The organism is Lentzea jiangxiensis (assembly GCF_900104175.1).
Classification (GTDB): Bacteria; Actinomycetota; Actinomycetes; order Mycobacteriales; family Pseudonocardiaceae; genus Lentzea; species Lentzea jiangxiensis.
Genome location: NZ_FNIX01000004.1, coordinates 451,682 through 506,820 on the forward strand (window position 1 = coordinate 451,682; position 55,139 = coordinate 506,820).

General features: G+C 70.3%; 52 protein-coding genes, 2 tRNA genes, 1 other RNA gene and 1 pseudogene (2 of these 56 running past the window's edge). 18 read left to right on the forward strand and 38 right to left on the reverse strand.

Going from position 1 to position 55,139, the window contains the following annotated elements; all coding sequences use genetic code 11:
* The 6 genes from BLQ91_RS16180 to BLQ91_RS16205 all read right to left on the reverse strand — a co-directional run.
* Positions 1-725, reverse strand: partial view of an MFS transporter gene (locus tag BLQ91_RS16180; protein WP_090097633.1) — the 5' portion only. The gene continues 451 nt to the left of window position 1, outside the view; 725 of the gene's 1,176 nt are visible here — the first part of the coding sequence; its start codon is at positions 723-725; its stop codon lies beyond the left edge, outside the window.
* Between the two features lie 10 nt (positions 726-735).
* Positions 736-1,920, reverse strand: a complete 1,185-nt coding sequence (locus BLQ91_RS16185; RefSeq protein ID WP_176959771.1) for an MFS transporter — start codon at positions 1,918-1,920, stop codon at positions 736-738.
* A gap of 59 nt (positions 1,921-1,979) precedes the next feature.
* Complete coding sequence (locus BLQ91_RS16190) at positions 1,980-3,374, reverse strand: gluconokinase (RefSeq protein WP_090097635.1); 1,395 nt, start codon at positions 3,372-3,374, stop codon at positions 1,980-1,982.
* The gene (locus BLQ91_RS16195; RefSeq protein ID WP_090097636.1) at positions 3,371-4,111 is read right to left on the reverse strand and encodes a class I SAM-dependent methyltransferase; all 741 of its coding nucleotides are present in this window, start codon (positions 4,109-4,111) and stop codon (positions 3,371-3,373) included. Before BLQ91_RS16195 ends, BLQ91_RS16190 begins: the two co-directional genes overlap by 4 nt.
* Positions 4,112-4,176: 65 nt before the next feature.
* On the reverse strand, positions 4,177-5,241 hold the full coding sequence (locus BLQ91_RS16200; RefSeq protein WP_090097637.1) for an aspartate-semialdehyde dehydrogenase: 1,065 nt from the start codon (positions 5,239-5,241) through the stop codon (positions 4,177-4,179).
* On the reverse strand, positions 5,238-6,503 hold the full coding sequence (locus BLQ91_RS16205; protein WP_090097638.1) for an aspartate kinase: 1,266 nt from the start codon (positions 6,501-6,503) through the stop codon (positions 5,238-5,240). Before BLQ91_RS16205 ends, BLQ91_RS16200 begins: the two co-directional genes overlap by 4 nt.
* 104 nt (positions 6,504-6,607) lie before the next feature.
* Between BLQ91_RS16205 and BLQ91_RS16210 the strand changes: the two genes are divergently transcribed.
* Both BLQ91_RS16210 and BLQ91_RS16215 read left to right on the forward strand, forming a co-directional pair.
* The gene (locus BLQ91_RS16210) at positions 6,608-7,831 is read left to right on the forward strand and encodes a hypothetical protein (RefSeq protein WP_245733465.1); all 1,224 of its coding nucleotides are present in this window, start codon (positions 6,608-6,610) and stop codon (positions 7,829-7,831) included.
* Positions 7,831-8,391, forward strand: coding sequence for a nitroreductase family protein (locus BLQ91_RS16215; protein WP_090097640.1), 561 nt, complete (start codon positions 7,831-7,833; stop codon positions 8,389-8,391). The genes BLQ91_RS16210 and BLQ91_RS16215 overlap by 1 nt, the downstream gene beginning before the upstream one ends.
* Here BLQ91_RS16215 and BLQ91_RS16220 read toward each other — a convergent pair.
* Genes BLQ91_RS16220 through BLQ91_RS16230 form a run of 3 tightly spaced genes read right to left on the reverse strand, consistent with a single transcriptional unit; the run spans position 8,377 to position 9,498 of the window.
* The gene (locus tag BLQ91_RS16220; protein ID WP_090097641.1) at positions 8,377-8,877 is read right to left on the reverse strand and encodes an NUDIX domain-containing protein; all 501 of its coding nucleotides are present in this window, start codon (positions 8,875-8,877) and stop codon (positions 8,377-8,379) included. The genes BLQ91_RS16215 and BLQ91_RS16220 overlap by 15 nt on opposite strands.
* Positions 8,878-8,887: 10 nt before the next feature.
* Positions 8,888-9,175, reverse strand: coding sequence for a hypothetical protein (locus BLQ91_RS16225; protein WP_090097642.1), 288 nt, complete (start codon positions 9,173-9,175; stop codon positions 8,888-8,890).
* 26 nt (positions 9,176-9,201) lie between these two features.
* Positions 9,202-9,498 carry a hypothetical protein gene (locus tag BLQ91_RS16230; RefSeq protein WP_090097643.1) on the reverse strand — a complete coding sequence of 99 codons (297 nt, stop codon included), beginning with the start codon at positions 9,496-9,498 and terminating at the stop codon, positions 9,202-9,204.
* A gap of 413 nt (positions 9,499-9,911) precedes the next feature.
* On the opposite strand from BLQ91_RS16230, the gene leuA reads away from it, so the two are divergent.
* Positions 9,912-11,738 carry a 2-isopropylmalate synthase gene (leuA, locus tag BLQ91_RS16235; protein ID WP_090097644.1) on the forward strand — a complete coding sequence of 609 codons (1,827 nt, stop codon included), beginning with the start codon at positions 9,912-9,914 and terminating at the stop codon, positions 11,736-11,738.
* Here the strand turns inward: leuA and BLQ91_RS16240 are convergent.
* Genes BLQ91_RS16240 through BLQ91_RS16250 form a run of 3 tightly spaced genes read right to left on the reverse strand, consistent with a single transcriptional unit; the run spans position 11,735 to position 15,407 of the window.
* The gene (locus BLQ91_RS16240; protein WP_218130282.1) at positions 11,735-12,682 is read right to left on the reverse strand and encodes a TolB-like translocation protein; all 948 of its coding nucleotides are present in this window, start codon (positions 12,680-12,682) and stop codon (positions 11,735-11,737) included. The genes leuA and BLQ91_RS16240 overlap by 4 nt on opposite strands.
* Entirely contained in the window at positions 12,676-13,809 is a 1,134-nt protein-coding gene (locus BLQ91_RS16245) for an MFS transporter (protein WP_090097645.1), read from the reverse strand. Before BLQ91_RS16245 ends, BLQ91_RS16240 begins: the two co-directional genes overlap by 7 nt.
* A gap of 29 nt (positions 13,810-13,838) precedes the next feature.
* Positions 13,839-15,407 carry a discoidin domain-containing protein gene (locus BLQ91_RS16250; RefSeq protein ID WP_245733472.1) on the reverse strand — a complete coding sequence of 523 codons (1,569 nt, stop codon included), beginning with the start codon at positions 15,405-15,407 and terminating at the stop codon, positions 13,839-13,841.
* A gap of 330 nt (positions 15,408-15,737) precedes the next feature.
* Between BLQ91_RS16250 and BLQ91_RS16255 the strand changes: the two are divergent.
* Positions 15,738-16,160, forward strand: a pseudogene (locus BLQ91_RS16255) (DedA family protein); the annotation flags it as partial.
* Between the two features lie 20 nt (positions 16,161-16,180).
* On the opposite strand, the gene BLQ91_RS16260 reads toward BLQ91_RS16255, so the two are convergent.
* The 6 genes from BLQ91_RS16260 to BLQ91_RS16285 all read right to left on the reverse strand — a co-directional run bounded on the left by BLQ91_RS16260 (position 16,181) and on the right by BLQ91_RS16285 (position 22,607).
* Complete coding sequence (locus tag BLQ91_RS16260) at positions 16,181-16,762, reverse strand: TetR/AcrR family transcriptional regulator (protein WP_090097646.1); 582 nt, start codon at positions 16,760-16,762, stop codon at positions 16,181-16,183.
* An 80-nt stretch (positions 16,763-16,842) separates the two neighbouring features.
* Positions 16,843-17,949 carry an ABC transporter ATP-binding protein gene (locus BLQ91_RS16265; RefSeq protein ID WP_090097647.1) on the reverse strand — a complete coding sequence of 369 codons (1,107 nt, stop codon included), beginning with the start codon at positions 17,947-17,949 and terminating at the stop codon, positions 16,843-16,845.
* A complete protein-coding gene (locus BLQ91_RS16270; protein WP_090097648.1) occupies positions 17,946-18,944 on the reverse strand; it encodes an ABC transporter ATP-binding protein in 999 nt (332 codons plus the stop codon). Before BLQ91_RS16270 ends, BLQ91_RS16265 begins: the two co-directional genes overlap by 4 nt.
* A 6-nt stretch (positions 18,945-18,950) precedes the next feature.
* Positions 18,951-19,874, reverse strand: coding sequence for an ABC transporter permease (locus tag BLQ91_RS16275; RefSeq protein WP_176959772.1), 924 nt, complete (start codon positions 19,872-19,874; stop codon positions 18,951-18,953).
* A 5-nt stretch (positions 19,875-19,879) separates the two neighbouring features.
* The gene (locus BLQ91_RS16280; RefSeq protein WP_090097650.1) at positions 19,880-20,884 is read right to left on the reverse strand and encodes an ABC transporter permease; all 1,005 of its coding nucleotides are present in this window, start codon (positions 20,882-20,884) and stop codon (positions 19,880-19,882) included.
* A gap of 43 nt (positions 20,885-20,927) precedes the next feature.
* Positions 20,928-22,607, reverse strand: a complete 1,680-nt coding sequence (locus BLQ91_RS16285; protein WP_090097651.1) for an ABC transporter substrate-binding protein — start codon at positions 22,605-22,607, stop codon at positions 20,928-20,930.
* A 216-nt stretch (positions 22,608-22,823) separates the two neighbouring features.
* Between BLQ91_RS16285 and BLQ91_RS16290 the strand changes: the two genes are divergently transcribed.
* A complete protein-coding gene (locus BLQ91_RS16290; RefSeq protein WP_090097652.1) occupies positions 22,824-26,105 on the forward strand; it encodes an AfsR/SARP family transcriptional regulator in 3,282 nt (1,093 codons plus the stop codon).
* Here BLQ91_RS16290 and BLQ91_RS16295 read toward each other — a convergent pair.
* From BLQ91_RS16295 to BLQ91_RS16330, 8 genes are all read right to left on the reverse strand, one after another.
* Complete coding sequence (locus tag BLQ91_RS16295) at positions 26,081-26,599, reverse strand: uridine kinase family protein (protein ID WP_245733473.1); 519 nt, start codon at positions 26,597-26,599, stop codon at positions 26,081-26,083. The genes BLQ91_RS16290 and BLQ91_RS16295 overlap by 25 nt on opposite strands.
* The gene (recR, locus tag BLQ91_RS16300; RefSeq protein WP_090097787.1) at positions 26,599-27,207 is read right to left on the reverse strand and encodes a recombination mediator RecR; all 609 of its coding nucleotides are present in this window, start codon (positions 27,205-27,207) and stop codon (positions 26,599-26,601) included. The genes BLQ91_RS16295 and recR overlap by 1 nt, the downstream gene beginning before the upstream one ends.
* Positions 27,208-27,211: 4 nt before the next feature.
* Complete coding sequence (locus BLQ91_RS16305) at positions 27,212-27,514, reverse strand: YbaB/EbfC family nucleoid-associated protein (RefSeq protein WP_090097788.1); 303 nt, start codon at positions 27,512-27,514, stop codon at positions 27,212-27,214.
* Positions 27,515-27,647: 133 nt separating this feature from the next.
* Positions 27,648-29,690 carry a DNA polymerase III subunit gamma and tau gene (locus BLQ91_RS16310; RefSeq protein ID WP_090097653.1) on the reverse strand — a complete coding sequence of 681 codons (2,043 nt, stop codon included), beginning with the start codon at positions 29,688-29,690 and terminating at the stop codon, positions 27,648-27,650.
* A 31-nt stretch (positions 29,691-29,721) separates the two neighbouring features.
* Positions 29,722-29,816, reverse strand: an RNA gene (ffs, locus tag BLQ91_RS16315) — signal recognition particle sRNA small type.
* A gap of 18 nt (positions 29,817-29,834) precedes the next feature.
* Positions 29,835-30,407, reverse strand: coding sequence for a maleylpyruvate isomerase family mycothiol-dependent enzyme (locus BLQ91_RS16320; protein ID WP_090097654.1), 573 nt, complete (start codon positions 30,405-30,407; stop codon positions 29,835-29,837).
* On the reverse strand, positions 30,404-31,582 hold the full coding sequence (locus BLQ91_RS16325) for an RNA polymerase sigma factor (RefSeq protein ID WP_090097655.1): 1,179 nt from the start codon (positions 31,580-31,582) through the stop codon (positions 30,404-30,406). Before BLQ91_RS16325 ends, BLQ91_RS16320 begins: the two co-directional genes overlap by 4 nt.
* Before the next feature lie 4 nt (positions 31,583-31,586).
* Entirely contained in the window at positions 31,587-31,925 is a 339-nt protein-coding gene (locus tag BLQ91_RS16330) for a YciI family protein (RefSeq protein ID WP_090097656.1), read from the reverse strand.
* Positions 31,926-32,054: 129 nt separating this feature from the next.
* Between BLQ91_RS16330 and BLQ91_RS16335 the strand changes: the two genes are divergently transcribed.
* Positions 32,055-32,139 (forward strand) — tRNA-Ser (locus BLQ91_RS16335).
* A gap of 60 nt (positions 32,140-32,199) precedes the next feature.
* A complete protein-coding gene (locus BLQ91_RS16340; RefSeq protein ID WP_176959773.1) occupies positions 32,200-32,841 on the forward strand; it encodes a GOLPH3/VPS74 family protein in 642 nt (213 codons plus the stop codon).
* 25 nt (positions 32,842-32,866) lie between these two features.
* Here BLQ91_RS16340 and BLQ91_RS16345 read toward each other — a convergent pair whose 3' ends face one another.
* On the reverse strand, positions 32,867-35,296 hold the full coding sequence (locus tag BLQ91_RS16345) for an endonuclease/exonuclease/phosphatase family protein (RefSeq protein WP_245733475.1): 2,430 nt from the start codon (positions 35,294-35,296) through the stop codon (positions 32,867-32,869).
* A gap of 530 nt (positions 35,297-35,826) precedes the next feature.
* Here BLQ91_RS16345 and BLQ91_RS16350 point away from each other — a divergent pair.
* The gene (locus BLQ91_RS16350; RefSeq protein WP_090097658.1) at positions 35,827-36,048 is read left to right on the forward strand and encodes a type II toxin-antitoxin system HicB family antitoxin; all 222 of its coding nucleotides are present in this window, start codon (positions 35,827-35,829) and stop codon (positions 36,046-36,048) included.
* Positions 36,045-36,266 (forward strand): type II toxin-antitoxin system HicA family toxin, encoded by a 222-nt coding sequence (locus tag BLQ91_RS16355; protein WP_090097659.1) that lies wholly within the window; start codon positions 36,045-36,047, stop codon positions 36,264-36,266. The genes BLQ91_RS16350 and BLQ91_RS16355 overlap by 4 nt, the downstream gene beginning before the upstream one ends.
* 413 nt (positions 36,267-36,679) lie before the next feature.
* Here the strand turns inward: BLQ91_RS16355 and BLQ91_RS16360 are convergent.
* The 3 genes from BLQ91_RS16360 to BLQ91_RS16370 all read right to left on the reverse strand — a co-directional run bounded on the left by BLQ91_RS16360 (position 36,680) and on the right by BLQ91_RS16370 (position 37,731).
* A tRNA-Ser gene (locus tag BLQ91_RS16360) sits at positions 36,680-36,764 on the reverse strand.
* Between the two features lie 32 nt (positions 36,765-36,796).
* The gene (locus BLQ91_RS16365; RefSeq protein WP_090097790.1) at positions 36,797-37,228 is read right to left on the reverse strand and encodes a nucleoside deaminase; all 432 of its coding nucleotides are present in this window, start codon (positions 37,226-37,228) and stop codon (positions 36,797-36,799) included.
* 14 nt (positions 37,229-37,242) lie between these two features.
* A complete protein-coding gene (locus BLQ91_RS16370) occupies positions 37,243-37,731 on the reverse strand; it encodes a tRNA adenosine deaminase-associated protein (protein ID WP_176959774.1) in 489 nt (162 codons plus the stop codon).
* A 60-nt stretch (positions 37,732-37,791) separates the two neighbouring features.
* Between BLQ91_RS16370 and BLQ91_RS16375 the strand changes: the two genes are divergently transcribed.
* Genes BLQ91_RS16375 through BLQ91_RS16395 form a run of 5 tightly spaced genes read left to right on the forward strand, consistent with a single transcriptional unit; the run spans position 37,792 to position 44,479 of the window.
* On the forward strand, positions 37,792-38,997 hold the full coding sequence (locus tag BLQ91_RS16375) for a M20 metallopeptidase family protein (protein ID WP_090097661.1): 1,206 nt from the start codon (positions 37,792-37,794) through the stop codon (positions 38,995-38,997).
* 27 nt (positions 38,998-39,024) lie between these two features.
* Positions 39,025-39,972, forward strand: coding sequence for a prephenate dehydrogenase (locus tag BLQ91_RS16380; protein WP_090097791.1), 948 nt, complete (start codon positions 39,025-39,027; stop codon positions 39,970-39,972).
* Between the two features lie 9 nt (positions 39,973-39,981).
* Positions 39,982-41,532 carry a fibronectin type III domain-containing protein gene (locus BLQ91_RS16385; RefSeq protein WP_090097662.1) on the forward strand — a complete coding sequence of 517 codons (1,551 nt, stop codon included), beginning with the start codon at positions 39,982-39,984 and terminating at the stop codon, positions 41,530-41,532.
* 19 nt (positions 41,533-41,551) lie between these two features.
* Entirely contained in the window at positions 41,552-43,276 is a 1,725-nt protein-coding gene (locus BLQ91_RS16390; protein ID WP_143022667.1) for a hypothetical protein, read from the forward strand.
* Between the two features lie 18 nt (positions 43,277-43,294).
* On the forward strand, positions 43,295-44,479 hold the full coding sequence (locus BLQ91_RS16395; protein WP_090097664.1) for a thiolase family protein: 1,185 nt from the start codon (positions 43,295-43,297) through the stop codon (positions 44,477-44,479).
* Here BLQ91_RS16395 and BLQ91_RS16400 read toward each other — a convergent pair.
* The gene (locus BLQ91_RS16400) at positions 44,476-45,189 is read right to left on the reverse strand and encodes a GbsR/MarR family transcriptional regulator (protein WP_090097665.1); all 714 of its coding nucleotides are present in this window, start codon (positions 45,187-45,189) and stop codon (positions 44,476-44,478) included. The two genes, BLQ91_RS16395 and BLQ91_RS16400, sit on opposite strands and share 4 nt — an antisense overlap.
* Before the next feature lie 186 nt (positions 45,190-45,375).
* Between BLQ91_RS16400 and BLQ91_RS16405 the strand changes: the two genes are divergently transcribed.
* Positions 45,376-45,975: a DUF4097 family beta strand repeat-containing protein gene (locus tag BLQ91_RS16405; protein ID WP_090097666.1), complete on the forward strand. Its 600-nt coding sequence runs from the start codon at positions 45,376-45,378 to the stop codon at positions 45,973-45,975.
* Positions 45,976-46,000: 25 nt separating this feature from the next.
* The gene (locus tag BLQ91_RS16410; protein ID WP_090097667.1) at positions 46,001-48,100 is read left to right on the forward strand and encodes a S9 family peptidase; all 2,100 of its coding nucleotides are present in this window, start codon (positions 46,001-46,003) and stop codon (positions 48,098-48,100) included.
* On the opposite strand, the gene BLQ91_RS16415 is transcribed toward BLQ91_RS16410, so the two are convergent.
* From BLQ91_RS16415 to BLQ91_RS16430, 4 genes are all read right to left on the reverse strand, one after another.
* A complete protein-coding gene (locus BLQ91_RS16415) occupies positions 48,097-48,255 on the reverse strand; it encodes a DUF397 domain-containing protein (protein ID WP_090097668.1) in 159 nt (52 codons plus the stop codon). The genes BLQ91_RS16410 and BLQ91_RS16415 overlap by 4 nt on opposite strands.
* A 10-nt stretch (positions 48,256-48,265) precedes the next feature.
* Positions 48,266-49,096, reverse strand: a complete 831-nt coding sequence (locus BLQ91_RS16420) for a DUF5753 domain-containing protein (RefSeq protein ID WP_090097669.1) — start codon at positions 49,094-49,096, stop codon at positions 48,266-48,268.
* A gap of 83 nt (positions 49,097-49,179) precedes the next feature.
* On the reverse strand, positions 49,180-49,818 hold the full coding sequence (locus BLQ91_RS16425) for a putative glycolipid-binding domain-containing protein (RefSeq protein WP_090097670.1): 639 nt from the start codon (positions 49,816-49,818) through the stop codon (positions 49,180-49,182).
* On the reverse strand, positions 49,819-49,989 hold the full coding sequence (locus BLQ91_RS16430; protein WP_090097792.1) for an antitoxin: 171 nt from the start codon (positions 49,987-49,989) through the stop codon (positions 49,819-49,821).
* Between the two features lie 267 nt (positions 49,990-50,256).
* Here BLQ91_RS16430 and BLQ91_RS16435 point away from each other — a divergent pair, with 267 nt between their 5' ends.
* Positions 50,257-50,454 carry a hypothetical protein gene (locus tag BLQ91_RS16435; protein WP_143022668.1) on the forward strand — a complete coding sequence of 66 codons (198 nt, stop codon included), beginning with the start codon at positions 50,257-50,259 and terminating at the stop codon, positions 50,452-50,454.
* Positions 50,455-50,532: 78 nt separating this feature from the next.
* Here BLQ91_RS16435 and BLQ91_RS16440 read toward each other — a convergent pair whose 3' ends face one another.
* Positions 50,533-51,750 carry a thioester domain-containing protein gene (locus BLQ91_RS16440; protein WP_090097672.1) on the reverse strand — a complete coding sequence of 406 codons (1,218 nt, stop codon included), beginning with the start codon at positions 51,748-51,750 and terminating at the stop codon, positions 50,533-50,535.
* 309 nt (positions 51,751-52,059) lie between these two features.
* Positions 52,060-53,265 (reverse strand): DNA cytosine methyltransferase, encoded by a 1,206-nt coding sequence (locus BLQ91_RS16445; RefSeq protein WP_245733476.1) that lies wholly within the window; start codon positions 53,263-53,265, stop codon positions 52,060-52,062.
* A gap of 62 nt (positions 53,266-53,327) precedes the next feature.
* Here BLQ91_RS16445 and BLQ91_RS16450 point away from each other — a divergent pair, with 62 nt between their 5' ends.
* On the forward strand, positions 53,328-54,092 hold the full coding sequence (locus tag BLQ91_RS16450) for a hypothetical protein (protein WP_090097673.1): 765 nt from the start codon (positions 53,328-53,330) through the stop codon (positions 54,090-54,092).
* Between the two features lie 6 nt (positions 54,093-54,098).
* Here BLQ91_RS16450 and BLQ91_RS16455 read toward each other — a convergent pair whose 3' ends face one another.
* Positions 54,099-55,139, reverse strand: partial view of an ATP-grasp domain-containing protein gene (locus BLQ91_RS16455; protein ID WP_245733477.1) — the 3' portion only. It continues 213 nt past the right edge of the window; only the last 1,041 of its 1,254 coding nucleotides appear in the window; its start codon lies off the right edge, out of view; its stop codon occupies positions 54,099-54,101.

The following is a 55,139-nucleotide window of genomic DNA, read 5'->3' on the forward strand; positions in this document are numbered from 1 at the left end:
CTGCCCGCCTGCTCCAGCGACGCGATCGAGGCGATCTCCATGCCGGACAACGTCATGGTGGCGCCGAACGGGATGATCAGCGCCGCGATCACCGGCCCGCGCAGCCACTCCCGCACGCGCGGCTGCGGACCGGAGACGTCCTCGTCCTCGTGCACCAGCACGGGGTTCACGACGAACAGCACGATGCTCGCCGCCAGGATCGCCACGCCGATCGAGACCAGGGCCGTGCCGGTCGAGAACTCCGTCGCGAGCAGCACGCCCGCCGCAGGGCCCACCATGAACGACAGCTCGACCGAGATCGAGTCCAGCGAGAACGCCGGTCGCCGGTGCGGCTCGGGGATGAGCGCCGTCAGCGCCTGGCGGCCGATCGACATCATCGGCACCGCCACCAGCCCGTTGGCGAACGCCAGCACGAGCAGCACGTAGTAGTCCATCAACGGCGCCGTGACCCAGAACAGGCCTTCGAGCAGGCTGAGCGCCAGCACGAACCTCAAACCCTTGCTGTCGACCAGCTTGCCCATGAGCGGCGACCCGAGGCCGAGGCCGATCATGGTCGCGAAGCCGACCGCGCCGGCGGCCGCGTACCCCTTGTCGAGCGTGGTGACGACGTGCAGCGTCACCGTGACCCCCGCTGCCGTGGGAGGGATCCGGGCGAAGAGCATCAGCAGCATCAGGGGCCGGACCCCCGGCAGGGACAGGACGGTCCGGAACGGCGCAAGATTCACGGAGCCATCGTCACCTGACCGGCAACGGATTTACCCGCTGCCGCTGCCGCGCGAGCAGCCAGGCGACAGCCGCCACGAGCAGCCCGATCACGCCGGCGATCGCGAACCCCGCCGGAGCGCCGCCCCGGTCGATCGCGACGCCCGCGACGGGCGCCCCGATCGCGTTGCCCATGGTGAACGCCGACCCCTGCAACCCGATCGCGAGGCCACGGGCCGTGGGCGGCGCGAGCCTGCTGATGTGCTCACCGGACGCCGCGATCAACGGCGCGCACATGAGGTTCATCGGCACGAGGAGCAGGCACAGCAGCAGCACGTTGCCGTCACCCAGACCGACCGGGATCTCCAGCGCGGCCATGAGCACGAGCAGCACCAGCACGCTGGGCACCCGCTTGACCCCGCCGTAGACCAGCCCGCCCACGATCGACGCCGCGCACATCGCGAAGAACACGGCCCCGAGCCAGCTCTGCTTGCCGATGTGCTCCAAGGACGCGATCGCGGAAACCTCCATGCCCGCGAGGCACACGGTCGCGCCGACGCACACGACGAGCACGCCGAAGATCCGGCCGCGCAGCCACTCGCGGAGCTTCGGCTTGGGCCCGTCGACGACCTCGTCCCCGTGGAGCATCGGCGGGTTCGCCCAGTACAGCAGCACTCCGGCGACGAGGATCGAGACGCCGATGAAGAGCAGCGCGACGTTCGTGGAGAACTTCGTCGCGACGACCACGCCGAGCGCCGGCCCGCCCATGAAGGACAGCTCGACGGAGATCGAGTCGACCGACAACGCCACCCGGCGCCGGTCCTGCGGCACCAGCGCGGTGATCACCTGGCGGCCGATCGACATCATCGGCACGCCGAGCAGCCCCACCAGGAACGACGTCGCGAGCAACGTCCAGTAGCCCATCAGCGGCGCGGTCAGCCAGAACGCCGCGGACGCGGTGACGCCGACCGCGAGCATCGGCCGCAGGCCGCGCTCGTCGATCAGCTTGCCCATCAGCGGGGCACCGAGCCCCATGCCGACCGTGCCCGCCGCCCCGACCAGGCCCGCCGCGCCGTAGCCCCGGTCCAGCGTGACCGCGACGTGCAGCGTCAGGATCACGCCGGTCGCCGCCGGAGGCATCCTCGCGAAGAACATGAGCAGCGCGAACGGACGCACTCCCGGCAGCATCAGGACGTGTTTGAAGGGGGCGAGGTCCACACCCGTCATCCTCGCCTGGACGGCAAAAGGTTTTCTTTGCTAACGATGTGATGGTCGCCTCAGCCGTAGAGGTCCTCCAGCGCCCGGTAGGCCTTGACGACGAACGGCCGTGCGGCGGCATAGCGCTCGACGAGCCCTTCGTCCGGGACGATCGTCTGGATCGGCTCCACGAGGTCGACGGTCAGAGACTCGATCTCCCCCAACGCCCGCCACGCGAGCAGCGCCGCGCCCACCGCCGAACCGCCCGTGTCCTCGGTGAGGTGCAACGGCATGCCGAGCGTGTTCGCCAGGGTCTGGGCCCAGATCGGGGCGCGGAACGCACCGCCGGTGATCCGCAACGACTCCACGTGCGGCACGGCCTCCAGCACCAGCGCCAGCTGCTGACACACACCCTCGACCAACGCCTTGGTGATCTGCTGAGGGGTGTGTTCGCGCCGGAGGCCGAGCAACGCGGCGTGCGCAGTCGGATCCCACCACGGCGCACGCTCACCCAGGAGGTAGGGAAGTGCGACGAGCCCGTCCGAGTCGGCGTCGGCGGACTGGGCGAGGAGCTCACCGACCGGGACGCCGAACATCTCCGCCGCCCACTGCGCGACCACGCCACCGTTGCTGATCGCGCCGCCACGCACCCAGAGGCCCTCGCCGATCGCGTAGCTGAACGTGCGGCCCTCGGCGTCGACGCCCGGCCCCAGCTGGGCCACGCGGAGCGCGCCGGACGTTCCGAGCGACACCGCACCGGCTCCGGGGGTCGCCGCTCCGACCCCGAGGTTGCCCAGCGGCCCGTCGCCACCGCCGATGACCACCGGGATGCCGGGTCGCAGCCCGGGGATGTCGGCCCTCAGCGGCGTCGAGTGCGTGGGTTCGACCAGCGGCGGGAGCTGGTCCGCCGTGACGCCCGCGAACTCGAGCGACGGCTCGTGCCACTGCAGCGTGGTGATGTTCATCAGGCCCGTGCCGGAGCCGCACGAGTACTCGTTGAGCAGCTCACCGGTCAGGTGCAGGTGCACGAAGTCCTTGATCTCGCACCACTTCGCGGCGCGGATGCCGTTCTCGTGGAACCAGGCGAGCTTCATCAGCGGCGTGAACGAGTGGATCGGAGTGCCGGTCGCCTGGTGCAGCGCGCGGCCCTCCTCGGTGCCGCGCAGGCGTTCGGTCTGCTCGACGGCGCGGTTGTCGGCCCAGCTCAACGCGTCGGTGACCGGGCGCAGACCGGCGTCCAGGCCCATGATCGAGTGCATGGCCCCGGTCAGCGAGATCGCCCGGACGTCGTCGGAGGCGAGCTCGCGCAGCGCGTCGACCGCGGCGGCGAGCACCTGGTGCGGGTCGTGCGTGGCCTCGAGGCCGCTGGTGCGCATCGGGTAGGCGCGTTCGGTCGAGGCGACGACGCGGGCCTGCGCGTCCACCGCGACGACCTTGGTGGCCGTGGTGCCGAGGTCGACGGCGAGAACGATCACCGGGCACCTCGCACCGCGGTGAAGACGGCGAAGCTCGGGGACTTCCGCAGCGGGCCCCAGAACTCCTCGCCGCGCTCGTCGTCCGGCGTCACGACCGGCTGCCGCGTCACGTCCGTGAGCCCCGCACGGGTCAGCGCCGCGTCGAACACGCCGCGCTCCCAGTAGAAGGAGTCGAAGTCGAACGGCGGGTCGCCCAGCACGTGCACCTCGACCGGCTGCTTCACGTTCATCGGCCCGGTGCGGGTGATCTCGTAGCCGTAGCGGCCGTACTGGCCCAGCAGGTCCCAGTCGGCGTCCGGGTTCGGCACGAGCACGACGAGCCGGCCGCCCTGCGCGAGGTTCGCCTTGAGGTTGGCGAGCATGGCGTCGAGCGCGGCCTCGTCGTCCGCGTAGCCGAGCAGCCACACGGCCGTCACGACGTCGAACTCGCCGAGCACCGGCAGTTCCGTCGCGTCGTGCTGCTCGTAGGTGATGCCGCGGGGTTCGCGTCCCTCGACGTACCGGGCGTAGCCGATCATCTCGCCGGCCGAGTCGACGCCCACGACCCGCGTCGCGCCGAGGTCGTGGAAGAGCCGCGCGTAGAACCCGGTGCCGCAGGCCACGTCCAGCACCGACCTGCCGAGCAGGTCGCCGACCGCCGACAGCAGCGTCGCGCGCTCGGCCAGTCCGGTCGGGATGTGCTTGGCACGTTCGTAGATCGCGCCCAGGGCGTCGTACTGCTCGTCGCTCTCCGCCATGGGGCTCAGCCTAGGAGAGAAGAGGCCCCTGCCGTTCCACGGCAGGGGCCTCGACTTCACGATCTTCAGAGCCGCTTCGCGAGCTCCTCCGCGACCTCGTAGGTGTTCAGCGCGGCACCCTTGCGCAGGTTGTCGCCGCACACGAAGAAGTCCAGCGTGTTCGGGAAGTCCAGCGCCTGGCGCACGCGGCCCACGTACGTCGGGTCGCCGCCCACCACGTCGGCGGGCGTCGGGAACTTCCCCGCCGCCGGGTCGTCGATGAGGACGATGGTCGGCTGCTCTTCGAAGATCTTGTGCGCCGCCTCGACGGTGACCTCGCGCGCGAAGGTCGCGTGGACCGACAGCGAGTGCGTGGTGACGACCGGGACGCGCACGCACGTCGCCGAGACCTTCAGATCCGGGATGCCGAGGATCTTGCGGGCCTCGTTGCGGACCTTGAGCTCCTCCGACGACCAGCCGGCGTCCTTGAGCGACCCCGCCCACGGCACCACGTTCAGCACCAGCGGGGCCGGGAACGGCGAGTCGTCGGCTGACAGACCGGCGGCGGCGAGCACCTGCGCCACGTCACCCGCGGCGACGCCCGCCTCCTTGCCCGCGAGGGCGGCGATCTCGGCGTACAGGCGGTCGATGCCGGACTGCCCCGCGCCGGACGCCGCCTGGTAGGAGGCGACGACCAGTTCCTTGAGCTCGAACTCGCGGTGCAGGGCACCGAGCGACGCCATCATCGACAGCGTCGTGCAGTTCGGGTTCGCGATGATGCCGCGCGGGCGGTTGTCGATCTGGTCCGCGTTGACCTCGGGCACGACCAGCGGCACGTCGGCGTCCATGCGGAACGCGCCGGAGTTGTCGATCGCGATCGCGCCGCGCTCGGCCGCGATCGGAGCCCACTGGGCGGAGACCTCGTCCGGCACGTCGAACATCGCGATGTCGACGCCGTCGAACGCCTCGGGCGACAGGGCGACGACCGTCAGGTCCTGGCCCCGCACGTTGATCTTCTTGCCCGCCGACCGCGGGGAGGCGATCAGCCGGACCTCGCCCCACGGGAAGTCGGAGCGGGTGTTCATGATGTCGATCATCACGGTGCCGACGGCACCGGTCGCGCCGACCAGCGCGAGCACGGGGGCGGTCATCGTCCGGTCCCCGCGTGGACGACGGCCTCTTCGTCGCTGCCCAGGTCGAACGCGTCGTGCAGGGCACGGACGGCGTCGTCGAGCTGGGTGTCGCGGCAGATGACCGAGATGCGGATCTCCGAGGTGGAGATGATGTCGATGTTGACGCCGGCCGTGGCCAGCGCTTCGCAGAACGTCGCCGTGACGCCGGGGTGCGAGCGCATGCCCGCGCCGATCAGCGACACCTTGCCGACGTGCTCGTCGTAGAGGACCTGGTCGAAGCCGATCTCACCGCGGGCCTTCTCCAGGGCCGCCACGGCGCGCGGGCCGTCGTCCTTGGACAGCGTGAACGTGATGTCCGTGCGGCCGGACGCCGCCTGCGACACGTTCTGCACGACCATGTCGATGTCGAGCTCCGCCTGCGCCACGACGCGGAAGATCTTGGCCGCGATGCCGGGGTGGTCGGGAACTGCCGTCACGGTGATTTTGGCCTCGGACCGGTCGTGCGCGACGCCGGTGATCATCGCCTGTTCCACGGGAAGGTCCTCCACTGAACCGGACACGATGGTTCCGGTCTTGTTGCTGAACGAAGAGCGGACGTGCACGGGGACGTTGTAGCGCCGGGCGTACTCCACGCAGCGGAGCATCAGCACCTTGGCGCCGCAGGCGGCCATCTCGAGCATTTCCTCGTACGTGATCGTGTCGAGCTTCTTCGCGTTCGGCACGATGCGCGGGTCGGCGGTGTAGACGCCGTCCACGTCGGTGTAGATCTCGCACACGTCGGCCTTGGTCGCCGCCGCGAGCGCCACCGCGGTGGTGTCGCTGCCGCCGCGGCCGAGCGTGGTGATCTCCTTCGAGTCCTGGGAGACGCCCTGGAAGCCCGCGACGATCGCGATGGCCCCCTCGCCCGTGGCGTCCTGGATCCGGCTCGGCGTCACGTCGATGATCCGCGCTTTGCCGTGCACCGAAGTCGTGATCACGCCGGCCTGCGAGCCCGTGTAGGAGCGCGCCTCGGCGCCGAGCGAGTTGATCGCCATCGCGAGCAGCGACATGGAGATCCGCTCACCGGAGGTGAGGAGCATGTCGAGCTCACGAGCGGGCGGCACCGGAGAGACCTGGCGGGCGAGGTCGAGCAGCTCATCGGTCGTGTCACCCATGGCGGACACGACGACCACGACGTCGTTCCCCGCCTTCTTGGTCGCGACGATGCGCTCGGCCACGCGTTTGATCCGCTCGGCACTCTCCACCGATGAACCGCCGTACTTCTGGACGACGAGCGCCACCGACCTGACCTCCTTCGCGCGACCAAAACCCCACGTCGTAGGCAGCCTACCCGGACCACCTGGTGAGACTCTGGAGCCGTGATGCGCGTGACTACTCTGTCCGCGTGTCGTCGAGCGCCGATGTCGTGGAGGCCCCAGCAGCCGTGCAGGAGAGCAGTGCGCGCTCACGGATGGCCGAGGCGCTCAGACACCCGGCCGCGCTCTGGACCGCTCCCGCGGTCCTCTACCTGGCCGTGCGCCAGGTGGGCCTGTTCGTCCTGCAGCTCGTCGTCGAGTACCAGAACGGGATCACCGGCAAGGCCGACACCGCGGCCGACAACCTGAAGTCGTGGGACGGCGACTGGTTCCTCGGCATCGCCTCGGGCGGCTACAACGGCGTGCCGTCACCGCCGTTCGACGCCTTCGGCCGGCGCACCGCCGAGACGCCGCTCGCGTTCTTCCCCGGCTACCCCGCGCTGATCAGGTGGGTCGACGGCCTGCCGGGCGCGGACGTGGCCGGCGCGGCGTTCGCGGTGAGCCTGATCAGCGGGCTCTTCTGCGCCTACGGCCTGTTCGTGCTCGGCCGCGTGGTGCGCGACGGCTCGACGAGGGCCGGTCTGGTCTTCGTGACGCTCTTCGCCGCGTCCCCGATGGCGGTCGTGCTGTCGATGACCTACTCCGAGGCGACGTTCTGCGCGTTCGCCGCCTGGGCCCTGGTCGGCGTCGTGCGGAAGCGCTGGGTCCTCGCCGGCGTCTGCTGCGCGGCGGCGGGCCTGGTCCGCCCGACCGCGGCGGCCCTGATCGCCGCCGTCGGCCTGGCCGCCCTGGTCGCGGTGATCGCCGACCGCCGGGACTGGCGGGCCTGGGTGGGTGGTGCGATCGCCCCGCTCGGCCTGCTCGGCTACCTGGGCTGGGTCGCCGTCCGGACGGGTGACCTGATGGGCTGGTTCGGCGTGCAGCAGCGGGGCTGGGGCTCGAAGTTCGACGGCGGCGCCGCCACGTGGGACTTCGCCCTCGGCCACCTCGCGAACCCGCGCTCGGTCCTCGAGACCGGCACCGTCTGGCTCCTGGCCCTGGCGGTCGTGCTGGTCTTCTACGCCTTCCAGCGCCGCCTCGAATGGCCCCTGGTCGTCTACGCGATCGGCGTCCTGGTGATGGACCTCGGCTCGAACGGCCTGATGAACTCGAAGGCCCGCCTGCTGCTGCCCGCGTTCACCCTGCTGCTCCCCCTGGCCCTGGTCCTGGCCCGCCGCCGCACCTCGACGGTGCTGACCGTGCTCGGCATGGCGACGCTGCTCAGCGCTTGGTTCGGCGCCTACTCCCTCGCCGTTTGGCAGTATGCGATCTGATGAACGAGCTGATCTCGAAGCGCTGGAGCCCCCGAGCCTTCGACGCCGAGGCCGCGGTCTCCGACGACGAACTGCGCACGGTGCTCGAAGCGGCCCGCTGGGCCCCGTCGCACGGCAACAGCCAGCCGTCCCGCTTCATCGTGGGCCACCGCGGCACGGAGACGTTCGACGCGATCTTCGAGACCCTCACCCGCGGCAACAAGACGTGGGCCCACCGCGCCTCGGTGCTGCTCATCGGCTGCGTGATCACCCAGGACGCGCGCGGCGACATCCCGAACGTCGAGTTCGGCCTGGGTCTCGCCATGGAGAACATGGCCCTGCAGGCCACTGACCTGGGCCTGGTCGCGCACATGATGGGCGGCTTCGACAAGCAGGCCGCCCACATCGCGTTCGCCATGCCCGGCGACGTCCGCCCGCTTGTGGCCATGGCCCTGGGCCGTCAGGGCGACCTCTCGGTCCTCCCGGACGACCTCCAGGCCCGCGAACAGCGCGAACGCCAGCGCCACCCGCTGTCCGAGACGGTCTTCACCGGCACCTGGGGCCAGTCACGGTTCGGTTGAGAAGTACTGGGCCGCCACCTCGTTGTGCAGCGGGAACGCCAGCGGCTCGCACTCGAAGATGACCCGGCGCTCGGAAGCCTCCTCGTTCGGCACGAACGGCGGCATGTCCTCGGCGTTGATGGCGGGCGCGGTGGCGAACATCAGCACCGTCGCCCCGTCCGGCGTCGACGTGAAGTGCAACGGCCGCAGGTCCTCCGGCGGAATCCGCACGCCGGCCTCTTCCTCGAGCTCCCGCACGGCGCTCTGCTGCCAGGTCTCCCCGCGATCCATGAACCCGCTGACGAACGCCAGCTGCCCCACCGGCGGAATGGCTCGACGCACGGTGAGCAAGCCGGTGCGGGGCCCGTCCTTCACAGGCACGAGCAGCACCACGACGGGCGAGGGGTTCGCCCAGACCACGTGCCCGCAGGCAAGGCACTTCCGCGGGTAGCCGGACGTGTCCGCGTACCCGGTACCGCAGCTGTTGCAGAAGTCGTCTCGCGCCATACCGCCGAACCTAGTTCAGGCGCCTCACGACTTTGAGGACGATCGCTCGAACGGCCAGCCAGAAGACCGCGGCGAGCCCGAAGTTGACGATCACCCGCAGCTTCACGTCTTCAGGGCTGAACAGGTCCCTGAACGCCAGCGCCACGGGCTCGGCCACCGCCTTCACGGAGGTGGTGATGGGGTTTCCGGGGTTGGCCCCGCCGACGGTGAGCACGACGTGGACGACGAGCACGACCGCCAGCGCGAGGCCGACCCAACTGACGATCCCGGCGGCGATACCGACCACGCGTGTCCGCATACCACCGAAATCTACTACCCAGTAGCTCAGTAGCGCGAAACCGCACGCGCCAGCAAACCGGTCACGACCAGCCAGAACACGGCGGCCAGACCGTAGTTGAGGAAGACGTCGAGGTTGTAGTTCCCGGTGGCGAAGAGGCCGGGGAAGAACAACGCGAGAGGCTCGGCGAGGGACTGGACGAACTTGAAGAACGCGTTGGCCTGGTTGGCACCCAACACGATCATCAGGATGTAGAGCACCTCAATGAGTGCGAAGAGCGCGCCGATGCCGCTGATCACGCGGGAAGCCGTGCCGCGGCCACTGGTCGTACGTAATCTGGACATACATGAACTTTTCCCGGGTACCCGGCTCGCAAAACGTGCAAGTTGACCTGCTTATGAACCCGTTACCAGTGCGAAGGTCAAGCGGGGGCGGAGCCGAGCCAACCTGCTTCTCGGCCGCTCAGTGCACAGGCGTGCCTCAGGGGAAGCACGCAAGGCGACCAAGCTGACGCAGGTGTCCCCCCACCTTCGGGACCCCTCGCGAAACAACCTGCTCAGCACCCCCGACACCCACGGATGTCCCACGATCCGGTCGTCGAGTTCCACCCAGCCCCGACATGTGGCTACTCTGTCCCCCGTGTGGCGTTCCCTCCTGCTTCGCTGCCGTGACGGGGTCTGATCAGACCGGCCCCCCGTCGCGGGCTTCAGCGTTGCCGCCGGTCGTTCCCCGTTGACGACCCGCAGGAGCACCGAAGATGACCTCCAACGAGGCATTCACCACGACCAACGCCTATGACTCGGCTGACGCGTACAGCGCGGGCACCAGTCGCATCCGCAAGCCGAGCCGCCCCGCCCCGGAGGCCCAGCAGTCCTGGAACCGCCAGCTGGGCAGCAGCATGCCGTTCCACCGCTACCGCCCGTTCCACGAGCTGGTCGAGGTCGTCGACGTACCGGACCGCACGTGGCCTGCGAAGCGGATCGAGAAGGCCCCGCTGTGGTGCGCGGTGGACCTGCGTGACGGCAACCAGGCCCTGATCGACCCGATGTCGCCGGCGCGCAAGCGGAAGATGTTCGACCTGCTGGTCCGGATGGGCTTCAAGGAGATCGAGGTCGGCTTCCCGGCCGCGTCCCAGACCGACTTCGACTTCGTCCGCGAGATCATCGAGGACGGCGCCATCCCGGACGACGTCACGATCCAGGTGCTGACGCAGTGCCGCGAGGAGCTCATCGCCCGCACGTTCGAGTCGCTTCGCGGCGCGAGCAAGGCGATCGTCCACTTCTACAACTCGACCTCGATCCTGCAGCGCCGCGTCGTGTTCCGCTCCGACCGGGACGGCATCAAGAAGATCGCGACGGACGCGGCGAGGTTCGCCAAGGAGCAGGAGAAGGACTACCCCGAGACCGACTTCCGCTACGAGTACAGCCCCGAGTCCTACACCGGCACCGAGCTGTCCTACGCGGTCGAGGTCTGCAACGCGGTCCAGGCGGTCATCCAGCCGACGCCCGAGAAGCCGCTGATCGTCAACCTGCCGGCGACGGTCGAGATGGCGACGCCGAACGTCTACGCCGACTCGATCGAGTGGATGTCGCGCAACCTGGACAACCGCGAGGCCATCATCCTCAGCCTGCACCCGCACAACGACCGCGGCACGGGTGTCGCGGCGGCGGAGCTGGGCTACCTGGCCGGTGCGGACCGCATCGAGGGCTGCCTGTTCGGCAACGGCGAGCGCACCGGCAACGTCTGCCTGGTGACGCTGGCGATGAACATGTTCAGCCAGGGCATCGACCCGCAGATCGACTTCTCCGACATCGACGAGGTCCGCCGCACGGTCGAGTACTGCAACCAGCTGCCGGTGCCCGAGCGGCACCCGTACGGCGGTGACCTGGTCTTCACCGCGTTCTCCGGCTCGCACCAGGACGCGATCAAGAAGGGCTTCGAGGCCCTGGAGTCCGACGCCAAGGACGCGGGCCAGCACGTCGACGACTTCCCGTGGGAGGTCCCGTACCTGCCGATCGACCCGAAGGACGTCGGCCGCAACTACGAGGCCGTCATCCGGGTCAACTCGCAGTCCGGCAAGGGCGGCGTGGCGTACCTGATGAAGCAGGAGCACCACCTGGACCTGCCGCGGCGCCTGCAGATCGAGTTCTCGAAGGTGATCCAGGAGGTCACCGACACGCAGGGCGGCGAGATCGGCCCGAAGGAGATGTGGGACGCCTTCGCGGAGGAGTACCTGCACGGCCGGGTGCCGATGTACCTGCTCAAGCACAAGGCGTCGTCGGACGGCAGCGGCCACGAGGAGATCATCGCGACGCTGCTGGTCGACGGCGAGCAGCAGGAGATCACGGGCTCGGGCAACGGCCCGATCGCCGCGTTCGTCGACGCGCTCGCGTCCATCGGCTACGACGTGCGGGTGCTGGACTACGCCGAGCACGCGCTGTCCGCCGGTGACGACGCCCGCGCGGCCGCCTACCTCGAGTGCGCGGTGGGCGACCGGGTGCTGTGGGGCGTGGGCATCGACTCCTCCACGGTCGCCGCGTCGTTCCGCGCGATCGTGAGCGCGGTCAACCGGGCGAACCGCTAGGACACGAGCGACGGGGAGGACGCGTGCGGCACCAGCTGCCGCGGCGTGCCCTCCCCGTTCGCCGGCACGGCCCAGATGCCCTCACCCGGCAGGCCGTAGGCGATGGTGTCGTCGTCGAGCCACACGACCTGGTCGTCGATCCCCCGCGTCTCAGCCAGGGGTGTCTCCGCCATCGTGGTCAGGTCCAGCACGTGCTGCCGCCACGGCCGCGCGCCGTCGCCGGGCACGCGCTTCTTGAACGCCAGGCGCTTGCCGTCCGGTGAGAGCGACGGGCACTCGGCGTTCTCCCGCAACGGTGTCGCCGAGATGTCGACCGCGTCGCCGTCGACCAGGTAGGTCTTGCCGCCGGTGGACAGCGTCGCGTAGTAGGAGCGGTCGTCCCCGGTGAACGTCACGCCCCAGAAGTTCATGTCCTCCGCCCGCTTCATGCCGGCGATCCGCGTGCCCTCCAGGTTGCTCTGGTACAGCGACGTTTCCCGGTCGTAGATGCCCGTCCGGGTGGAGAACGCACCGGTCTGCGCGTACGAGTCGCCGGTGACGAACGTCGTCCAGGACGCCATGCGGCCGTCCGGGGAGAGCTTCGCGCGGTTCGGCACGCCCGCGACGTCGATGCGGTGCGTCTCCTCGAGCGACTGGCCGACGAAGATCGCGACGGACCCCGGGAACGGGCCGGAGCGGTCCGCGAGGCACAGACCCTGCCGTGCCGCGGTGTAGAACCGCTTGCAGGACAACGAACTCACCCGGCGCGGACCGCCGGGGTCGGACATCGGCACCGACGCCACCCTGCCGCTCGCCCCGTCCACGAACAGCAGTCGCCCAGCCGACAGCTCGACCGGACCGGGCTCGACCGCGACCGCGACCTCCTCCGGCGCGCGCAGGGCGTAGGCGGTGGCACCCACTCCCAGCACGATCACGGCGGCAACGACGAAGAGAACCCTCACCACGCGAACCACGTCCACAACGCACCGAAGAGAACAGAGGAACTGGCCCGCGCGAGCACCTGACCGGTCTGGAGCAGGGCCAGACCGGACGTGCGCAGCTCGTCGGGGACCAGGGGGCCGGCGACGGCCATCAGCACACCGTCCGTGCAGGCGTAGAACAGGCCGTGCAGCACCAGAACACCTGCCAGCAGGGCGATCCCGGACGCACCCGCGAACAGCAGGTACGCCCCGAGCAACGCGAGGTGGCCGACGAGGAACATCCGCCACCGGCCGACCCGGTCGGCCAGCGCGCCCATCGGCACGGCGGCGAGCAGGTACACGCCGGCCGTGCCGAGCGGCAGCAACGCGATGTAGGCGACGTCGACGTCGAGCTTCTTCTGCAGCAACAGGTAGAGGAACCCGTCGCCGAGCGTCAGGAACCCGAGCCCGCAGGCGACCAGGCAGACCCGCCGGAACGGCTTGGCCCGCAGCAGACCGAACGCGCTCTTCAGCGACACCGCGACGCCTGGCAGCACGTCGCGGTGATCGCGCACGAAGAGCACCAGGACGAGAACACCCAGTGCGGCGAAGCAGAAGCTCACCACGAACACCACGTCGTACCGGGCAGGCAGCGTCCACAGGAGGCAGAACGCCACGAGTGGACCGAGGAACGCGCCCACGGTGTCCAGGGCGCGGTGGACGCCGAAGGCCCGGCCGAGCGCCGAGGGCTCGCTGCTCAACGTGATCAGCGCGTCCCTCGGCGCGGTGCGCAGGCCCTTGCCGGTCCGGTCCCCGGCCAGTACCAGCCCCATCGCCGTGGCCGAGGTGCCGGCGGCGAGCAGACCGAGCTTGCCCGCGGCGGAGATCCCGTAGCCGAGTCCCGCCACGAGCTTGCGCCGTTGCCAGCGGTCGGCCGCGTGACCTCCGACGACGCGGACCAAGGCCGTCACACCGGTGTAGATGCCGTCGAGCACACCGAACTGCAGCGGCGAGAACCCCAGCCCCAGCACGAGGTAGAGCGGCAGGATCGCGGTCACCATCTCGGAGGAGACGTCCGTGAGCAGTGAGACCGCGCCCAGGGCGAGCACGTTCGCCGCGATCCTGCCGGTGCCACCCGCGGCAGGGGCTCGTCGAGCGGTTGCGATGTACACGACGGCCTCCGGCTGACAGCCAAGGATGGTCAACGACAGTTGTGGGGACCGGCCTTGTCGCGCACCGTTCCGGCCGTGTCGATGACCTCCCACGAGTAGGAGCGGCCGGAGATGGTGAGCTTCATGACGCCGTGGCTGTCGGAGAAGTACTTCTCCACGCCGACTCGCGGGGTGCGCTCGTTGTAGAGGTAGTCACCGCCGATGCCGACGACCGCCGACCGCATGCCGTTGGTCTGGTCGACCGCGCCGCTCTTGTTCAACGGGGCCAGCCGCTCGTAGTGGTGGTTGTGGCCACCGAGCACCAGGTCCGCCTTGACGTCCGCGAACGCGTTCCAGTACGGCGCGATCTTCGCGTTGTCGCCGTACTTGCCGGAGGTGAACCGCGGGTGGTGCATGTAGCCGACGACGCAGGGCTTGGTGTTGGCGGCCAGGTCCGCCTTGAGCCAGTTGAGCTGCGTCGAGTCCGAGCCGTTGTTGTCCATCGGGTCGGAGTCGACCGAGACGAAGTGGAACTCGCCCGCTTCCCAGCTGTAGTACGGCTTGCCGTTGGGGTAGGCCTGAGCACCGAAGTACGCCTTGTACCCGTTGAGGTTGTCGTACCACTCGTGGTTGCCGGGCGACGGGTGGGTGATGCTCTTGTACTTGCCCCACGACTTGTCGTAGTGGTTGCGGAACTCCGTCAGCGTCCCGTTGTCGTACTGGTTGTCGCCGACCGTCAGGATGTGGTTCGGCTTGATCTGGTCGATCAGCCTCGCCGTCTCGTGGTGCTCGGAGTTCGTCAGCGACGCGATGTCGCCGGCGACGACGATCGTGGTGGTGTCGCCGGGCCCGGCGGGCAGGGTCGTCACCTGCACCGCGTTGCTCACCGCGGAGAGGTTGCCCGCCGCGTCACGGGCGCGGACGGTGTAGGTGAACGCCGTCCCGGAAGCGAGACCCGAGTCGGTGAACGTCGTCCCGGTGGGCGTGCCGACGACGCTGCCGTTGCGCAGCACCTCGTAGCCGGTCACGCCGACGTTGTCGGTCGAGGCCGTCCACCGCAGACCGGCCGTGCTCGACGTGGTGCCGGTGCTCGCGAGCCCCGACGGCGCCGTCGGGGCCGTGGTGTCCCCGTTCGCGGTGCTGCCCCAGACCTCGAGCTCCCACAGCGAGTAGCCGTAGGACGTGCCGCGCTTGGTGCCGTAGATCCGCACGTAGCGGCCGCTCGTCGAGACGGCGACGTCGTCGATGCCGCCGTTCTGACCGGTCAGGGTCTTCTTGGTGCTCCACGACGAGCCGTCGCCCGACGTCTGGATCTTGTACTCGGACGCGTGCGCGGTCTCCCAGTGGAGCTTGACCCGCGAGATCGTGGCGTTGCCGCCGAGGTCGACGGCGATCCACTGCGGGTCGACGCCCTCGAGGCTCGCCCAGCGGGTGGTGGAGCTCCCGTCGACGGCGTTGGCGCCACCGAAGGTCGCGGCCTCGACGGACGAGACGGTGGTGGGTTTGTTCGCCGACAGCAGGGAGTCAGCCGCGTTGGCCGTGCCGGACGCCGCGATCTGCGGCACCACGAGCGCCAGCAGGGCTATCGCGACACCAGTCCTGGTGTGCTTTCTGATCACTTCGTTCCTCCTGGGCACGGGCGGCGGCTCGAAGGATTGGTTAACAAGCTTTCCAATTGAGTTCGGACGCTAACGGCGGCCGAACGAGCAGGTCAACGACGGAGGTCCACCCCGGTCACCGGCCGACGGCAGCGCGAGGTGGAGGACCTGGATCACACCTGGCAGGCGGCACGACAGGAGGCGTGGACGCGTTCGGGACCGCGGGTGCGGTCGTGCCCTTTCGGACAGCGACCGGAGCCGTTCGGCAGAGCCGGGGGGTGCCACCTGTGGACGCGCTGAAGAAACGGCCTGGTCGGGATTGTTCATCTGGCTCACGTACGTTCACCGGTCATGAGCACCACAGCCGCCAGCCTCGTCGTGCTGTTCCTGGTCGCCGTGGTGCCCCTGGCGCCCACGGAGGCGGTGCTCATCGGCGCCGGCGTCCTCGCCGCCTCCGGTGAGGTCCCGCTGTACCTCGTGGTGCTCGTCGCCGCGGCCGGGTGCCTGGTCGCGGACATGATCAACTTCACCGTCGGCCGCCGCACGGGCATGCGCGCCCTCGACAAGGTGAACCGGAACGCCAAGGCGCGGGCGATGGTCGTGTGGACGGCCGGCCAGCTCGGCTCCAAGGGCGAGACGATCCTCGTCGCGGCGAGGTTCCTGCCCGCGGGCGGCATCGTCGGGGCGCTGCTCGCCGGAGCGCTCAGGTGGCCGTTGCGCCGGTTCCTGCCCGTCGCGGCGATCGGCTCGGCGCTGTGGAGCGCCTACCCCGCGACCGTGGGCTACATCGGCGGTCAGATCGTCGACGAGGCGTGGCTCGCGATGCTGTTGTCGTTCGGCGTGGCCACGCTCCTCTCCATCCCCGTCGGCATGGCGATCCGTGCGCGCAGCGCCAACCGCACCCTCTCGTACGCCGAGGCGTCGTCGTAGAGCACCGCGAACCGGTCCGCGGCCGTCAGCAGGGCGTCCACCTCGAACGCCATCTGGGCGTCGCCGCAGAGCCGTTCCAGCAGTGAGAACCAGCGCAGGGTGAACAACATCAGCGCGTTCCGCACGCGCCCCGGCCTGGCGGCGAACTCCGACCGGGTCACGACGAAGAAGCAGCCCCCGGGGAACACGCGGCGCTTCGAGTAGTCGAGCCAGCGCTCGCTCAGGTCGAGCAGCGAGCCCCCGGCCACGACGACCTCGCGCGCGAAGATCTCCGCCGCCGTGTGGACCGTCGAGAGCTGCAGCTCCTCCTTGGCGCCGAAGTGCGAGAACACCCCGCTCTTGCTCATGCCGAGCTCGATCGCGAGCCGTCCGATCGTGACGCCCTCCAGGCCGTCGACGGAGGCGATCTCGGCCGCTCTCAGCAGGATCGAGCCACGACTGTCCATCCACCGAGGACAGCGGAGGTCCCTGGAGAAACGAACGGGGCCACCTCGAAGTGAGGTGGCCCCGTTCGGACGGGCGGGTGCTACGGGTTGAGCGCCTCGGTGACGGACGCCGGACCCACGAGCGGCACGTCGGGCGACAGGCCGTCGTCCTCCTCCACCAGGACCGGCTTCACCTCGTGCGGCTGGATCTCGCCGGAGCGGATCTGCTCGGCCCAGTGGCACGCCACCTTGTGACCGGGCTTGAGCTCGCGCAGCGCCGGCCGTTCGGTGTCGCACTTCGTGGCCTGCCGCCACGGGCACCGGGTGTGGAACCGGCAGCCGGTCGGCGGGTTCGCGGGCGACGGGAGGTCACCCGCGAGCAGGATCCGCTCGCGCCGGTCCTCGACCTGCGGGTCGGGCACCGGGATCGCCGACAGCAGCGCCCGCGTGTACGGGTGCAGCGGCTCGTCGTAGAGGTCCTCGGAGGTGGCCTCCTCGACCAGCCCGCCGAGGTACATCACGCCGACCCGGTCGGAGATGTGCTTCACGACCGCGAGGTCGTGCGCGATCACCAGGTAGGTCAGGCCGAACTTCTCCTGGAGCTCCTCCAGCAGGTTCACGACCTGCGCCTGCACCGACACGTCGAGCGCGGACACCGGCTCGTCCGCGACGATCAGGTCCGGGTTGAGCGCCAGGGCGCGGGCGATGCCGATGCGCTGCCGCTGACCGCCCGAGAACTCGTGCGGGTACTTGCGCAGCGCGGTGGACGGCAGGCCGACGGCGGCCAGCAGCTCGCGCAGCCGCTTCGCCGTGGACTCCTTGCCCTCGTCCAGGTCGTGCGCCCGCAGGCCCTCGACCAGGATGGACTCGACGGACTGGCGCGGGTCGAGCGACGACAGCGGGTCCTGGAACACCATCTGGATCCGGCGCCGCATCTTGCGCAGCTCCTCGCCCTTCAGGGTCGAGAAGTCCTGCCCGTCGAAGATCATCTTGCCGTCGGTCGGCTCGTTGAGCCGCAGCATCGCCCGCCCGAGGGTGGACTTGCCGCAGCCGGACTCGCCGACCAGCCCGTACGTCTCGCCACGCTTGATCTCGAGGTCGACGCCGTCGACCGCGTAGACGTGACCGACGGTGCGGTCGAAGAACACGCCCCGCTTGATCGGGAAGTGCACCTTCATGTCCTGGACGGAAACCAGGGTCTCGCTCATGCCTGCACCTCCTCGGCAGCGGGAGTTCCCGGCACCACCGGGTTGTGGCAGCGCAGCAGGCGGCCCAGCTTGTTGACCTCCGCGGGCGTCTCCGCACGGCAGACGTCCAGCGCGTTCGGGCACCTCGGGGCGAACGCGCAGGCGCTCGTCCACGGGATGTTGTCCGCGACGGAACCGCGGATGGGCGTGAGCTTCTCGCCGCGCGGGGCGTCGAGACGCGGGATGGACGCGAGCAGGCCGTGCGTGTACGGGTGGCGCGGCTCGGCGAAGAGCTTGTGCCGCATGGCCTTCTCGACCACCTTGCCGCCGTACAGCACGTTGACCTCGTCGCACAGGCCCGCGACGACACCCAGGTCGTGGGTGATCATCACGAGCGCGGTGCCGAGGTCCTGCACCAGTTCCTTCATGAGCGAGAGGATCTGGGCCTGGATGGTCACGTCCAGCGCCGTCGTCGGCTCGTCCGCGATCAGCAGCTTCGGCCGGCACGCCAGCGCGATCGCGATGAGCGCGCGCTGCCGCATGCCGCCGGAGAGCTGGTGCGGGTACTCCTTGAGCCGCCGGTCCGGGTCCGGGATGCCGACCTTGTCGAGCAGCTCCTTCGCCTCGATCATGGCCTCCTTGCGGGGCATGCCGCGGTGCCGTTCCAGCACCTCGGTGACCTGCAGGCCGATCGGGACGACGGGGTTGAGCGACGACAGCGGGTCCTGGAAGACCATGCCGAGGTCGCGGCCGCGACGGTCGCGCATCTCCCTGTCGGACAGCTTCAGCAGGTCCGTGCCGTCGTAGGTGACGGTGCCGCTGATCTTGGTGGCGCGCTTGGGCAGCAGACCCATGATCGCGAGCGACGTCACCGACTTGCCACAGCCCGACTCGCCGACGAGGCCGACCGTCTGGCCGGGCTCGACGTCGAAGCTGACGCCGTCGACGGCGTGGAACGGCTCCTCGCCCTTGCGCTGGAACACGACGGTGAGGTCACGTACTTCGAGCAGTGCCACGACGACTCACCGCCTGTTCTTCGGGTCGAGGGCTTCGCGCAGCGTCTCGCCCATGAGGGTGAAACCGAGCGCGACGATGATGATGCAGATCGCGGGCCACGCGGCGAGGTGCGGGTGCGTGTCGAAGACGTTCTGCACGTCACCGAGCATCTGCCCCCACTCCGGCAGCCGGTCGTCCGGGTTGCCGAGACCGAGGAACGACAGCGCGGCCGCCTCGATGATCGCGGTGGCCAGCACGAGCGTCGACTGCACGATCACCGGGCTGAGCGAGTTCGGCAGCATGTGCCGGAACACGATCGCGCCCTTCTTCACGCCCAGGGCGGTCGCCGCCAGCACGTGGTCGCTGTGCCGTTGCGCGAGCATCGAGCCTCTGAGCAACCGCGCGAACACCGGGATCTGCACGATCGCGACCGCCAGGATCACGGTGAACTGGCTGGGCCGCGCGAACATCGCCGCGATCGAGAACGCGAGCAGCAGCGACGGCAGCGAGAGCATGACGTCGACGACGCGCATGACGATCGAGTCGACCCACCCGCCGAGCGCGCCCGCGAGCGTGCCGAGGATCAGGCCACCGGTCAGACCGATGATCGTCGCGCCGACACCCACGATCAGCGTCTGCTGCGAGCCGACGAGCAGGCGCGAGAAGAAGTCGCGGCCCTGCAGGTCACCACCGAGCAGGTGGCCCGGCTGGGGCGGCGGGATCTCGTTGCGCGCCTTCACGACCTGGTCGATCAGCATCGGCACGGACGGGTCCTGCGGCGCGAGCCACGGCGACAGCAGCGACAGCACGATGAAGATGCCGATGATCACCGCGCCGGTGAGGAACACCGGGCTGCGGCGGAGCCTCTTCCACGCGCTCGCCGCGAGCGAGACGCCCGCGGACTCGGCGAGGCCGTCGATCTTTTCCTTCTTGGAAACTCCGAGTGCCACCGGGCTCACCTCGTCCTGATGCGCGGGTCGATGAGCGCGTACGAGAGGTCGACCAGCAGGTTCACGACGACGTAGACGATCGTGGCCATGATGATCAACAGCAGCAGCACCGGGTAGTCACGCCGTTCGAACCCGATGGCGAGCGCCTGGCCGACACCGGCGAAGGAGAACACCTTCTCGGTGAGCACCGCGCCGGACAGCAGCGCACCGGTCTGCAGGCCGATCGTCGTGACGACCGGCAGCATCGCGTTGCGCAGCACGTGCCGGCGGCGGATCACCGGTGCGGTGAGGCCCTTGGACTCGGCGGTGCGCACGAAGTCCTCGTCGAGCACGTCCAGCACCGCGGCGCGGGTGATCCGGAAGATCACCGCGAACGGGATGGTGGCGAGCGCGATCGCCGGCAGGATCAGGTGTTCCAGCGCGTTGATCGTCGCGTCGATCTCGCCGGTGATGAGGCCGTCGAGGGTGAAGAACCCGGTGACGCGCGTGGCGTCGATGGCGTCCTGGCGACCCTGCGAGGGCAGGCCGAGCGCCGATGACGCCACGTCCTTGAGCAGGTAGGCCAGGAAGAACACCGGCACCGCGACACCGATCAGCGAACCGATGACGCTGAGGTTGTCGAACCAGCCGCCGCGGCGCTTCGCGGCGAGGTACCCGAGCGGGACGCCGACCGCGATCGCGATCAGGATCGCGAAGAAGCTGAGCTCGATCGTCGCGGGGAACCGCTGGAGGAAGATGTCGAGCGCCGAGTCACCGGGTTGGACACCGGTGGAGACGCCGAAGTCACCGGTCGCCGCGCGACCGAGGAACTTGAAGTACTGGACGAAGATCGGCTGATCGAGGCCGAGCTGCTTGGTGAGGGCTTCGCGCGACTCCGGCGTAGCGCGTTCTCCCAGGAGGGCCGAAACCGGCCCTCCTGGGAGAAGTCGCAACCACGCGAAGAGCAACATCGAGAGCACCAGCACCACGCCGATCAGCTGGACCAGCCGTCGAATGGTGTAGCGGAGCACTTTGAGCTACCCCGTTGTTCTCTTGTGGTGGGAGCTGGTCAGCTCAGCCCTTCGAGGCCGGGCCGAACTTCTCGTCGGTCAACGGGCTCGGGACGACACCCTTGATGTCCGACTTCAACACCAGAGCGGGCGGGGAGTGCGAGATCGGGATCGCGGGGAGGTACTCCTCCATGATCCGCTTGTTGACGTCCTCGTAGAGCTTGGTGCGCTTGGCCTCGTCCGGCTCGGAGTTGGCCTTGGCCAGGTCGTCCTTCAGGGTGTTGCCCCACGCCGACACACCGGTGTTGAAGCGGTTGTCGGTGCGGCCGAAGAACGTGCCGACCCAGTTGTGCGCGGTGCCGTTGTCACCGGTCCAGCCGAGCAGGAACAGGTCCGGGATGCCCTGGTCGACGTCGGTCAGGTAACCGCCGTTCCACGGCTTCGTGACGACCTCGAGCTTGATGCCGGCGGCCTGCAGGTCACCGGACATCGCGCCGAACAGGTCCTTCGGCGACGGCATGTACGGACGCGTGACCTCGGACGGCCAGTAGAACTTCAGCGTCAGGTCGGAGGCGCCGGCCTCGGCGAGCAGGGACTTGGCCTTGGCGGCGTCGTAGCCGACGGCCTTGATGTCCTTGTTGTAGCCGTTGACGGTGTCCGGCATGAACTGCGTCGCGACCTTGGCGCCCTCGGGCAGCTGCGACTTGACGAGCTGCTCGCGGTTGATCGCGTACATCAGGGCCTGGCGGACCTTGAGGTCGGCGAGCTTCGGGTTGTTCTTCTGGTTGATGCCCAGGTAGAACACGTTGAACGCCGGGCGGATCGCGACGTTGAAGCCGTCCTGCTTCAGGCCTGCCCAGTCGGCGGCGTTCGGCAGGTCGTACCCGTCGATGTCGCCGGCCTTGAGCGCCTGCTTGCGGGCGGTCTCGTCCGGGATGATCTTGAAGACGATCTTGTCCAGCTTGGCCTTGGTGCCGTGGTAGGCGTCGTTGCGCACGAGCTCCACGGTGTTGTTGGCCTTGTCGTACTTGCCGAACTTGAACGGGCCCGTGCCGGTCGGGTGCTCGTTCGCGTAGGCCGGGTAGGTGAACGCGTCACCGGCGGCCTGGACGTTGTCCGCGTCGTACTTCTTCAGCGCCTCGGGGCTGGAGATGGAGAACGACGTGAAGCCGAGGACCGACGGGAACTGCGAGGTGACCTCGTTCAGCTCGATGACCGCGGTCTTCGGGTCCTTGGCGGTGCAGGACTTGTACAGCGAGGGCTTGTCCGGCGTGGTCGCGAACCCGCCGAAGTTGTCCAGCCAGTACTGCGAGACGGCGTCGGACTGGCCGGCACCCTTCTGGTTGTACCAGCGGTTGAAGTTGAAGCAGACGGCCTCGGAGTTGAAGTCCGTGCCGTCGTGGAACTTCACGCCCTCCTTCAGGGTGAACGTCCACGTCTTGCCGTCCGCGGAGGGCTCGTACTTCGTGGCGAGCGCGGGCTCGACCTCGGCGGTACCCGGCTTGAAGCCGACCAGGCCCTCGAACATCTGGCGGGAGACCCGGAAGGTCTCGCCGTCAGTCGCGTAGAACGGGTCGAAGAGCTTCGGCGCGCCGGCGGCGCCGAAGGTCAGCGTGCCGCCTTCCTTGCCGCCACCGCCTGAGTCGCGCTGGGATTGCGCGCAACCGGACAGGGCGAGCGCGCTGACGCTGAGGAAGCCGATCGCGGCAACCCAACGGCGGCGAGCCGTTACTGAGTGGACCATCAAACACCCCTTGGACAATCCGCACATCTCACGGTGTGGTCGCCGACGATAACCGTTGTAGATACCCCGTCCGGGCTTACTCAGGTCACGATCCGGCCACTAGACCAGGCATTCTGATACGTGCGGCGCACGGCCGCTGACCCAACGTGAGCACGGCAGATGCGTCGAACGCTCTCCTAGGCTGTAGAAACGACAACGACACGGGGAGGAGGTCGCATGGGCAGGCAGGTCGAGTTCCGCGTGCTCGGCCCCCTCCAGGTGCTCCTCGACTCCGACCCGTTGCTGGTCAGGGCCGGTCGGCAGCGGGCACTGCTGGCGTCGTTGCTGCTGCGCGTCGGCACCTCGGTGTCCGTGGACGAGCTCGCCGGCAACGTGTGGGGAGACGATCCGCCCGCTCGGGCGCGCGCGACCCTCCAGACGTACGTGATGAGGCTCCGGCAGCTGCTCGGACCGTCCGTGCCGATCAGGACCGTGCCCGACGGCTACCTGATCGACGTCGACGAGAAGACCATCGACCTGATGCGCTTCGAGCCGTTGATCGACCAGGGCGAACAGGAGCGCGCCGCCGGGAACCTGCAGGCCGCGTCGGCCGCGTTCACCGCCGCGCTGGGGCTCTGGCGAGGTCCGGCGCTGGTCGACGTGCCGTCGGAGGTCCTGCACCGCGACGAGGTGCCGAGGCTCGACGAACGCCGCCTGCACGTGCTCGAACGCCGCGTCGAGGTCGACCTGGAGCTCGGCCGGCACGGCGAGCTCGTCGCGGAGCTGTCCCGGCTGACGAGCGACCACCCGTTGCGCGAGCGGTTCTGGGCGCAGCTGATGGTGGCGCTGTACCGCTCGGGCCGCCAGAGCGAGGCGCTGGCCGCCTACCAGCGCGTTTCCCGGCTCCTGGGCGACGAGCTGGGCATCGACCCCGGCGACGAGCTGCGGCGCGTGCACAGCCAGGTGCTGTCCGGCTCGATCGGCGCGGTGACCACGACGGCCTCGGGTGCGCCGGTCGTCGCCGCGAAGCCGGAGCGGGTCGTCCCGTCGCAGCTCCCGGCGGACATCCCGGACTTCGTGGGTCGCGACGAGGCCGTGTCGCTGATCGTGGCGTTGCTGCGGACCGCGCAGGGTGTGCCCGTTGTCACACTGGCCGGGCCGCCGGGCGTGGGCAAGACGGCGCTGGCCGTGCACGCGGCGCACCGGATGCGCGCGGACTTCCCGGACGGCCAGCTCTACGTCAACCTGCGCGGCTACGCCCCCGGCCCGCCGCTCAGCGCCGTCGACGTGCTGCCGCGGTTCCTCCGCGCGCTCGGCACGGAACCCGACCAGGTACCGCTGGACCAGGACGAGCAGGAGGCGATGTTCCGGTCCACGCTGACCGGCCAGCGCGTGCTGCTGCTGCTCGACAACGCGTCGTCCGCCGAGCAGATCCGGCCGCTGCTGCCGGGGTCGCCGGGGTGCGCGGTGCTGGTGACGTCACGGGACACGTTGCGCGGCCTGGCCGTCTCGCACGCGGCGTCGAACGTGCGGCTCGACGTCCTCGACTGGCACGAGACGAAGTCACTCCTCGCCGGCATCCTGGGTGCGGGCGAGGTCGCGTCCCAAGAGGACGCCGCGCTGGAGCTGGCGGCCCTGTGCGCCCACCTGCCATTGGCTTTGCGCATCGCAGCGGCCAACCTCGTGTCGCGCCCCGAGCTGTCCATCGCGGACTACGTCGAGGAGCTGAGGGCGGGCAACAGGCTCGCCGCGCTGGCCGTCGAAGGCGACGAGCGGGTAGCGGTGCACGCGGCGTTCGACCTCTCCTACACGGCCCTGAAGCCGGAGCTCGCGCGGATGTTCCGGGTGCTGTCGCTGGTTCCCGGCACGGACTTCACGCCGGAGATGGCGGCGGCGCTGTCGGGGCTGACCACGCAGGACGCCCGCCGGCGCCTCGACCGCCTGGCCACCGCGAACCTGATCTCGAACCACGCGCCGTCGCGCTACCAGTTCCACGACCTGCTGCGCGACTACGCGGCCGAGCGCCTGGCGTTCGAGGAGGGCCGCGCCGACTCGCGGCTCGCGTTGCGGCGGCTGTTCGACTGGGCGGTGCGGTCGGTCGACAACGCCACGGCGGCGATGAAGTCGACGCTCTTCCGGTTCCCGCGCCCCGCGCCGCTGGACGGCGTGGTGCCGCGGACGTTCAGCACCAGCACCGAGGCGCTGGCCTGGCTCGACTGCGAGCGCGCCAACCTCGTCGCCCTGGTCGCCCACTGCGTCGAGCGGGACCCGGAGAACTCGCCGTGGCAGCTGGCCGACGCCCTGCGCGGCTACTTCTACACGCAGGGCCTCACCGCGGAGTGGCGCGAGACGGCCAAGGCGGGCCTGCTCGGCGCCCGCACGCCCCGCGACGAGCTCGGCCAGCTCGCGATGCAGTCGTCGCTCGGCACGCTGTACTGGGTGACCGGCCGGCACCGCAACGCGCTGGGCCACTACCAGCAGGCCATCGCGCTGCAGGAGACCATCGACCTGCCGGAGGCCGAGGCGGCCGTGCTGTCGAACGCGGGCAGCGTCCACATCGACCTGGGCGAGCTGGAGCAGGCCGCCGACCACCTCGAACGCGCCCTGGTGATCGCCCGCCGGGTCGGTGCGCCGCAGGTGCTCGCGAACGCCCTGTTCAACCTCGGCGGCGTCTACATGCAGCTCGGCCAGCTCGACCGCGCCGCCGCGACGTTCGAGGAGGCCTTGGAAGCCGGCACGCGCATCGACTCGTGGATCACGCAGGCGAACTCGATGCGTGCTCTCGGCGAGGTCTACGCGTCACGCGGTGAGCCGGAGTTGGGTGCGTCGTACTTCGTGCGCGCGAGCGAGCTGTACGAACGTGCGGCAGCCCGCAACTTCGGCCACACGATGCACGAGGGCATGGCCATCACGCTGATCATGCGCGGCCGCTACGAGGAGGCGGCCGTCGAGGCGTCCGCCGCCATGCGCATCGCGCAGGACCTGGAGAACGTGAAGAGCGTCTGCGACGCCCGGAACCTGCTCGGCCGCGCCCTGGAAGGCGCCGGCCGCCACGAGGAGGCCCTGGAGCAGTTCTCGTCGGCGCTCACCATCGCGGTCGAGACCGGCTACTCGTGGGGCGTCTGCTCGGCCCGCCGCGGTCTCGCATCGACGTACCGCGCTCTCGGCCGTTACGAGGAAGCCCTGGCGACGGCCACCTCGGCGCTGGACGAGGCGGGCCGGTCGCAGTTCCGCCTGGCCGAGATGGAGGTGCTGCTCGTTCTGGGCCGCACCCACCTCGACACCTCGGACGCGTCCGCCGCCCTGGACTGCGCGCTGCGTGCCGCCGCGGCCGGTTCCGACTCGGGCCACCGGTGGGTGTTCGGGCGCGCCCTGCAGCTGGCCGGCGACGCCTCCTCCGCGCTGGGCGACCACGCCGCGGCCCGCGCGCACTGGTCTTCCGCGCTGGACGTGTTCAGCGCGATCGGGACGCCCGAGGCTTCCGTCGTGCGGGCTCAGCTGCTCGACGTGACAACGTAGTCAGCCCTGGCCCTGGTCTCGTCGACCGCGAACCAGCCTCTTTCGTACTGCTGCCAGCGCAGGAAGTGCTCGCGCTGTTCCTCGCCGTCACGGGCGACGGCCCGCTCCAGCCTCACCCGCCCGTCGGGGTGGTCGACGAAGATCGCGCAGCTCAGGCGGGTGTTCGCTTTCCTGGCCGAGGAGAACCCCTCCAGGATGACCGTCCCGTGTGGAGCGATCGTGACCTCGTCGCCTTCGCCGATGCACGGAAACCCCTGGGACCAGTCAGTCTTCCGGTAGCGGCCCGGCGCGCCGCTCTCCACGGCGTCGAGTGCCCGCCACAGCCGGGGCCACCACCGCGTCGTCGGGTCGTCCCACGTGGCGAAGTGGTCGGTGCTGATCAGCTGGGCGCCGATCTCCTCGGCGAGCTTCCTCGCGAACGTCGACTTGCCCGCGCCCGACGGGCCGTCCACCGCGACCAGGCGTGTGCCGCCCAGCCGCGGTGGGGCCGCCACTACATGCTGCGGCGACCAGATAGCGCACGCCCCAGCGTGAGCTCGTCGGCGAACTCCAGGTCGCCGCCCATCGGCAGCCCGCTGGCGAGCCGCGTGACGGTGAGCCCCGGGAAGTCCCTGAGCATCCGGACCAGGTAGGTGGCCGTCGCCTCGCCCTCGGTGTTCGGGTCCGTGGCGATGATGACCTCGGAGATGTCGACCCCGTCGGTCGCCGTGCCGATCCGGTTGAGCAGCTGCCGGATGCGCAACTGGTCGGGCCCGATTCCGCTCAACGGGTCGAGCGCGCCACCCAGGACGTGGTAGCGCCCTCGGAACTCCCTGGTGCGCTCGATCGCCTGGACGTCCTTCGGCTCCTCGACCACGCAGACCAGGCTCAGGTCCCGCTTGGGGTCCCGGCAGATCCGGCACCTCGTCTCGGCGGAGACGTTGCCGCAGACGTCGCAGAAGACCACGCCCTCCTTGACCTTCTGCAGCGCGTGCTGGAGCCGCTCGATGTCAGCGGGTTCCGTGGCGAGGAGGTGGAAGGCGATCCGCTGCGCGCTCTTCGGGCCGACGCCCGGGAGCCTGCCCAGCTCGTCGATCAGGTCCTGTACCGGGCCCTCGTACATGGTGTTAGCCGAGCAGTCCGCCGAGGCCACCCTGGGCGAGCGGGCCGAGCTTCTGCTCGACCAGCTGCTGCGCCTTGGTGTTGGCGTCCTTGATCGCGGCGATCACCAGGTCCTGGAGGGTGTCGACGTCCTCCGGGTCCACGATCTTCGGGTCGATGGTGAGGCTCACGAGCTCGCCGCCGCCGGTGACGGTGGCCTTCACGAGGTCGTTGCCCGCGTTGCCGGTGATCTCGGTTTCGGCCAGCTGCTGCTGGGCTTCCGCCATCTGCTGCTGCATGTTCTGGGCCTGCTGGAGCAGGGCCTGCATGTCGAACTGACCGGGTTGCACCGCTGGTCCTCTCGGTGGGTGGTACTGGGTCTTCCGTGGGTCGCGTCCAGCGTACGGGTGCCGTTCGCGGGTGGGCGGCACGCCTGTCGCTCTGGCGGCCCCGACTCGGGCGTCAGGCCTTCTTCAGCGGGCGGGCACCCAGCTCGTCCGCCAGCAGCTTCAGCATCACCGATTCCGGGTCCTTCGCCTCGGGGGTGCTGTCCGGGTCCGCCGGGCGGGCGGCCTCGGCCAGCATCGCCTCTTCGTCGTCCGGTTCCGGCGGCAGGGGGTCGTCGGGCTCGGGCGGTTCCGGCGGGGGTGGGACGTCGTCCACCGGCGGGCGCGGTGCCGGGCGTTGCTGAGGTTCTGGCTGGCGGGCGTTCTGCGCCTGGCTCGGGCGGACCGGGGCCGGGCGGGACGCCTTGGCCGGGGCCGCGGCCTGGGGGGTGGCGCCAGGGGTTCCGTGGGTGCAGCGGACCTGCCAGGTGCCGCCCAGGACCGCGGACAGGGCCGCGGCGATGGCCTCGGTGTTGCGCGGCTCCGCCAGGCGGCGGGCCAGGGGGGCCGAGGTGTGGGTGATGGTGACGACGTTGCCGTCCACCTCGCTGACCACGGCGTTGGTCAGCATCGCCTCGGTGCTCCGGCTGCTGGAGCGGACCGCGGCCAGCAGTTCGGACCAGATCCGGCGGACCGCCGTCGCGTCCATCGCACCGGCTTCCGCGATGGGGGCGGGGGCGGGTGCCGCGACAGGAGCGGAAGGCGCGGCGGTGGCGACCGGCGCGGTCGGCTGTGCCTGCACCGGGGCCGCCACCGGGGTCGGGGTCGGCGCCGGTGCCGGGATCACGGCGACGGGCTGGGGTGCCGGGCGCACGGTGGCGGACTGGGGTGCCGGGCGCTGGGGTTCCGGCTGCCTCGGGGGGTCCGCGGGTGCCGGTTCCGTTGCCTGCTGGGACCTGCGGGTGAAGACCGGACCGCCGGCGGGGGCGGCGCTGTCACCCGAAGCGGCCGCGATGGCGGCCGGGGGGCGGCGTTCCAGTTGTTCCAGGCGCTGGAGCAGAGCCGCTTCGGACTGGCTCACCGACGGCAGGAGCATGCGGGAGACGAGCAGTTCGAGGAGCAGGCGCGGGGCCGTGGCTCCTCGCATGTCGACGAGGCCCTGGTGGACGATCTCGGCGTAGCGGGTCAGCGTCGCCGGGCCGATCCGTTCCGCCTGGGCCGCCATCGTGGCCAGCTCGTCCTCCGGAGCGCTGACCAGGTTGCGGTCCGCGGCGTCCGGGACGGCGCAGAGCAGGACCAGGTCGCGGAGGCGGTCCAGGAGGTCGCTCGCGAAGCGGCGGGGGTCGTGGCCCGCGTCCACCAGGCGGTCGATGGTGCCGAAGACCGCCGCGCCGTCGCCGGCGGAGAGGCCGTCGACCACGTCGTTGATCAGCGCCGAGTCGGTGACGCCGAGGAGCGTGATGGCCCGCTCGTACTTCACCCCGTCCGGGCCCGCTCCGGACAGGAGCTGGTCCATGACCGACTGGGTGTCCCGGGCCGAGCCGCCGCCCGCGCGGATGACCAGCGGGAAGACGGCCGGTTCGACGGCCACGCCCTCCGCGGCGCAGTTGCGTTCGAGCAGGGTGCGCATCACACCGGGCGGGATCAGGCGGAACGGGTAGTGGTGCGTGCGCGAGCGGATGGTCGGGAGGACCTTGTCCGGCTCCGTGGTGGCGAAGATGAAGATCAGGTGCTCCGGCGGCTCTTCGACGATCTTCAGCAGGGCGTTGAAGCCCTGCGTGGTGACCATGTGGGCCTCGTCGATGATGAAGACGCGGTACTTCGACTCGGCCGGGGCGTAGAAGGCCTTGTCGCGGAGGTCGCGGGCGTCTTCCACACCGCCGTGCGAGGCCGCGTCGAGCTCGACGACGTCGACGCTGCCGGTGCCGTTGGGAGCGAGGCCGATGCAGCTGTTGCACTCGCCGCATGGGTCGGGGGTCGGGCCCTTCGCGCAGTTCAGCGAACGCGCCAGGATGCGGGCCGACGAGGTCTTGCCGCAGCCCCGGGGGCCGCTGAACAGGTACGCGTGGTTCACCCGGCCCGCCGCCAGCGCGGTGCGCAGGGGGTCGGTCACGTGCTCCTGGCCGACGACCTCGGAGAACGTGGCCGGTCGGTACTTGCGATACAGAGCGAGCGCCACGCCGCAGACAGTACCGGTGGACCCCGACATGAAAAGGGGACCCCGTGCACCCACCAGAGCCCGCTTATCCTTGCTGCCTTCCGGCCCTGGGGAGGTTCGCGAGATGTGTGCCGCACGAGGTCCGACGCAAGTGTAGCGAACCCTCTAATTCGAACGCATGTTCGAGTTGCCCACAGCGTTGTCCCCACCTGTGGACAACGTCCGGCCGGTGGCGAGCATCAGCAGGTCAGGGGTCGGAAGATCGGGGATTCCGGTGTCCCGGAAACGCTTGCGGGCCCCCCAGAACGGACTCTTCAGCACGTGTTCCAGGGCAGCCCCGGCCGGTTCGGGCGGCATCTCGCGGACGCGGCCCAGCGGGCGGGCGACGTCCTGGCCGTGGACGAGGAAGTCGACCAGCGGGTCGATCGGGGACGCCATCGGAGCGCGCTTCGGGGAGGCGGCGGTCTCGCGGATCCGCGAGATCAACTCCGACCGGGTGAACCGTGCGGCGATCGCGCGGGCCTTCTCGTCCTCCATGCGCTCCCAGTCGAAGCGCGCTCTCACAACGCCGGTGAGCACGTCGCGCCAGCCCGTGCGGGTCGACGTGGTCAGGTGGGCGGCCATCTCCTGCGCGGTCCAGCCCGCGCAGAGCGTCTCCCGGCGCCACTCGTCGTCGGTCAGGTCCTCGAGGAGGTCGGCGACGCCCAGGCGTTCGGCCTCCAGCCACTTCATGATCATGATCGCCCCTCGACGGCGGCCAGCCTGCGGCGCAGGAAGTCCTGTTCGGTGTCGGTGCCCGCGAGCGCGATGGCCTCGCGGTAGGCCTGCGCGGCCTCGGCGTCGCGGCCCAGCCGGTGCAGCAGGTCGGCGCGGGCCGCCCGGTACGGGTGGTAGTCGCGGAGCTTGGGCTCGTCGGCCAGCGCGTCGAGCAACGCGAGCCCCGCCGCCGCCCCGTCGCGCATGGCGACCGCGGCGGCCCTGTTCAGCGCGACGACGGGCGACGGCGTCAGCCCGGCCAGCACGTCGTAGAGCGCCACGATCTGCGGCCAGTCGGTGCCGGCGAAGTCCGGCGCCTCGTCGTGCAACGCGTTGATGGCCGCCTGCACCCCGTACGGGCCGTATCCACCCGTCAGCGCGCGCTCGGCCAATGCGCTGCCCTCGGCGATCATGTCGCGGTCCCAGAGCGAACGGTCCTGGTCCTCCAGCAGCGCGGGACGGGCGTCCCGGCGCGCGTGGACGAGCAGCATCAACGCCAGCAGACCCGTGACCTCGCGGTCCGGCAACAGGTTCCGCAGGATCCTCGCCAGCCGGACCGCCTCGTCGGCGAGGTCGTCCCGCTGCGCCGCGTAGCCCTCGGTGAAGATCGAGTAGAGGGCTTGCAGCACGCCGGGCAGGCGTTCCGGGAGTTCGTGCGGGTCCGGCACGCGGAACGGGATGCGGGCCTGCTTGATCTTCTTCTTCGCCCGCACGATCCGCTGCTGCATGGTCGGAACCGGCACCAGGTACGCCCGCGCGACCTCCGGCGTCGTGAAACCGGCCAGGCACCGCAGCACCAGCGCGCCGCGGTCCTCCTCCGCCAGCGCCGGGTGCGCGCACGTGAAGAACAGCTCCAGCCGCTCGTCCGGCAACGACTCCCCCGCCGGCGCGTCGGCTCGCGAGAACTCGACCTGCAGCAACGCGAGCCGCGCCGCGTACACCCGGTCGCGGCGCAGGCGGTCGACGGCCTTGCGGCGCGCGGTCGTGAGCAACCACGCGCCGGGCCGGTCCGGCACCCCGTCCACCGGCCAGTGCCGCAGCGCCGCCTCGATCGCCTCGGAGGTGACCTCCTCGGCCAGGTCGAGGTCGCCGAAGCGCTTGACCAGCGTCGCGAGCAGCCTGCCGTGCTCCTCCCGGAACACCTGCTCGACGTTCACGGGATCAGAAGTCGAACTCGGCGATCGGCCGCACGACGACGGCCCCGCCGTCCCGCGAGCCGGGGCACTTCGCCGCCCACTCGAGCGCCGCGTCGAGGTCGGGCACGTCGATGACGTTGTAGCCGCCGAGCACCTCGCGGGTCTCGGCGAACGGCCCGTCCGTGACGGTCCGCCTGCCGTCCGGTCCGACCTGGACGGTGGTCGCGGTGACGAGGTCGGCGAGCGAGTGCCCGGAGACCAGGACCCCCGCGTCCCTCATCTCCTTCTCGTAGGTGGTCCAGTCCTCGACGGTGCAGCTCGACTGCTGGTCAGCGGCCGCGTGGATCAACAGCATGTACTTCACGGTTGCCTCCTGGGTTCGGTCTTACGGGATCACGACGAGCGGGTCCCCGCCAGATCGACACGGCCGCCGGACTTTTTCCGGCGACCCCCGTTTTGGGCCCCGGAACACCCGTCCGGTAAGGTTCTCCACGGAGGATTCGCATAGCGGCCTAGTGCGCACGACTGGAAATCGTGTTGGGTTCACCCCCTCACGGGTTCAAATCCCGTATCCTCCGCTCTCTCGAAGGGCGCCGAACGTTCACCGTTCGGCGCCCTTCTGGCGTTACCGTTGCATGATGCTGCCCGAAGAGCTGATGCTGCTGTTCATCAACCGGCAGAACGGAAAGCTGCACGTCGACTCGACGTCGGCGGAGAACGCGCTCGCGGGAGCCGTGCTCATCGAACTGGTGAACTCGGGGCGTGTCGCGTTCGAGCCCAACGGCAAGAAGCTCCAGGTCGTCGACCCGACGCCGCTGAGGGATCCGCTGCTGCAGCAGTCGCTGGCGAGGATCGACAAGCCGATGAAGCCGCAGAAGGCGGTCGAGCGCCTGCGGAAGAAGGTGCGGGACAACGTCATCGCGCAACTGGAGAGCCGTGGTGCCGTCCGGGTCGAACCGCGGAAGGTGCTCGGTATCTTCCCCGGCAAGAGCTACGTGATCACCGACGAGCCGGGGGCCGACGCGGTGCGCGAGGCCGTCGGCGAGGTCGCGCTCGGGTACCGGGGTGCGGATGCGCGCACGGGGTCGTTGATCACGTTGCTGTACGCGGTGAAGGCCGTGCACAAGGTGGTCAGGGGCGAGAAGCGCGATCTGACCAGGCGGGCCAAGGAGATCGCGGCCGGCCACTGGGCGGGCGACGCCGTGCGCAGGGCGGTCGAGGCGATCCAGGCCGGGGTGGTGGCCGCGACGGCGGCTGCCGCCGCCGCGTCGTCTGGCTGACGCGGCGACGGCAGCGGCCGAACCGTCAGTTCTCCAGGCAGTCGAGGATGTCCTCGAGGGCGAACACGACCCGGTCGACGTTCGCGTCACCCGTGGACGGGCGGGCGCGGACGATCTGCGGGTCGTGGTCGCTCGCCTGGTCGGCGAACTCGGCGTTGATGTGGACAACGTCGTAGCTCAAGCGCGTGATGTTCTTGCTCACCACGAGGTGGTCGAGCGTCTGCGAGTTGCCCTCGAAGACGTAGCTGTACCGCTCGTTGGTGGGCAGCGTGTCGATCAGCGCCTTGAGGTTGCCGTCGCCGGTGAGCGTCTTGAGCGCCGGCGAGAACTGGTAGTCGTTCAGGTCGCCCGCGAGGACGACGTTGGCACCCTTGTCGACCGCGCGGACCTGTTCCGTGAACGCCTTCAGCGCCGCGGCCTGCTTGGCGCGCTGCACCTCGGACGAGCGGTTCGGCGGCTGGTTGCGGCCGTGGATCGCCTCGTCGCCACCCTTGGAGTTGAAGTGGTTCGCGACGACGAAGACCGTGCGGCCGCGGAACTTGAACTCGCCGGCGAGCGGCTTGCGGCTGTTCGCCCACGCGTCGTTCAGCGGGTCGATCCGGCCCGGTGACACGGAAAGCGCCGCGCGGCCGTTCTTCTTCACGACCTGGACCGGCGTCTTGGAGTCGCCGCCCGGACGGTCCACGAAGGACACCCGCTGCGGGTTGAAGAAGAAGCCGACGCGGATGTTGCCGCCGGGCTCGCCGCCGTCCTTGAGGTTCTCCGGGTCGATCTGGCGCCACTGGTAGCGCGGGCCGCCCTTGGCGACGATCGCGTCCGAGAACTTCCGCAGCGTCTGGTCCGCCGCCACGACACCGTCGTTGGTGGCGCCGTTGTTGTCCTGGATCTCCTCCAGCACGACGACGTCCGGGCCGCGCAGGTTGGTCGTGACGCCGTCCGCGAGGCGGTCGAACTTCTCCTGCGGGTCGGACGGGTCGAGGTTCTCGACGTTGTAGGTCGCGACCGAGAGCTCGGCCTGCTTCTGCTGCGCGGTGATCTCGCGCTGCAGGTTGGAGGACGTGTGCGTGCCGAGCGTGAGCGCCGCCAGCGTGTAGCCGCCGAAGTTCGTGTACTCGAGCGCACCGACGGTCGCGCCGGCGAACACGTCACCGACGTTGGCGGCGGGCAGCGTGCCGACGGCCTTGATCTTCAGGCGGCCGCTGTTGGGCTGGTCGTAGCCGGTGTAGGTGGTGCCACCGCGCTGGTTGCGGTTCTGGTCGGGGTTGACCGTGACCCAGACCTCGCCGAAGGAGTTGCTCGGGCCGACCACGCGGGCGTCGTCGACCTGGACCAGCGTGCCCTCGAGCGACTCGAAGTGGTCGAGGCCGTACTTGGCGGGCTCCAGCGGGAGCTGCTCGATGCTGCCGCCCGGAGCGGGCAGGTAGCCGGCCGGGACGTTCTTCACGACGACCGGCGCCGGGACGGGGTTGCCCTTCGACACGGTGGTCGTGGTGGGCGAGGTGATCTCGGTGAGGGTCTGGTTGGAGCCCGTCTCGCCGCCCGGCCGGTACTCGGCGACCGTGCCGCTGACGAGCACGCTGTCGCCGACGGCCACGGTCGGCGCGGTGCCGGCCGTGTAGACGAAGACGCCCTCGCTGGTGCGCGGGTCGTCGTCCTGACCGGTGACGTCCTGGATCCAGAAGCCGCGGTCACCCGTGGCGCGCGTGCCGGTGACGACGCCGGGGACGTTGGTGACCTTCTGGCCGACCAGCGGCGAGACGCGCGTGACGCCCTGGACGTCGTGGATGCGCTTGTCGCCGGGGGTGGGGTCCGGGTCGGGATCCGGGTTGCCGCCGCCCGGGGTCTCGCCCTTGGAGTTGGTCGGGGTGGGCGCGCCGACGGTGAAGTCGGCGGCGTTGTCGTCGGTGTCACCCGCGGTGCGCGACGCCGAGGTCGTGTTGCTCAGGGCGCCCGTCGCGGCGCCCTCGCGGACGGCGGCCGAGCCGTAGCCGACGAGGTCCTTGACCCGCGTGTCGGCGGCGCAGTCGGCGGCCGTCTTGCAGGTGAGCGGCGCGGTGCCGCTGACCAGCGCGATGGTGCCGTTGGTGCCGCTCATGGCGATCGTGCCGGTGGCGTCCGGGGCCGGCAGCTCGACCGTGCCGCCCGTGCCCTTGGCCTGCGCGACGAGGAACGTCTTGCCGGGCGCGATCGAGCCGGTCAGCGGCGTGACGCCCCACTGCGTGGTCGTGCCGGGACTCGCCGAGATGTACTGGACGCTGAAGCCGTCGAGGGCGAACGGGGTGGCGCCCTTGTTGGCCAGCTCGACGAAGTCCTGCGTCAGCGTGGCGCCGGAGTTGCCGCCGCCTCCGTAGACCTCGGAGATCAACGCGTCGGTGCTGGGTGCGGCGACGGCGGGGGCGGCGGCGAGCACGAGTGCCGCCACCGCTGTGCCGACGACCGGCAGGGTGGGTCTCAAAACTTCCTCCAGGGGATGCGGCGGACCGACGCATCTTTCCCCGATCGTGTGAGCTTTGGTAGCCGTTGTTACTAACGGTTAACCGGTTGGCCCCTCAATCATCACTCGAACAAGTGTTCGATCATGGTGTATGCTCGCTCTCGGAACGCCGGCCTGTGGGCCCCTCCCAGGCACCGGCCGGCGTCCCTACAACTCCCGGAGTGGGGATTCCGGGCCACGAGCGCCGCTGCGCCGAGATCGTCAACGGACTTCGCTGCACCTGACCGCCGCTGAACTGGGCTTTCAGGTGCCGCCGACCCCGGACTGGACGCTCGACCAGCCGTTCCGCCACCTCGGCCACGCCCACCGCTGGGCCGGCTCGGTGCTGCGCGACAGACTTCCGGAGATCGACTTCTCCCGCAACGGCGCGCGGCTGCTGTCGTCGATGTGGGTGAACCGGTCGCGGCTCTCATCTCCCCCAAGGCGCGTTGAGCGGCCAGACGGGGTTGCGGCGGGCAGACGCAGACGGCATCGGATGGGACACTGGAGTCATGGGCGAGCAGCGGACGCTGACAGCAGCGGTGCACGAAGAAGAGGATTGGTACATCGCTCAATGCCTCGAAGTCGACGTAGCCAGTCAAGGGCAGACGATCCACGAGGCTCTGGACAACCTCCGCGAAGCGGTCGAGCTGTACCTCTCCGAGGTGCCCGAGCCAGCTGTGACCTCAACCCCATTGGTGACCTCGTTCCAGGTGCCAGGAACGGCCGCGTGAGTCCTGCGCTGTCGGACGTTGCCGTCCGCAAGGTCACTCGCGTCCTTGAGTCGCTCGGATTCGAGCACACCCGCACCAAAGGCAGCCACGCCGTGTACCGCCACGAAGACGGCCGCACGGTGATCGTTCCGATGCACGGCACCGTGAAGCGCGGCACGCTCGCCTCGATCATCCGACAGGCAGGCCTGACGCCCGCCGAGTTCCTCGCGCTGCTGTAGGCCTCCCTGTCCCCAGACATCGGCAACTGCGGTAACCGCGCAGGTCAGACGGTTACCGCAAGTGGTGTGGTTACCGATCGCCGCGGTGGTCCACTCGATCCACGTACGGACCACCCGAGCGGCAACGGTGCTGCTGTTGCTCGGTGGCCGAGCGAACGGTGATGTGGATCACGTGCTGGTCGAACACGGCGATGGCTGTCCAGTACCAGCACATCACGGCCTCGACTCGGCGAGACGTCGCTCAGCGCGTCGGCGGGCTGGCCCTAGGAGTCTGCCGAAACGGCTGACGGGGAGCAACGACGAGGACGGCGCGGTGGGGGCCGATTCCGGCCTAACGGCCACAACTGAGACGAAGACCGGGACGAAACGTCAGAGCCCCGGTTGCCATGATCGGCAACCGGGGCTCTGAGCAGCGGTGGCGGTGGGATTTGAACCCACGGAGGCTTTCACCTCACACGCTTTCGAGGCGTGCTCCTTCGGCCGCTCGGACACGCCACCGGTAAGAACAATACACAGCCCGATCCACCGGCTTAACGCTGGGTCCGGAAGAAGCGTTCCAGCAGGTCAGCGCACTCCTGCTCCAGCACGCCGCCCTGGACCTCGGGGCGGTGGTTGAGCCGGCGGTCGCGCACGACGTCCCAGAGCGAGCCCACGGCGCCCGTTTTGGGCTCCCAGGCGCCGAAGACGAGACGGGAGACACGGGCCAGGACCAGCGCGCCGGCGCACATCGTGCACGGTTCCAGGGTGACCGCGAGGGTGCAGCCGTCGAGGCGCCAGCCGTCGCCGTGGCGGGTGGCCGCCTCGCGCAGGGCCAAGACCTCGGCGTGGGCGGTCGGGTCGCCCAGCGCTTCGCGGGCGTTGCAGGCCTCGGCGAGCACCGTGCCGTCCGGCGCGTAGACGACGGCGCCGATCGGGACGTCCGCGCCCGACGCCGAGGCCGCGCGCAGGGCCGCGCGGACCATGTCCTCCGAGGTGGTCACGCTTCGATCGTGTCGAGCAGCTTCGTGAACTCGTCGATGAAGCCGATGCGCTGGGCGATCATCTGGAGCTGCTCGTCCGGGTAGAGGTCGACCTGGTCGACGATGATCTGGAGCTCGTGCGAGGGCATGCCGAGGTCGGAGAGGACGCCGAGGTCGCCTTCCGGCCAGAGCTCGTTGTCCTCCTCGTCCGGGGGGTCGACGCGCAGCAGGTCGAGCACGTCGGCCGCGATGTCGTAGTCGAGGGCGGCGGCCGCGTCCGAGAGCAGCAGCGCCACGCCGCCCGGCACGGGCCTGAGGATGATGAAGAACTCGTCGTCGACGGCGAGGAGCCCGAACACGGCTCCCGTCGACCTCAGCTGGCGCAGCTCCGTGATCGCCGCGTCCAGCTCCGACAGCGCGGAGCTGTCCATCCTGCTGCACCGCCAGCGGCCGTCCTCCCGGACCGCCGCGACCGCGAAGCCGTTGACCGGCTCCTGCTGTGTCATGAGCACACCGTAGGGCCCAGACGACCTTCCCGGTAGCCGAGGTGGTGGCACCATCGGTGGATGAGCACAACTACGCCGGACCCCCGTCTCGCCGGACTGCTCGAAGGGGCGCGCGTGCTTCAGCCCCGCACGGTGGCGCTGCGCCGTCAGATCCACAAGCACCCCGAGCAGGGCCTCCAGAACCCGAAGACGCAGGCGGCGATCCTGCACGCGTTGGACGGACTGCCGCTCAAGATCACGAAGGGCGAGTCGACGACCTCCGTCGTGGCGGTGCTCGAGGGTGACCAGCCGGGGCCGACCGTGCTGCTGCGCGGCGACATGGACGGGCTGCCGCTGCAGGAGGACACCGGGCTGCCGTACGCGTCCGAAGTAGACGGCAACATGCACGCCTGCGGCCACGACACGCACGTCGCGATGCTGGCTTCGTCCGCACGGCTGCTGGCGGACCGGCGCGACGCGCTGAAGGGGCGCGTGCTCTTCATGTTCCAGCCGGGCGAGGAGGGCCACCACGGCGCCCGGCACATGATCGAGGAAGGCCTGCTCGACGACGGCGTGGAGAAGGCGTTCGCCCTGCACATCACGTCCACGCTCAAGTCGGGCGTGGTGACGTGCCGGCCCGGTCCGATGATGGCGTCCGCGGACACGTTCCACGTGCACGTGAAGGGCCGCGGCGGCCACGGCGCGATGCCGCACAACGCGCTCGACCCGGTGCCCGCGGCGGCGGCGATGGTCGGTGCGATCCAGACGATGCTCGGCCGGCGGATCAGCGTGCACGAGCCCGCGGTGGTGACGGTCGCGCAGATCAACGCCGGCACGACCACGAACATCATCCCCGAGGTCGCGACCCTGGACGGGACGATCAGGACGTTGTCCGAGGCGACGCGCGCGCTCGTGCACAAGGAGCTCAAGCAGGCCGTGAAGCACACGGCCGCCGCCTACGGGTGCCATGCCGAGGTCAGCATCGTCCCCGGCTACCCGGTGACGGTGAACGACGACGCCGTCGGCAAGCACGTGGTCGACCTCGCGGCCCAGGCGATGGGCGCCTCGTGGAGCGAGCCGATGGAGTACCCGCTGATGGGCGCGGAGGACTTCTCGTACGTGCTGCAGAGGGTGCCGGGGGCGATGGCGTTCCTCGGGGCGTGCCCGCGCGGGATCGACCTGGAGGAGGCCGCCCCGAACCACTCGAACCGGGTGCTGTTCGACGAGGCCGCGATGGAGCACGGGGTGGCGATGTACGCGGCGTTCGCGTTGGACGCCCTCCGGTAGTTCGCCGCACACGTGCGGCACGGAATGATGAGCGCCGTGCGAGACGTGTGCGTGATCGGACTGGGACTGATCGGCGGCTCCGTGCTGCGGGCCGCCAAAGCTGCCGGGCGCACCGTGTGGGGTGCGACGGCGAGCGGGGAGGACGCGGACAAGGCGCGCGCCGAGGGCTTCGACATCACGACCGTGGACGAGGCCCTCGGCCGCAGCCGGGAAGCTCTCGTCGTCCTCGCCGTGCCGCTGCCCGCGCTGCCGGACCTGCTGCGCAAGGTCCCCGCGGGCACACGGCTCACGGACGTCACGAGCGTGAAAGGACCCGTCCACGACGCCGTGCACCGGTACGCGCCGCACGCGCGGTTCGTCGGCGGGCACCCCATGGCCGGCACGAGCAGGAGCGGCTGGGACGCGGGCAGCGCCACGCTGTTCGAGAACGCCGCCTGGGTCGTCACGCCCGAGGAGGCCGACGACCACCTCGACGACGTCATGCGGCTCGCGCTCGACCTGAAAGCGCACGTCGTGCCCACGACGCCGGAGGAGCACGACGAGGCGGTGGCGCGGATCAGCCACCTGCCGCACATCATGGCGGCGGTCCTCGCGGCGGTCGGGGCGGGCGGCGGACCTCTCGCGATGGCCCTCGCGGCGGGCAGCTTCGCGGACGGCACGCGCGTCGCCGGGAGCAGGCCGGAACTGGTCCGCGCGATGTGCGAGGGCAACCGGGACGCGCTGCTGATGGCCGTCGACGACGCCCTCGGCAGGCTCGGCGCGGCACGCGGCTCGCTCGCGTCGACCGGTGGCCTCGCGAAGACGATCGAGGCGGGTCACGAGGGCAGGAAGGCGCTGGTCGACCAGCCGCGGCGGACCGGCGTGACGATCGACCTGACCAAGCCGGGAGCACTGGCGGCGTTGCGCAACCTCGGGTCGCGTGGCGGGCGTGTGGTTGGGCTGAACGGCAGCACCGCTGTCGCGGAAACGTCGTAGGGTCGCCGGGTGGATCGACGGACCCTCGCCGGTGGGCTCGGTGGTCTCGCGCTCGTCGTAGCCGCCGTGGTGGCGCTCCGGACCGGTGACGCGCCGGGCACGCTCAAGCGGGAGATCGCGGACGGCGTCGAGGTCGTCGCGTCGCAGGAGCCGGCGAAGCCCGCCAACCCGCGGACGCGGGCGCTGGACGTGGACGCGTTGCAGGTCGCCTGGAACGGCTCGGCGTCGGCGTACGAGGTGCGCTGGAACGGCAACGTGCAGCTCGTCCCGACCCCCGAGGTGGAGCTGCCGGGGCTGGACCCCGACGCGGAGACGTCCGTCGAGGTCCGCGCGGTCAGCGCGACCGGCAGGCGGTCCGAGCCGCTCCTGATCAGCGCGACGCCCGAGGACCTCTACGACGACCGGTGGGACGACCAGCTCGTCGGCCAGGTCGACAGGTTCGACGGACCGGAGGCGCTGGACCCGCGCAAGTGGCGGGTCCAGGCGGAACCGGAGTGCCTCGGGCTGCGGCCGTTCGGGCAGGGCAGGCGCATCGACGTCGACTGCCCGACAGCGGCCTTCCAGTCGAACACGCCCGTCCGGTTCGGGATGCCCGCCGCGGACGGCGCCACCGGCCGCGCGGTCGTCAGCGTCGCGGGCGCGGTCGAGTCGAGCCACGTGCGGCTGACGCTGCTGCCCGACCCGTGGCAGTACCTGGAGGAGACCGACGCGCAGCCGAAGGGCTCGGTCAGCCTCGACGTCACGACGCAGGGCACGCGGATCATCGCGGACCCCGACCTGCCGCGCACCGGCAGGCAGATCACCCTCGGCGACTCGCAGACGACCGGGCTCGTCGCGGGCGTGCGGCACCGGTGGGAGATGCGGGTGCTGCCGGACGCCGTCGTGGCGCTGAGGGACGGCGTCGTGGTCGCCTACGAGCCCGTCGCGATCACCGAACGGCTGGTGCACCCGCGGATCCGCATCGACGGCGGCGGGTTCCTGGACGCGTTCGGCGTCGGCGGCGTGCCGGAACGGGTCGTGCCCACCGAGGTCATCCCGCTCGAGAGGGACGTCGAACTGCCGCAGGACGCCGTGGCGGCGAAGCTCGTCTCGTCGGTGCCCGGCCGCCAGGTCACGGTCTCCGAGCTGCCCCTGACCACCGGGAAGGTGGCGGCCGCGCAGCAGGCCCGGCTCGTGGTCATCCGCAAGCCCGAGAGCCGTCCGCAGGCCCTCCCCCGGCTCTCCGACCGCCCCGGCGGCATGAAGATCGGGGCGCCACGGCTGCACGTGGTGCACGAGGACGGCACGAAGCCTCCGCAGCCGTTGCCGCGCAAGGGCCGTGTCCTCGTCACCGCCGAGGTGAACGCGATCGGCCACCGCGGCATCGAGCTCGAGCTGGACGGGAAGCGGATCGCCGCGCTGCCCACCGACGAGCAGGGCTCCGCGGTCCCCGGCAGGCACGAGTTCTGGCTCGACACAGCGGCCCTGGGCGTCGGGTCGAGCGCTCGGCTCAAGCTCGGCGTCCTTCCGGCGGACGGTGGCGAAGCCGTTATCGCGGAAACCGTGTTCGCACTGGGGTGAACGCCCTAGCGTGACCGTCATGAAGCGGGTCGCCTTCGCTGTCGCGGGCCTCGCGCTGGTGGCGGGCGTGCTCGTGCTGCGCGACACCGGCGGGAGCGACTCGACCCTGCCCACCGCTCCCCCGCCGCCGACGAAGCTCCGGGCGTACGCGGCGGAGCAGGTGCTGGTGCCGGGCCCGCAGGGTCGTCCGGGCACGCCCTCGAACGTGGTCGCGCGCGCCGGCCACCACAGGATCCAGCTCGCCTGGTCCGGCGACGCGCCCGCGTACGAGGTGCGGTGGGGCGAGAAGACCAAGCTCGTCACGCGGCCGGGCACGCAGCTCAACGGCCTGCTGAACGACCGCGAGCAGGAGGTCGAGATCCGCGCGGTCGACTCCTTCGGCCAGCGGTCGCAGCCCGCGAGGACCAGGGCGACCCCGCGCGCGGACAACGCCCCGTACACGTTCGTCGACCGCTTCGACAACCCCGCCGAACCCGACCTGCGGCGGTGGCGGCTCTCCAAGCGCACCGACTGCGCCCGCGCCACCTCGGGCGACGAGGAGGACCACGACCGGCTCGTGGTCGGCAGCAGCTGCGGCACCCGAGCCGTGACGCTGAGGGCGCGCACGCCGTTCGTGCGCGGTGACGACGAGAGCCGGCTCGTGGTCGATACCGACGCCCCGGGCACCGGCGGCAAGCTGCTGCTCGACCTCGTGCCGGGTCCGGTCAGCGTCCAGGGCGACCCGGTGCCGCCGAACACCGTCCGAGCCACGGTCTCGACCGACGCCGCCGGCAACTCGGTCGTCGAGCTGGTGCCGAACGGCACCACCGCCAAGCCGCTCCCGCCCGCGCTGCCGGGCGTGACCGTGCGCTGGGAGGTCGTGCTGAGCTCCGCGGGCGTCCAGGTCGTGCGCGACGGTGACGTCGTCGCCACCTCGTCGTTCGTGCCGCAGTGGCGCGAGGCGACGGCGCTGGTCGGCTTCGCGGCGCTCGCGGGCGACCGGATCCGCGCGGGCGTCGACCTGATCGGCTACCGGACCGCCAGGGCGGACGCCCCGCCTGCGGGCCCGACACCGCAGGTGCGCCTGGACGGCCCGGCGAGCACCGGTGCGACGCCTCTGGCGGACGTCACCGCGGGGCAGCTGCGCATCGCGCTCATCCCGTCCCGCGAAGGCACGCCCGTCCCGGCGGTGGAGGTCAACGGCGTCGAGGTGCCGATCAGGCCGGCGGTCGAGGGCACGCCGTGGAAGCCCGGCGCGGAGTACCCGGCCGTCGCCGACCTGCCGCGAGAAGCGTTCACCGACACCCTGAACGTGCGGCTGGTGACGCAGGAGCGCATCCAGGTCACCCACACCGACGTCGAGCTGACCGGCCCGCAGGGCATCACCCAACGCGAGAGCTCGACCCCTCTGGTCGACGCGAAGCCGGCGCTCGCCGATCCCGTCCCCGAGGTGCTGGACGCCGGCGGGCAGCCCGTCGGGAACGGTGCCGCGTTCAACCGGGGCCGCGTGGTGCTGGAGGTCCGCGTCAACGCCCTGGACGCGGCCGTGGCGGGCCTCGCCGGGTTCGAGGTCAGGCTCGACGGCACGCACATCGCCACCGTCCCCACCACGGCCGACGGCCCCGCCGCCGCGGGCCGGTGGCGGATCTCGCTCAACACGGCGGCGCTGGGCCCCGGCGCCCACGCGGTCGAGGTGAAGGCCTTCAGCACCGATCAGGGAGTGCACCCCGAAACGGGTTACGTCCCCTTTTTGCTCAAGCCCTGATTGGCCCAAGATGGGGGCATGGCTCGCGCATTGATCATCGACGCCGCCCGCACGCCGTTCGGCAGGTACCGCGGAGGCCTCTCCGGCATCCGCGTGGACGACCTCGCCGCGCTGCCGATCGTCGACCTGCTGCGCCGCTACCCGTCGCTCGACCTGGCCCGCATCGACGACGTGCTGCTGGGTGACGCGAACGGCGCCGGCGAGGACAACCGCAACGTGGCCCGCATGGCCGCGCTGCTGGCGGGACTGCCGGTCTCGGTGCCGGGCGTGACGCTGAACCGGCTGTGCGCCTCGGGCGGGGAGTCGATCATCCAGGGCGCCCGCGCGCTGATCACCGGGGACGCGGACCTGGTCGTCGCGGGCGGTGTCGAGGGGATGTCGCGGGCGCCGTTCGTGACGGCCCGCCCGGACAAGGCGTTCCCGGACCGCCTGGAGACCGTGTCGACGGCGCTCGGCTGGCGGCTCGTGAACCCGCGCATGCCCAAGCACTACACAGTTCCGCTGGGACTGGCCGCCGAGAAGGTGGCCCACGAGCTGGGGATCACGCGCGAGCAGATGGACAACTTCGCGCTGCGCTCGCACCGCCGCGCCGCCGCGGCGTGGGACGCGGGCGTGCACGAGGGTTTCGCGTTCCCCGTGCAGCTGCCGGACGGGACGGCGATCAGGCGCGACGAGAACGTCCGCGCGGACACGAGCATCGAGAAGCTCGCGAAGCTCAAGCCGGCGTTCTCGGAGAACGGGTCGGTGACACCGGGCAACGCGTCACCGATGAACGACGGCGCCGTGGCCGCCTTGCTCGGCACGGAGGCGATCGCGGCGGAACTGGGCGTCGAGCCGCTGGGCGAGGTGCTGGGCAGCGCGACGACCGGCGAGGAGCCGCACCGGTTCACGGTCGCGCCCGTCCCGGCGATCCGGAAGCTGGTGAAGCGCCTGCACCTCGATGCCGAGCAGGTCGACCTCTGGGAGATCAACGAGGCGTTCGCCGCGATGGCGTTGTCGGTCGTGCACCACCTCCCCGAGATCGACAGGGAGAAGGTCAACGTGCACGGCGGCGCCATCGCGTACGGGCACCCGCTCGGCGCCTCGATGCCGCGCGTGGTCATCGACCTGTGCCGCCACCTGCGGGCGCGCGGTGGCGGTGTGGGCATCGCGGCGGCGTGCGTCGGCGTCGGCCAGGGCGTGGCGGTCGCGGTCCGCGTCTAGGGCTTGGTGTGCAGGACGTCCCGCGCCTGTTCGGCGGCGCGGGTGATGGCCTCGCTGACGAAGTCGAGGAACCGCGCGATGTTCTCCAGCCGGACGGCCGCGGGTGTGCCGGGGCCGAGGCTGCTGACGCCGTGGCGCGCGGCCCCGGCGAGCGTCGTCGTGCCCTGCGCGCTCGCGATCATCGACCGGTACCAGATGTCACCCTCGTCGACGACGTAGCGCTCGCGGCGGCGTTCGTCGCGCACGCGGCCGATCAGGCCCTGGCCCTCCAGGTACGCCACGGCCTTCGAGACCGAAGCCGGGCTGACCTGCAGGTGCGACACCAGTTCCTGCGCGGTCATGCTGCCGGAGTCGGTGGCGTAGAGGCTGGCGAGCGTCCGCGCCGTCATCCTGGGCAGGCCCTGCCCCATGAAGATGCCCGAGAACACCTCCTCGAACTCCCGCACGGCCTCCGGGTCGCGCCCGTCGGTGCGCTCCGCCGCCCGCCGGCCCTTCGGTGACGCCGCCTTGCGGCGCTGGGCCCGGCGTTCGGTGGAGAGCTGGGCGATGTCGGGCTTGTAGCCCGCGGGACCTCCGTTGCGCAGGACCTCGCGCGTGATCGTCGAGGTGGGCCGGCCGAGACCCCGCGCGATCTCCGCGTACGCGAGGCCGTCGGCGAGGCCGAGGGCGATCTGACGGCGTTCCTGCTGGGTGAGTCGGCCTCCTGGCATGCCGCGAGCATAGCCTTCACCTTCAGTTCATTGCAACAGTCGTTGCGTTAGATTCAGATCCGGTTGCAACGATATTAGGGTTTTGAACTGCTATTACTCGCTTTTTGTGCAACGAAGTTGTTGGCCAGATCCGGAAACGCAACGTAGCTTTCCCTCATCGGAAACAACGAGTCACAGGAGCCAGAGATGCAGACCTTCGCCACCACCGCCCCGATCGCCGCCCTGCTCGACATCCCCGCCGGGCGCGTCCAGTTCATCGCCTCCGACCGCGCCGACGCCGCCGTCGAGGTCCTGCCGGTCGACGCCTCGAAGAGCCGCGACGTGAAGGCCGCCGAGAAGGTCTCGGTCGCGTTCGCCGACGGGGTCCTGCGCATCGAGGCCGATTCCGGCGGCAAGCTCCTCGGGTCGTCCGGCTCGGTCGAGATCACCGTCCAGCTGCCCGCCGGGTCGCGGGTCGAGGCCAAGGCCGCGAGCGCGGAGTTCCGCGGCGTCGGCCGGCTCGGCGACATCGCCTTCGAGGCCGCGCAGAGCGACATCAAGATCGACGAGGCCGCGCACGTCCGGCTGTCGACGCAGGCCGGCGACGTGACCATCGGCCGCCTCACCGGTTCGGCCGAGATCACCACGCTCAAGGGCCACATCACCGTCGCCACCGACCGCTCCGCCTCGCTCGACGCCGGCACCACCTACGGCCGCATCACCAACTCGCTGCGCAACGACGGCTCGGACGCGGTGGCCATCCGCGCCACCACGTCGTACGGCGACATCACCGCCCGCGGCCTCTGACCACTCGACCTCCTGGGAGACCACCATGATCACCGACGCCGGTTACCGAGCCGCAGAACAACTCCTCCGCCGCCCCGCCGCCCCCGGCGAGCTCGTCGTCGGCGACCGGGTCAGTCCACAGTGGATCGAGGACGGCCGCCGGTTCTGGTACCAGGTCCGCGACGGCGCTTCCCGTCGGTTCGTGGTGGTCGACCCGGTCGCGGGCACCCGCACGCCGGACTTCGACCCGACGCCGTTCCTCGCGGCACCGGGCAACCCGCTGGAGGTCGCCTCGCCGGACGGCGAGGTCGCCGTCTCCCGCCGGGGCCACGACCTGTGGGCACGCTCCGGCGACCGCGAGTGGGCGCTGACCACCGACGGCGTTCCCGGCCTGGGCTACGGCTACGGCCCGGACTCCATGAGCTACGGCACGCTGATGCGCAAGTTCGGCCTGCCGCACCTGCCCCCAGCCCTGGCCTGGTCCCCGGACTCGTCCAAGGTCCTCGCCCACCGCACCGACCAGCGCACCGTGCGGAAGACCCACCTGATCGAGTCGCGCCCGGCCGGTGGCGGCGGCCCGGTCACCCACACCCAGCACTACGCCTACCCCGGCGACACCTCCGCGCCGCTCGCCGACCTGGTCGTGTTCGACGTGCGGGCCGGCACGACGGTCTTCGCGGCGGCCGAACCGCTGCTGATGCCGGAGTTCTCGCCGGTCACGGCGGGCTGGGCGTGGTGGTCGGACGACAGCACGGCCGTCTACTTCCTGTCCCGCCCCCGCGACCAGCACACCCTGACGTTGAACCGCATGGACGCCGTCACGGGCGAGGTGCGCGTCGTGGTGACCGAGACGGGAACGGGCCGCACGAGCCCCAACCAGTTCATGTACGGCCCGCCGCTGGTGCGGGTCGTGGGTGACGAGGTGCTGTGGTTCTCGCAGCGCGACGGCTGGGGCCACCTCTACCGCCACGACCTGCACACCGGTGAACTGCTGGGGCAGGTCACGTCGGGCGAGTGGCTGGTCCGCGAGATCCTGCACGTCGCCGACGGGGTCGTCCACTTCATCGCGTCGGGCCTGGTCGCCGAGGACCCGTACCGCCGCACGGTCTGCCGGGTCTCGTTGGACGGCACCGGTTTCGCCGTCGTCACCGACGATGCTTCGGACCACGTCGTCACGGTGTCCCCGTGCGGCTCGTACTTCGTCGACTCGGCATCCACTGTGGACACCCCTCCGGTGACGACTGCGCGCTCGTGGACGGGCGAAGTGCTGGTGTCACTGGAGGTTGCCGACATCAGCCGTCTGGTCGCGGCGGGCTGGACCGCCCCGGAGCGCTTCCGCGTCAAGGCAGCGGACGGCGTCACGGACGTCTACGGCGTGCTCTACAAGCCGCGCGACTTCGACCCGTCTCTGCGCTATCCCGTGGTGGACAGCGTCTACCCCGGCCCGCAGGTCACGCGCGTCACCCCGTGCTTCGACCCCGGCGGCATGGGCCTCGACGCGGAACCGTTGGCAGCGCTCGGTTTCGTCGTGGTGGCCCTCGACGGACGCGGCACCCCGGGCCGTTCGGCGGAGTTCCTCGCAGGAAACCTCGCCGACGCGGGCGGCCTGGTCGACCACGTGGCGGCGCTGCACCAGCTGGCGTCGTCACGGCCGTGGATGGACCTGGAACGAGTGGGCGTGATGGGCCACTCCGGCGGTGGTTTCGCGGCAGGACGGGCGGTGCTCGCCTTCCCGGAGACCTTCCGCGCCGGCGTCGCCCTGTCGGGTTCGCACGACGCCCGGTACATCGGCCTCGGCTGGGCGGAGAACGTCGACGGCGCGGACAACCCGGAGGCCTGGCAGCGCGCCTCGAACGTCGAGATCGCGGACCAGTTGCAGGGCAAGCTCCTGCTGGTGCACGGCGAGCTGGACGACACCGTGCACCCGGACCACTCGCTGGCGCTGGCGGACGCGGTGATCGCGGCCGGCAAGGACTGCGAGGTGGTGATCGTGCCGGGGTGCGAGCACCTGTTCATCGACCGGATGGCGTACGTGCGCACCAAGGCCTGGGACTTCCTGGTCCGCGCGCTGATGGGCGTCGAGCCGCCCGCGTACCGGCCGGCGCCGATCCTGATCGACCCGGAGGTGCTCGGCGAGATGCTCTAGCGGGCTTTGACCTCCGCCAGGAACGCCGACCACGCCTTGTCCGACACGGGCAGGTGCGTGGTCGGCGCCTTGCTGTCCCGGATGCCGACGCCACGACCGACCTCGACGCAGTCGCTCGAAGTGCCGCTGTAGCTGCTCTTCCGCCAGGTCGTCATGCCTGTCTCCTCACGCCAGCAAGCTGGTGATCAACTCTCTTGATTGTTCACCATCCAAGGCTTGAGCGGTAAGGGCCTTCAGCACTTCGTCGTAGGCGGTGATCGAGTTCTTGTCCTCCAGGAACAGGTTGGAGTTGTGGCTCTCCAGGTAGACCACAGGCTCGAACTTCTCGTAGGCCAACTTGGTGAAAGAGCCCGCGAGCCCGGCGTGCGTACCGATCGAGAGAGGGACGATTCGCACGCTGACGTAGGGCCGTATGGACATGAGGAGCAGCTCGCTCAACTGCTCGGCCATCAGCTGGGCGCTTCCGACCCGCAGCCGCAGAGCCTGTTCGTGGATCAAGAAGACGAACTCCCGGCTCGGGTGGAAGATCGCTCTTCGCCCCGCCTTGACGGCGACGATCTCCGCCACCTGCTCGGGCTGCACCTTCGGGACCGCACGCACCACCTCGGCGGAGTACTGCGGGAGTTGGAGCAGGCCGGGGATGAGGTCCATCGCCCACACGGAGATCTTGTTGGCGAGCCGCTCCTGGTCGATCAGCGTGCTCAACTGGTTGGGCACGCCGTCCTCGTTGAACTCCAGGTAGCCCTTCTCGCGGGTTTCGCGGAAGAGTGCCAGCAGGCGGCGGGCCTCGTCGGCTTCCACCCGGCACAGCCCGAGGAGCATGGCGAGCTCGACCTCGGTGACCCCGCCCTTGCCCTTGACCAGGTCCGAGACCTTGGCCTCTTCCCAGTCGAGCAGCTCCGCGATCCGCCGCTGCGTCATCCCGGTGGACTGGATGGCATCGCGGACGCCATCACCGAACGAGCGTCCGACCACGCTCGAGAACCGTTTCGGCATGGTCGGACGCTAGAGGGCCGCGCCAGGTCACTTCCACCGCCGGCCGGGGACTCGCCACGAAGGAAGTACTTCTTGGACGGGCTCTAAATCCGCTTCGAGATCAGCGGGTACTCGACGACCAACCCGTTGGCGTCGACCTTGATGTTCTGCTCGAAGCCGCCGCTCTTGAACCGCACGACCGAGACGTCGTCGGCCACGGACACCGTCTTGTACGTCTGGGTGACGGCGCGGACGGACAGGTCGGGCAGCGACACCCGGACCACGGGCAGGGCGTGCTCGCCCGGTTCGCGGTGCAGGCCCAGGCGGCGGATCGGGATGGCGTTGAACAGCACGGCGAATTGGACGTCGACGTCGAGGGCGTCGTTGAACGTCTCGCGCTTGCTGCCCTGGCCGTGGTCGACGAGCCAGGCGCCGTCCTCGGTGCGGGAGAGGGAGCACTGGCGCTCCTCCAGAACGGTGGCCGTGCGCAGGAGCAGCCTGGTGACCTGGCCGCTCTCGCCGACGGACACCTCGAAGGAGGCGTTGAACTGCTCGTCGGGGCCTGCGGCGACGAGACGACCGGAGGCGCGCAGGCGCTGGTCGTTCGACAGGAGCAGGCGGACCTGCTCGAGCCGCGGCTCGTGGATGCCCTGCCAGGTGAACATCTCCGGCCTGCGGGCAGAGGTGGAGCGGGTCTCCCCGGAGGTGACCCGCCCGGCGTCAATGGCGTTGAAGGAGTTCACTCATCCACCTGGAAGGATGTCCTTGAGCTTCTGGGCTACCGAGTCGACCTGCTCTTCGTGACCGAACCTGCCCGCGAGGAAGTCCGCCGCGGCGTCCACGCCCTTGTCGACCTGCTCGTGGTGCTGCTCGGCGAGGTCCACGGCCTTGGTCTTGATCTCGTCGAAGTTCATGTGGTGCTCCTTCGTCCCTGACGCAGGGTACCCGAGCAGGCCCCTCGTGTTGATAGCCGCGATCACGCCAGTTCCGCCTGGACAGGTCGGCTCCGCGACTACGAAGATGTGGCCCACCGCCGCCTGGGTCGGCCGCCGTCGCGGTCAGAACCAGGGGAAGTAGTTCACGGTGACGACCACGGCCACGAACGTCGCCGCTCGCAGTGACCGGCGCCCGGTCGCCGGCGGGGTGCACGACCGCGAGGCCGGGAAGACGGCAAGCCGAACGTGAACACCTATCTGGTGCGGTTCGGTCGCCACTGGACGCCGGAGACCGTCATCCCGACGGCCAAGCCGGTGCAGCGCGTCGAGGTCGTGGAGAACTTCCGCGACCCGGCCCGCGCGATCCTCTCCGGAGCGTCGTCCCACCGGGACGTCGCCATCGCCGACGGCGACATCGGCGTGGCGGGCACCAGCCGCCGCTGACCGGGTCCGGACAAGGCAAACGCCCCCTGCTCCGGCGCGGAACCAGGGGGCGTTCGTCTACGGGGCGGCTACCTCAGATCAGGCGCCGGCCTTCTTGCGACGGACCACGAACAGCGCACCCGCACCGGCGCCGACGAGGACCAGACCGCCGAGCAGCGGCCACAGGATCGACGCACCGGTCTGGGCGAGGTCCTCGCCACCACCGGGAGCCGGGGCGGCCGGCGTGGTGGAGGTGGTGCTCGGGGTGGTGGTCTCCGGCGCCGTGGTGGTGGTCGGGGCCGTGGTCGTGGTCGGAGCCGTGGTCGTGGTCGGCTCGGTCGGCTTGACCTCGAGCTTCCAGTCGGCCTTGGCCTCCTTCTCGACCTTGGCCTTCTGCGGCTGCGCGACGACGAGCGACTGCGCCACGTCTTCCTTGTCCTTGTTGTGCGCGACGAACAGGCGGCCGATCGCGAGCTCGGCCTCGGCCGAGAGCTTGATCGAGGCGTTGCCGGTCGGGGCCTTCTCCGGGACGTTCACGAAGAACTCGGAGACCTTGTCGCCCGCGGACTTGGCGGCGACCTTGTCACCCTGCTTCTGCAGGGCGAGCGGCGTGCCGTCCTTGTCGGTGATGGTGACGCCCTCGGGGAGGTTCGCGGTCAGCTTGACCTCGGAAGCCGTGGTCGTGACCTTGAACGGGCCGATCTTCTCACCGGACTTGCCGGACTTCGAGGCGGGCTCGATCTCCAGCGTCGGCTTCGGCTGCTCCTTGATCTCGTTCGCCGTGGCGTCCTTGACCAGGCGCTCGTACAGCTTGGCGACGTCGGCGTTCGTCTTGTTGCTGTCGAGCTCGGCCTCGTCGGTGAAGTGCCAGATCGCGGCCTGCGTGGCGGCGATCGTCTCCTTCTTGTCGAACTGCTTGCCGAACTTCGCCTGGACCTTGTCCATGGGCTGCCCGGGGTAGGAGTTCGTGAGGATCCACAGGACCTTGCCCGCGTTGACCTTGAACTTGGTCTTCGGGTTGGGGTGCTTGTCCCACGGCACCTCCTTGAGGGCGTCCCGGTCCTCGAGCGGCGTCGGCAGCTCCACGCAGTAGGTGAGGACGTTCGAACGCTCGGCGTCGCCCTCGATGCGCAGCTTGATCACCGCGGTGTTCTGGCGGTGGTGGTGGTCGCCGTTGATGAGGTGGACGTCGTGGCCGTCCTCCTGGCCGCCGCGGTCCGGCTTGATGATCACGTCAGCGTGGGCCGGAAGGGCCGAGAACGACAGAAGGGCCGTGGCGCCGAGCAGCGCCGCGCCCATCCTCAACCGGGAAGCCATGGGTCTCCTTGCTCACTGAAATTAGCCCGAACGCGGCGGGAAGTCAGTCATCCGTCGGGGCGGTCGGCACGTCGGACATCGACACTGACCCGACAGGAAGCGAGCGGGACGTTAGCTGATGGGGTGACACACGTACGGGTGAGGTATGGAGTCCTACGACACCCACTGTGAGCAGCGGAAACATACGCAGGGTGTCCACAGTGGATAGGGGTGCGATGCATTCATTCCGTCAGGTGACGTTAAATTCGTTGCTGAACAGTTATCTGCCCACGCGTCCGCTACGGATGAACGCCACGAGCGGTTCAACGGTCAGGCAACCAATTCCACAACTTCTGCCGGACGAATGTCTCCCGGACGCAGCGAAGTGCCGCGCAGGCACATGTCCCGGGGCTCGGGGCGGTCACCGGTGAGAATCCACCGGGTGAGCCCGGCCAACTGGTAGGCGATCAGCGGCGGAACGGCGTCGCCCACGTGCCGGTACGCGTTCCCGAGAATCGAGACGTCGAACCGGAACTGGCGCGGGAACCCTTGCAGGAGCGCCATCTCGCGCACGGTGCAGAGCCGGTGCTGGACCGGGTGGGCATAACGCCCGTTCCCGACGTGACCGCATTCCCTCTTGATCGTCCGGGCCGGTTCGTCCCACCACATCCGGCCGTAGACGTCCGGGTGCGAACCCCAGTTCCGCTGCTCGACGATCTTGCGCTGCGCGGGGTTCAACAACCGGGCCGTCTCCGGTGACCGGAGCAGATCGGCCCACGATCCGCCATTTGCCGGAATGGCCCGCATTCTTTCGAGACTGCGGTCCTGCGAGAAAGTCGGCGAGACGTGAATGGGGTCGTCCGGGTCCGCGGCGCCGGGCTCCACGACCGGGAGCTTGCCGATCGCGCGCCGGACCGTGACGGCGGACGGGCGGACGACCCTGCCCTCCCACAGGTCGTCGAGCGTGAGCAGCGGCAGCCCTCCGTCGACCGCGACCATCAGCGTCCGCTCGCGCAGCTGCGGCAGGCCGAACCGGGACAGCATGTGCGTCCCGCCCCAGACCTTGTAACCGATTCGGGTGAGTTCTTCGGCGAGGCTGTCGAAGTGGTGGCGCTGCCTGCCCTTGACGAGCTCGCGGGCGTTCTCCATCAGCACGACCTTCGGGCGCAGCTCCTGCGCGTACACCGCGATCCGGCCCACGAGGGAGTTGCGCGGGTCGTCGCGCAGGTGGTTCTGCGAGGTGATCCGGCTGAAGCCCGAGCACGGCGGGCACGCCAGCAGCACGTCCAGTTCGCCGCGCCGCAGGCCCCAGACCTCGCGCAACGCCGCGGGCGAGACCTTCCCGAGGTCGACCTCCAGCGGGTCGACGCCGATGTTCGCGCGATACGTGTCGTTGCAGCGCAACGAACCGAGCTTCGAGCTGGGCTTGCCGATCTGCGCGTCGGCGGCACCGACGACCCGGAAGTCGCGGTGGGCGTGGAAGCCGTAGCTCATGCCGCCCGCACCCGAGAAGATGTCGGCCACCGAGAAGGACACGGCGAGATCGTACGGGCGAGGCGCCGAGGCGCTTTCCCTGACATCCCGTACCTTTCCCGCCTATGGAGCTGCCGCGCGCCTGGCAACGGCCTGACCCGTTGCGCGGACTCGACAGGATTCCCTGGAGCGAGGTCCACGACGGCCGGGGTGGAGCCGGTCGCGTCCCCCGTCTGCTGCGCTCCCTGGTGGACCCCGCCGCCGACGTCCGGCTGGAGGCGTTCAGCTCGCTCGCCGACCGGCTGCTGACCGACGACACGGTCTCCCAGGCGTCGTTCTGCGCCGTGCCGTTCCTGGTGGAGCTGGGGGCCTCGTACAAGGTCGCCGGCGACGTGCGGGACCGGGTGGTCTTCCTGCTGGCCGCCCTCGCGCTGGCGGGCAAGGGGTACACAGAGGACGGACGGCGCACGCACCGCCGCTGGAACGCCCTCGGCCGCGAACTGCCCCGCACGGCACCGGACTGGCTGACGCAGACCCGGCACGCCGTCGCCCAGGGCGCGCCGAAGATCTTCGAGGCGCTCGCGTCCGAACGGGTCGCGTGCCTGGTCGCCCTCGCCTGCGCGGTGCCCGAAAGGTTGCCCACGTTCGTGCACGGGCTCATGCAGGAGATGACGGACCTGCCGGGCGAGGAGATGCTCGCCGAGGCCGCCGAGATCGCGGTGGCGCTGCTGAGGGGAACACCCGAGCTGCTCGGCCTCGACGTGCCGCGGCCCAAGGTGCTCGGCGAAGGGCTGGTGCGCCCGGCGCACCAGCCCCGTGAGGTCGCCGCCGCCCTGATGGGCTACCGGTTCGCCCTCATCTCCGCGTACGGCGACGAGGGCGCCTGGTAGACCGCTCTAGGCGGTCACGGCCTCTTCGAAGGTCTCCTCGACCGGGATGCCGTCCTCGACCGCGACAGCGGGTTCCAGCGCACCGAGGCCCGTCCCCCACTCCTGGTCCGCCAGCGCGAACGCCGCGACCGTCAGCGCCGCCACGGGAGCGCCCACGGGCATGTTCTCCCGGTGCAGGTCGAGGTCCAGCCGGCCGCCGATCGGCGACGGGCTGAGCCGCAACGTCGCGTGCGCGGGCTCCTCGGGGTGCGCGAGGCGGCACGCCCAGCCGGTGAAGATCACCCGGCGCTCGTCCACCTCGGTCGGCTGCACGGCCCGCACGTTGGCGCCCACGGCACCGGCGCGGTGGTTGTCCGCAGCCTGCAGGACGAGCTCCTCGAACTCCATCGAGGAGATGCCGAGGTCCCAGCCTGCGACCAGGGCTACCTGAACGAGGGCGAGCGGCAGCGTCGGGACGGCGTCCTCGAAGCAGACCATCGCGCCGCCGTAGCGGGTGTTGATCTCGGTCGGCAGGAAGCCGTCCTCGGTCGCGATGCCGTCGAGCGTGAACGTGCCGCGGTAGCCGACGGTCCCGCGCAGGTGCTCGCCGACGCGGCGGGCCAGGTTGCGCATCTCGTCGCGGATCCACACGGGCGGGTCGTAGAACGACGCGCAGCCCGCGTAGAGGAACTTGGCCTGGCCCTGGCGGCGCGGCACGACCATCTCGATCGGGCGCAGCACCGCGGTGCCGTCGGGGAAGACGATGCCGTGCACGCTCACCGGAATGCCTTCCAGGAACGGCATGACGCGGACCTGCTCGCACTTGGGCGCGAGCACGTCGAAGGCCTCCTTGGCCTCCTCGTAGGACCGCACGCGGCGCACGAAGTTGGCACCGCCGTTGATCGCCGGGCCGTCGCCGGACCAGACGACGCCCGCGCCGCGGTCCAGGATCTCCGAGGCGCCCCAGAGGCGTTCGAAGTCGAGGTCGAACACCATCGCGGGCGCGCGGCGGGCGCTGAGCTCGTCCCAGAGCGCGTCGATCGTGGTCTTGTTCTCGAGCTCGACCCA

What these genes read in the sequence shown, in the direction of transcription:
- BLQ91_RS16195 (WP_090097636.1), bottom strand. Translation starts at nt 4,111, where the DNA reads ATGGCGGAGAGCGACGAGCAGTACGACGCCCTGGGCGCGATCTACGAA.
- BLQ91_RS16200 (WP_090097637.1), bottom strand. Translation starts at nt 5,241, where the DNA reads ATGACCGCCCCCGTGCTCGCGCTGGTCGGCGCGACCGGTGCCGTCGGC.
- BLQ91_RS16215 (WP_090097640.1), top strand. Translation starts at nt 7,831, where the DNA reads ATGAACGAGCTGATCTCGAAGCGCTGGAGCCCCCGAGCCTTCGACGCC.
- BLQ91_RS16220 (WP_090097641.1), bottom strand. Translation starts at nt 8,877, where the DNA reads ATGGCGCGAGACGACTTCTGCAACAGCTGCGGTACCGGGTACGCGGAC.
- BLQ91_RS16225 (WP_090097642.1), bottom strand. Translation starts at nt 9,175, where the DNA reads ATGCGGACACGCGTGGTCGGTATCGCCGCCGGGATCGTCAGTTGGGTC.
- BLQ91_RS16230 (WP_090097643.1), bottom strand. Translation starts at nt 9,498, where the DNA reads ATGTCCAGATTACGTACGACCAGTGGCCGCGGCACGGCTTCCCGCGTG.
- leuA (WP_090097644.1), top strand. Translation starts at nt 9,912, where the DNA reads ATGACCTCCAACGAGGCATTCACCACGACCAACGCCTATGACTCGGCT.
- BLQ91_RS16260 (WP_090097646.1), bottom strand. Translation starts at nt 16,762, where the DNA reads ATGGACAGTCGTGGCTCGATCCTGCTGAGAGCGGCCGAGATCGCCTCC.
- BLQ91_RS16265 (WP_090097647.1), bottom strand. Translation starts at nt 17,949, where the DNA reads ATGAGCGAGACCCTGGTTTCCGTCCAGGACATGAAGGTGCACTTCCCG.
- BLQ91_RS16285 (WP_090097651.1), bottom strand. Translation starts at nt 22,607, where the DNA reads ATGGTCCACTCAGTAACGGCTCGCCGCCGTTGGGTTGCCGCGATCGGC.
- BLQ91_RS16290 (WP_090097652.1), top strand. Translation starts at nt 22,824, where the DNA reads ATGGGCAGGCAGGTCGAGTTCCGCGTGCTCGGCCCCCTCCAGGTGCTC.
- recR (WP_090097787.1), bottom strand. Translation starts at nt 27,207, where the DNA reads ATGTACGAGGGCCCGGTACAGGACCTGATCGACGAGCTGGGCAGGCTC.
- BLQ91_RS16305 (WP_090097788.1), bottom strand. Translation starts at nt 27,514, where the DNA reads ATGCAGGCCCTGCTCCAGCAGGCCCAGAACATGCAGCAGCAGATGGCG.
- BLQ91_RS16320 (WP_090097654.1), bottom strand. Translation starts at nt 30,407, where the DNA reads ATGATCATGAAGTGGCTGGAGGCCGAACGCCTGGGCGTCGCCGACCTC.
- BLQ91_RS16340 (WP_176959773.1), top strand. Translation starts at nt 32,200, where the DNA reads ATGCTGCCCGAAGAGCTGATGCTGCTGTTCATCAACCGGCAGAACGGA.
- BLQ91_RS16350 (WP_090097658.1), top strand. Translation starts at nt 35,827, where the DNA reads ATGGGCGAGCAGCGGACGCTGACAGCAGCGGTGCACGAAGAAGAGGAT.
- BLQ91_RS16365 (WP_090097790.1), bottom strand. Translation starts at nt 37,228, where the DNA reads ATGGTCCGCGCGGCCCTGCGCGCGGCCTCGGCGTCGGGCGCGGACGTC.
- BLQ91_RS16370 (WP_176959774.1), bottom strand. Translation starts at nt 37,731, where the DNA reads ATGACACAGCAGGAGCCGGTCAACGGCTTCGCGGTCGCGGCGGTCCGG.
- BLQ91_RS16375 (WP_090097661.1), top strand. Translation starts at nt 37,792, where the DNA reads ATGAGCACAACTACGCCGGACCCCCGTCTCGCCGGACTGCTCGAAGGG.
- BLQ91_RS16380 (WP_090097791.1), top strand. Translation starts at nt 39,025, where the DNA reads ATGAGCGCCGTGCGAGACGTGTGCGTGATCGGACTGGGACTGATCGGC.
- BLQ91_RS16390 (WP_143022667.1), top strand. Translation starts at nt 41,552, where the DNA reads ATGAAGCGGGTCGCCTTCGCTGTCGCGGGCCTCGCGCTGGTGGCGGGC.
- BLQ91_RS16395 (WP_090097664.1), top strand. Translation starts at nt 43,295, where the DNA reads ATGGCTCGCGCATTGATCATCGACGCCGCCCGCACGCCGTTCGGCAGG.
- BLQ91_RS16400 (WP_090097665.1), bottom strand. Translation starts at nt 45,189, where the DNA reads ATGCCAGGAGGCCGACTCACCCAGCAGGAACGCCGTCAGATCGCCCTC.
- BLQ91_RS16405 (WP_090097666.1), top strand. Translation starts at nt 45,376, where the DNA reads ATGCAGACCTTCGCCACCACCGCCCCGATCGCCGCCCTGCTCGACATC.
- BLQ91_RS16410 (WP_090097667.1), top strand. Translation starts at nt 46,001, where the DNA reads ATGATCACCGACGCCGGTTACCGAGCCGCAGAACAACTCCTCCGCCGC.
- BLQ91_RS16415 (WP_090097668.1), bottom strand. Translation starts at nt 48,255, where the DNA reads ATGACGACCTGGCGGAAGAGCAGCTACAGCGGCACTTCGAGCGACTGC.
- BLQ91_RS16420 (WP_090097669.1), bottom strand. Translation starts at nt 49,096, where the DNA reads ATGCCGAAACGGTTCTCGAGCGTGGTCGGACGCTCGTTCGGTGATGGC.
- BLQ91_RS16430 (WP_090097792.1), bottom strand. Translation starts at nt 49,989, where the DNA reads ATGAACTTCGACGAGATCAAGACCAAGGCCGTGGACCTCGCCGAGCAG.
- BLQ91_RS16440 (WP_090097672.1), bottom strand. Translation starts at nt 51,750, where the DNA reads ATGGCTTCCCGGTTGAGGATGGGCGCGGCGCTGCTCGGCGCCACGGCC.
- BLQ91_RS16450 (WP_090097673.1), top strand. Translation starts at nt 53,328, where the DNA reads ATGGAGCTGCCGCGCGCCTGGCAACGGCCTGACCCGTTGCGCGGACTC.